Genomic DNA, 51648 nt, shown 5'->3' on the forward strand with positions numbered 1-51648 from the left:
GGCAGTCGCCGGTACGAACGGCCGGTTGTCTGCCTATGGATCTTTAGTTGGCGGGCTAGCCACTGTCGCGGAGCTTCCGCAGCCGGGTCTCGGCGCGCGCCTCGAGGCCGGCGTGCCCGGCCCGGCGGGCCGCCTCGCCGGCCTGTGTCAGCAGCGCCTCGGCGTCGGCGGTGGCGAGCCGGCGGGCCGCCTCGTCGCCGGCGCGCAGCCAACCCCGAGCCGCCCGGGACCAGTCGCCGACCGCGGCCGCGTGCGCCGCCATCGCCTCCGGACGGTGATCGAGCAGTTCAGCGGCGCGCAGGTGGTGCACGGCTCGCGCCGGCGCCGGAGTCGTCGCATACACGACCTCGCGCACCAGGTCATGCGCGAAGTCGTAGCCGCCGTCCGCCGCCGTGAGCAGTCCGGCCGACAGAGCGGCCTCGCAGTGCGTCGCGGTCTGCTGTAACGGCAGGTCGACCAGGCGGGCGAGGGTCGCCGGGTCGACGGTCATACCGAGCACTGAGGCAGCGCGCAGAACTCGTTCGGTGTCCGTGCCCAGCCGGCGCAGTCGGCCGAGCAGGGCCGCCTCCAGGGAGTCCGGCACTCCGGTGCCGCCCGCGGCGAGGTCGCGGAGCGTCTCCACGATGAACAGCGGGTGGCCCCCGGTGCGGTCCCGCACCTCACCGGCGAGGTCGGCCCACCCGGCCTCGGTCACCAGCCTGGTCACGGCGGCAGGTGGCAGCGGCCCGAGGTCCAGGCGGTTCGCCACGTCGGCGAGCGCCTCCAGGACCGCCGCGCCCTCCGTCGTGCGTACGGTCGCGACGACGAGCAGCCGGGTACCCGTACTGCGGGCGACCGCACGCAGTAGTTGAACGGTCGCGTCGCTGGCGTTGTGGAGGTCGTCGAGTACCAGCAGCACGGGTTGGTGCTCGGCCAGAGCGTGCAGGAAACCGGTGACCGCCTCCTGCGCCAGGTGTCGCCGTACCGTGCGGCTGGCCGGGGTGGTGAGGACCGGGCCGAGCACCGACCCCACGTGGGGCACGAGCGCGGCGAGCGCGGCCGCCCGCTGCCCGGCGAGCCGGCGCAGGACGTCGGGCGGTAGCTGCGCCGCGTGACGTTCGATCGCCTCCAGGACCGGCTGCAGCAACAGCGAGCGCTCCGCCTCCTGGCAGCGCGCCGACAGCACCGTGCCGCCGGTGTCATTGGCCAGGCGTACCGTCTCGGCCGCCACCCGCGTCTTGCCGATGCCGGCCTCGCCGGCGATCACCACGAGGGTCGGCCGGCCGCGGGTGGCCGCGCCCCACGCCGCGCCGAGCCGGAACACCTCGGACTCGCGGCCGACGAAAGGGACCGTCGTCGCGGTCGGCGGAGTGGTCACGCAGCCAGCCTAGGGGTGGCCCGGCGGGAGGGCTGCCGGACCGGACAGCCCGCAGCCCTCCCGTGGTGTCTTGTTTACGACGCGACTCGGTTATGGCTGGTGCGGGGTCGTCCAGGTCGGTGTGTCCGTCAGCGGCCAGCGGGGCCGCGTCGGGCTCTGCGTCCTGAGCTGCGCCTCGGTGGGCGGCTCGACGGCGGGACAGTGGGTGCCCCGGTTGGGCGTCGCGCCGGTGAGGAAGTAGGTGTCGACCGCTCCGGTGACGCAGCTGCTGCCCTTGAAGTAGGAGCCGTGCCCCCAACCGTCGTAGGTCAGTAGCGCCGCGCCCATCTGCCGGGACGCGTTGGTGGCCCACTGGTACGGCGTCGCCGGGTCGTACCGGCTGTTGAGCATCAGGATCGGCGGTGCGCTCGCTACCTCGAGCCGGTGTTGTGGGTTGCGTACGCGGGCCGGCCAGCCGAGGCAGGAGGTCGTCGCACCCCACCCCAGTGGCGAGAGCTTCATGTCCGGCGCGACGAGGGTGAGCGCCCGCCGGTAGGCCTCCAGCTCGACGAAGTCGTGTACCGGCAGGCGCCAGTCCTGGCAGAAGACCGCCGAGAACGGGTCCGGGACCGGTTCGCCGTGCCCGGCGCGGCGATCACCGATCCGGCTGCCGGCAGTCCGGCTGCCGGCCAACACCGCCGCGGCGCGCTGGTCGATCGCCGGGTTCGGCTGCCCGGTGCTCAGCTCCTTCAGGAAGTCGGCCAGGAACTGCCAGCTGGGGCCGTAGAACGAGCCGTTGGTGAAGCTCAACAGCTGGAACTGCTCGATCTTGATGTCGGAGCCGGGAAAGGTGAGTTCCCCGCGTCCGGCCCGCGCGTACAGGTCCCCAAAGACCTTGCGGACGTCCTGCCCGTGGAGCGCGCACGCCGCGGTACGCCCGCACCAGGTGATGAACTGGTCGAAGTTCTCCTGCGCGGCGGTCGCCTCGGTCTGCAGGAACTGCCAGGTGGTGCGCAGGCTGTGGTCCATATTGCTGTCGATGACCATGGTGCGGATCCGGCGCGGGAACAGTTCGGCGTACTGCTGGCCCATCAGCGTGCCGTACGAGACACCGTAATAGTTGAGCTTGTGCTCACCCAGCGCGGCGCGGATGGCGTCCATGTCCCGGGTGACGCTCGCGGTGTCGACGAAGTCGAACAGCGGCCCGGTGAGCTTGCGGCAACTGTCGCCGAGGGCCTTGTTGTGCGCCACGACCGCGTCGAACTCGGCCCGGTCGCGCGGCACCGGCGGCACCGACTCCACCTCGATGTCCAGGTCACACAGCACCGGGTGGCTGCCGCCCACGCCGCGCGGGTCGAAGCCAACCACGTCGAACCGGCGGTGCACCTCGGGGGAGAAGATCGGCCCGCCCTTGGCCCAGTCCACTCCGGAGCCGCCGGGGCCGCCCGGGTTGATGAGGATGGAACCGATCCGGGCCGCCGGGTCGGTGGCCTTCTGCCTGGCGAGCGCGATGTCGACGGTCTCGCCGTACGGCTTGGACCAGTCGATCGGAACAGTGACCGAGCCACAGTCGACCTCTGCCAGGTCCGGGCACGGTTTCCAGTCGACCGCCGGGACCTTCACGGTCGGGTCGTGCGGCGGTGCGGCGGATGCCGGAGCGGCCACCGCCGGCCCGAGCGCGACCGCCGCCGTCAACGCGCCGACGGCGGCGCGGATCCGGGTAGTTCGCTTCATGCCTGCCTCCCCGTTGCGGCCCCAGGATTTGAGGCCTGTCTATGGGGAGGCTGTCAGAAAGGCGGGCGGACGCGCAGCCCCGCAGGCAATCCGGGGACGGGGTGGCGGACCGGGGCGCACGACCGTTGGTCACGTGACCAGCGGTGATCGTGTCGGGGTGCCGGGGCGTGGAAGCGGTCGGATTGCCGTCGGCCATCGCCCGCTGCCGAATTGGGCAACCGGGTCAGGGTCGGCTGGTCCGGGTTGTACTGCCGGCTACTGCGGAGGCGGTGGTGACTGGCGACGGCGCCTGACCAGCAGGACGATGATCACGACGATCAGTACGACGGCCAGGCAGCAGCAGCCGAACAGGAGCCCGCCGCCGCCGCGCGGCCTGCGGGCCAGTTCGTTACCGACCAGGGCCACCGGCGGCCCGCTCTGCGCCCAGGCCGCCGCGGGAAGCAGCCACAGGGTCACGGTCGCGGCCATCACACTTGCGGACGCCGTCGCGGTGAACCACCGCCACCATCGCCTGACCGGTTCCATGTCAACATCCTTCCGCTGGCCCCGCCTGACCGTACGAGTACCTGGTTACCCGCTCGCCGCCCATCGCTAACGGCCGCCGCAAGACGGCTCACCGGGCCTGGGACAGCGAGACGGCGAAGAGCCCGTCCGGATCGGTCCACCAGTGGCGCAGCGTGAAGTTGGCCCCCTCCAGTTCGCGCTCCAGCCCCTCCCGGCGGAACTTCGCCGACACCTCCGTGCGTACCTGCTCTCCGGCTGCGAAGTCGACAACAAGATCCAGCTCGGGGATCGGTACGCGCATCGCGGTGCGGGCCGCGAGCCGCATCTCGATCCATTCGTTGGTCGGGTCCCACCTCGCCACGTGATCGAACGTATCGACGTCGAACGCGGCGCCCAGTTCCCGGTTGACCACGCGCAGCACGTTGCGGTTGAACTCGGCGGTCACCCCGGCCGCGTCGTCGTACGCGGGCAGCAGCACGCTCTCGTCCTTGACCAGGTCGGTCCCGAGCAACAGCCACTCGCCGGCATCAAGGGCGGCGCGCAGGGTGGTCAGGAACTCGTGGCGCTCCGCCGGCAGCAGATTGCCGATCGTACCGCCGAGGAAGGCGACGAGCCGGGTTCCGCCGCCGGGCAGGAGCCGCAGGTGCCGGGTGAAGTCGCCGACGATGCCGCGCACCGTCAGGCCCGGGTACTCGGCCGTCAGCGCGGCGACGGCCTCGCTCAGCGCCGCCGCGGACACGTCCAGCGGGATGAACGTTCCCAGCGCGCCGTCGGCGGAGAGCGCGTCCAGCAGCAGCCGGGTCTTCTCCGACGATCCGGAACCCAATTCGACCAGCGTCTTCGCCGCGGTGATCCGGGCGATCTCCGGCGCGCGGGCCTGTAAAACCGCCCGCTCGGCGCGGGTCGGGTAGTACTCCGGAAGCCGGGTTATCTCCTCGAACAGGGCGCTGCCGCGCGCGTCGTAGAACCACTTCGGTGGCAGCCACTTCGCCGTCGCGGTCAGGCCGGTGCGCACGTCGGCGCGCAGGGACCGCGCGAGGTCGGCGTCGTCGAGGTAAGTCTCCAGGTCCGGCACGTTCACGGGCTTCCCCATTCCGTGGTGTCAACATGTTCCGGGGTGGCGACGACGAGCCGCCCCTCGGGTACGGGCTCCCAGCCAGGGTCGTTGTCGAGCGGTTCCGAGCTCACCAGTACGTGGTCGGCGGCATCGCGGCCGGTGGTGCGACGGATGGACAGGGCATGGCCGGCGGTGGTGGCGACGATCTGCGAGCCGTCGGTGAGGAGCAGGTTCAGCCGGGAACCCGGTGCCGCCCGGGCGACCTCGGCGACCACGTGCGCGACGGCGGCGGCGGGTGCGGCGCCGGCACGCAGACTCGCGCGTACCAGCGCCCACAGCAGGGCGGCGTCGGTGGGCGCGTCGAGGGTGAGCAGATCGCGCGTTGGCAGCCGGTCGGCGAGCTTGGCGACCGAATCCGGCCACCCGGCGATGACGCCGTTGTGGCTGAACAGCCACGGGCCCTCGGCGAACGGGGCGATCGCCGTCTCGACCACGGGCATCCCGGTCGTCGCGTTGCGGACCGCCGCCAGGACGCCGCCGGACGTGATCCCGGCAGCGAGGGCGGGCAGGTTGCCGTCGGACCACATCGGACAGTTGCGCCGGTACCGCAGCGCGGCCGCCGCGCCGCTGGGATAGCCGCCGGGGTACCAGCCGAATCCGTATCCGTCGGCGTTGATCGTGCCGCCGCCGCGCATGTGCCGCGGTGCCCACGACTGGCGCAGCAGCGAGTGTGCCGGCTCGGTCAGCAGCCGGGCCAGCGGTACCGGCGGACCGAGGTAGGCCAGGTGACGACACATCAGACGGGTTCAGCATCCCTTGCACAGCGGAAGCCGCTGAAGATCTGCCGGCGGATCGGGAAGTCCCAGTTGCGGAACGTCCCCCGGCAGGCGGCCGCGTCGGTGCCGAACGAGCCGCCGCGCAGCACCTTGTACTTCGGACCGAAGAACACCTCCGAATACTCGCGGTACGGGAACGCCGCGAAGCCGGGGTAGCCGACGAAGTCCGAACTGGTCCACTCCCACACGTCGCCGATGAGCTGGTGTACGCCCAGCGGCGAGGCGCCGTCCGGGTACGCGCCGGCAGGAGCCGGGGCGAGGTGGCGCTGGCCGAGGTTCGCGCGGTGCGCACTCGGGGACTCGTCGCCCCACGGGTACCGGCGGGAACGTCCGGTCGCCGGGTCGAACCGGGCGGCCTTCTCCCACTCCGCCTCGGTCGGCAGCCGCTTGCCGGCCCACGCCGCGTACGCCTGCGCCTCGTAGCAGCAGACGTGCACGACCGGCTCGTCGGGGTTGACGGGTTCGGTTCGACCGAACCGGGTGTACGCCCACCCGTCACCGTCGCGCTGCCAGTGCATCGGCGCGGTCAGGTCGGCCTCCATCCGGTGCCGCCAGCCGTCCTCGCTCCACCACCGTGGTTGGCTGTAGCCGCCCTCGGCGATGAACCGGGCGTACTCGCGGTTGGTGACGCAGGCGGCGTCGATGAAGAACGCCGGTACGTCGACGACGTGTGCGGGGCGCTCGTTGTCGAGCGCCCAGGCCTCGGTGGAGGTTCCCATGGTGAACGGGCCGCCGGGGACCAGCACCTCGCCGGCGACGCGCGCTCCGGCCGGCGGCGGGGGCGGCGCGTTCAGGGCGGCGGGGCCGACCCGGAGTTGGTGGGTGGCGAGCATCGTCTCGTCGTGCTGCTGCTCGTGCTGGACGATCATGCCGAACGCGAAGCCGTCCGTGGTGAGCCGGCGACCCTCGAACGGCACGCCGCCGAGCAGGTCGAGGACCTTGTCGCGCACGGTTGCCACGTACCCGCGGGCCTCTGCCGGGCCGAGCAGCGGCAGTTGCGGGCGGTCGGCGCGGACGTGCTTGAACGCGTCGTACAGCTCGTCGATGTCGTGGCGTACCGGGTCGCGCCCGCCCACGTCGCGGACCAGCCACAGCTCTTCCTGGTTGCCGACGTGCGCCAGGTCCCACACGAGCGGCGACATCAGCGGCGAGTGCTGGCGGATCAGGTCGTCGTCGTCCACGGCGTCGGTCAGGAGCGCCGTCCGCGCCCTGGCGCGCTCCAGCTCGACCGCGACCCGTTCGCGCAGCTGTTCGGCCGTTTCGTCGATCATGCTCTCCGCCTCCCGGGCAAGCGTCGGTCGAGGATGTCCAGTACCGCGGCGCGGTCGGCCGCCGGCAGATCGGTACGGTCGAGCGCGCGTGAAGCCTCCTCGCACACCCGTGCCGCGGCCGTGGCGAGGGCGGGATCGGACAGCCCCAGCCGGGCCGCGTCCAGCCACCGGCCCTCGACCGGCTCACACGCCGCGCGCGCCGCGTCGAGCGCCCGGTCGTCGTCGAGCAGCGCCGACACGACCGCGACCGGCGCGAACCATTCGTCGGCGGGCTGGGTGTCGAGGAAGCGCAGCTCCAGGTACCCACGCGGGCGGATCGGCGGGAACAGCGTGCCGAGGTGGTAGTCGAGGTCCTCGGTGGTCGGCGGAGGCGTGAGCGCGCCGGCGATCCAGTCGGCGAAGGTGACCCCTGGCGGGGCGTCCCAGCGCGGGCCGGGCCGGCGTACGCAGAGCAGGGGAGCGGTCAGGGCGTACCGTGCCCAGGCCGTCGCTGGATCGACCGCGGGGTCCGTCGCCCGGCCGACCGGGCCGCTGCGCCGGTGGTCGATGCCGAGCCAGGCCCGCATCCGCGCGGATGCCCAGCCGCTGTCGCGGCCTGCGTGCCGGCGGGCGGTCGCGAACGTCGCGAGGAGGACCGGGCCGAGCGCGTGTACCGCGGCCCACCGCCGCACCAGGCGGTGGGGTTCGCCCGCGTCCACACAGACCTGCAGGCCGGCGGTGCTGCACATCATGGTGCGGCCGTGGTCGGAGTGCGAGTCGAACGCGCGCTGCATGGCCGCGTACCGGGGGGTGTCGAGCAGCCGGCGGGGGTGCCGGTGCGGATCGATGCCGGATTCACCGAGTCGCAGGCCGGCTGCGGCCAGGAGCTGGATCAGGTGGGTCCGGTCGCGGTCGACGGACTGGCGTAACGCGGTCAGCGAGGCGGCCGGGGCCGACGAGATCTCCACCTGGCCGCCCGGCTCGAGCGTCACGATGCCGCCGCCGGGAAGTGGCTGATGGGGGGCTTCGGGGGCCAGGGTGGGGGGAGCATGGGGGCCGAGGGTTCGGCGCAGCAGCGCCGGGTCGAGCGGATCTCCGGGGGCGTCCTCGTGGTGGACGGTCCACTCCAGCTCCGTGCCGACGAGTGCGGGTGGGCCGGTCTTGAAGCAGATCGAGGCGATGTACCCTTCGGCCTCGGTCACTTCGTGCAGGATCGTGGCCCCGGTGCCGCGTTGCCGCGGAACAGCGGCCAAAAGCTCCTCAGCCATAAGCTCCCCGAGTAACCGTGGATGGCTCTCTGTCGAACCTACCGAAGATTCGCCGGCGAGCACAGCGGATCTGATCGGGAACGTCAGGTTCACAGCGCACAACAGGACCCTTTCGATCTCCTCGGCAGGCCGGCATACCGCCGGTCCGCAGGGGTATGGCTCAGGCAGCCCGCGGACGAAGGCGAGGCAACCATGGTGGCGAAGTTGCTTGCGCGCTGGCTGGTCGTGATCGTCGTGATGCCGCTGATCGTGGCCGCCCTCCGGTGGTTGAGCCGGGCATTGGAGGAGCGTCGCGGGCCGACGACGACGAGCAGGCTGCTGCGGCAGGCGGCGGACGCTTTGCGGCCGCCGCGATCGGTGTCCACGGGGCGCGTTGGCGGGCGCCGGTGAGCGGGAACCTTCCCCGCATCCTCAAACACGCCATGACAGCTCGGTCATTTTTCTGGCCCCTGGCCGCCGCTCCAGCGACAATTGCCCCGTGATCAGGGGGACTCGGGGTGCGCTCGGCGCGCTGGCGGTACTGGCTGCGATCCTGCTCGGATCGGCCCCGGCCGGCGCCCACGCGCCGGGACCGCAGTTGCCGGACGCCTCGTACTACCGCACCGAGCTAGCCGGTGGTGTCACTCCGGCCATGGCGGGGGTGACGGCGCGCGTCGACCCGGGCGGGGAATGGGTTGAGCTGGCCAACTCCGGTCCTGCGACGGTCCTGGTGCTCGGCTACACCGGTGAGCCGTACCTGCGGCTCACCGCCACAGGCGCGGAGGAGAACCAGTTGTCGCAGACGACGTACCTCAACCGCGCCCTGTTCGCCGACAGTGTGCCTACGGCCGGTGCGGGCGGCAGCAGCGTGGCGCCGGCCTGGAAGCAGCTCGGCGGCACCGGCATCGCGCGCTGGCACGACCACCGCATTCACTGGATGGGCCGCGATCGGCCGCCCGCCGTCGCGGCGGACCCGACCCACCCGCACCTCGTCGGCGACTGGACGGTGCACGCGACCGCGGACGGTACACCGTTCGAGGTCCACGGGGTACTGCGGTGGCTGGGCAAGCCGGCCGACGCCGGGCGGGCGACACCGGCGCAGGCGTGGCTGCTGACGCTGCTCGCCGGAATGACCGTGGTAGTCGGCGTGCTGATCGTCGCCCTGATCCGGGCGCGCCGCCGTCCGCCGGCCGTCGGGGTAGCCGCGAACGGGGGATCCGTTACGGGGCCAGCACGGTCGCAGGCGTCCGCTGGGCCGGGATCATCGGGGTCGTAGCGTCGGTCGGGCCGGTGGGGACCGACAGCGTGACCGTCGTGCCGCAGCCCTCCGCTGTCTCGATCTCGACCTGCCCGCCGAGCGCGTGCACCACCGAGTGGACGATCGCCAGGCCGAGCCCGGTACCCGTGGCGGTGCGCCCGCGCGGGGCCCACGTGCCGACGGCCGCGGCCTCCTCGGCCGTCATGCCGGTGCCGCCGTCGGCCACCTGTACCTCCCAGCCGGACGCGTCACGCCGACCGACGATCTCGATGCGGTCACCGGGGCCGGTGAACTTGACGGAGTTCTCGATGAGGCAGTCCAGGGCCGCCTCCAGCCGTTCGGGGTTCACCATCCCGGTACCGATGTCGGAGCGCACGCTCCAGCGCCGGTCCGCGGTCGGCTCCCAGCGGTGGGCGATGCGCAGCAGCTCCTGGTCCAGGTCGGTCGAGCACAGCGGGTACGGCTCCTCCAGCTGCATGAGGGTGACCAGCCGCTGGGTGATGCGGGTGAGCTTGTCCAGCTCGTCCAGGACCACCTCGGTGTCTTCGAGGGTCGCCGCGTCGTCGTGGGTGGCGCGGACGAGCTCGGTGTACCCGCGCGCAACGGTGATCGGGGTACGCAGTTCGTGCGAGGCCAGCCGGACGAAGAGTTGCTGCACCTCCAGCCGTCGGTGCTCGGCCTCGGCCAGTCGCTTCACCTGGCCGACGGCGAGGTTGCGCCGGTTGACGTGCCAGACCATGACCCCGAACAGGCTCGCCATCAGGGGTACCTCGGCGGTCTCCTCCCAGCCGATGTAGCCCTGGGCTGCGTGGTGGCACAGGATGTACCCGGTGACCGCGGTGACCAGCACCAGCGCGGTGACCATGCCGGTGAGCCGCCAGCGGGTGAACCCGTAGACGAGCGCCAGGCCGATCCAGATGAAGTGGAAGGGGACGGTCTCCTGGCCGGGCAGCACGTACATCAGCGCCGACCAGAGCACGGCGGCGACGGCCCAGCCGCCGACGAGCAGGCGGTTAGTCGGTGGTGAAGCGGTAGCCCACATTGCGTACCGTCTCGATGCGATCAGACCGGTCCAGCTTCAGGCGTAACCGGCGGACGCAGACGTCCACGACGTTGCTGCCCGGGTCGAAGGTGAGCCCCCAGACGTCGGAGAGCAGTTCGGTGCGGCTGCACGCCTGCCCGGCGCGCCGCATCACGTGCTGGAGCAGCAGGAACTCCCGGTACGACAGCTCGACGTGGCTGCCGGCCACCTCGGCGCGGCGTAAGCGCAGGTCGAGAAGGACCGGGCCGGCGCGAAGCCACCGCGCGGCCGCGCCGGGCGCCGGTACGCGCAGCCGGGCCCGTACCCGCGCGAGCAGTTCGGCGACGGCGAACGGCTTGCCGAGGAAGTCGGACGCGCCCGCCTCCAGCACGGAGACCCGGGTGCCGATCTCGGGGACTGCCGAGAGCACGAGCACCCGCTGCTCGGGGCGTACCTCGACGAGCCGCTCCAGTACCTGGGTGCCGAGGATGTCGGGCAGCATCAGATCGAGGACGACCAGATCGAAGTCGCCCGCCAGGGCTTCGTTGAGCCCATCGTTACCGCGCGCGGCGCGTTCCACGCCGTGCCCGTCGTCCTGGAGCGCGCGGGACACAAGCCGCGCAATCCGATCGTCGTCCTCGATCACTAGAACCCGACTCACGCGTCAGCCTCTCCCGAGCGCTCCGGCTTCGCCGAACATGACAGGCATGGACGTCACCTCGTCGGCGCACCTATTGCATCCGGAATGTGGGATGACCGCCAGATCCGGGTGTGGGGCGGGTACGAGCTGGGTTTTATGTCGGAAACATCCAACGACATGGTTGAGTCCCGGGTCACCGGTCAGCTGACCCCGTCCGATCGATCGGATAGCTCCGGCCAGCCGACGGCCCGGCACTGTAACGCATGTGGCCGAGTCGATGGATGACATCGACCATGACAGTCACATGACAGCCCCGTCATAAAACTCAGCGAACTCCCAGGCAACCCCAAAGATCCGTGCTGATGCCAGTCCGTCCGGGCCGGCAGTCGGAGGACCCGAGGGGGTTACCGCATGTTGCGTCACCTCTCCCGGCGATGGTTGACCGTCGCGGCGACCGGCCTGTTAGGACTGGCCGGTTTCACCGTGGTGACTGCGCTTCCCGAGGTGGCCGTGGCGGCTACCACGCCCGGCAGCATCACGCTGCGGGTGGAGAGCGCCCGGACGGTCGGCCCGGCACCGGAAATTCAGAAGGGTGACAAGGTCGCCCATTACAAGTGGCTCATCACGTCCGACGACGTGGGCAACCCGCACGACGCGCTGGCGAACTGTCTGCCGCCCAGCTCCGGCGTCGCGGGCACCACCGCTGACTTCGCCGACAAGTGCCAGTGGCCGTCCGTGCGCGCCACTCCGGGGGCGGTGCCGATCGTCGCTCAGGGCGACGAGACCAAGCTCGACGAAGGCGTCCAGCTGAACGGTCTGGAGCCCGGCAAGTACCTCATCTCGGTGACCGCCGACGGGTACAAGATCGATGGCCAGCACTTCACCGTCGTGAGTGACCAGTCCAAGCGCGTCCGCGTCACCATGCAGCCGTACCCGCTGCCGCTGGGCACCGTCCGCCTGCAGGTGTTCAACGACACCAACCCGGTCGACGGCACGTACGAGGTCGACGCCGAGAAGGGCCTGCCGGGATTCACGGCGTACCTGGCGGACGTCTTCGGACAGGTCAGCGTCGACTACTACGGCAACCCGCTGTGCACCCAGTACGTGCACACGGCGCCGGACGCCACCCACCCGAGCGGCACGATCGTCTTCGAGGGCGGCAAGCCGAAGGTCGCCCCCGGCTCGGTGGGCAAGTGCGTCAGCGACGCCGAGGGCAGAATCGTCATCCCCAACCTCGGGCCCAACCGGTACGCGGCCCAGGTGGTGGCGCCCACCGGCCAGGTGTGGGCGCAGACCACCACGCTCGAGGGTAACTTCGACTGGGACGTCTGGGTGCAGGAGGGCGACACCGGCTTCGACACCGAGCAGACGATCGGTGGCGAGCCGGTGCCGTTCGTCCACTTCGGCTTCGTCGCGCCGAAGAACCTGACGGACACGACGAAGACCGGCGAGATCAGAGGCACCGCCGTCGTCGGTCGCCCGTACATCGGCGGCGAGGGCGGCGCGACCGTCCCCGAGACCGGTGTCGCCGGCGCGAAGATCTCCGGCCCGGTCTCCCGGCCGTGGGTGGCCCTGAGCGCCCTCGGCAACGGTGACCAGATGGTCTACATGGGCCGGGGCGGGACCGACGGCAAGTACGACATCAAGAACGTGCCCGACGGCGACTACCAGCTCACGCTGTGGGACCAGCCGCAGGAGCTGATCCTGGACTCGTTCAACGTGACCGTCCGAAACGGACAGCTGGTCGACGTCGGGACCCACATGCTCGTCGGGTGGTTCACCAACATCCATGGCACCGTGTTCATCGACTCGAACGGCAACGGCAAGCGCGATCCGGGCGAGTCCGGTGTGCCGCAGTTCCCGGTCACGGTCAAGGAGCGGGACAACTCGCTCATGGACCAGGCCACCAACTCGGTGACCACCGACAAGAACGGCTACTACGACATCCACCAGGTGTACCCGCTGAGCAAGTGGCTCGTGCTCGAGGCGTTCAACACCCGTTACCAGACCACGGGTATCACGTACCAGGCCGACAACGAGCCGACCCCGACGACCCTGAAGGGCGCGGCCGTCGACCTCAACTTCCTGCCGATCATCGGCCTGGGCGGCACGGTCGACTGGGGCGTCAAGCCCTACCGAGGTGACGAGAACGGCGGCATCGCCGGCACCATCACCTACGACACCACCCGCAACGAACTCGACGCGGCCAACGCGGCCACCGAGACGTACCAGCCGGGTGTCCCCGGAATCAAGGTGCATCTGTACGCGGTGCGCCGCGACGACAACGGCGACCCGATCCGGGACGCCAACGGTCTGGTCAAGGGGCCGGAGCTGGGCGACGCGTACACGTCCGAGACCTGGCAGGCCGGTCGCGGCTGCACGGCCCGGATGTGGAACGGCACCCCACTGACCGACCAGCAGGCGCTGTCGGACTTCGGCACGGCCGCCGACAAGATGTGCGTCGAGGCGCCGATGATGGGCGTGCAGTTCGCGCCCAGCGAGAACGATCCGACGAACTTCGGCCAGACCGTGAACGGCAACTACGCGTTCACCGACTCGAAGCGCAACCTGTACCCGCCGGGCGACCCGCAGAACCCGGGCGACCCGAACAAGCCCGCGGGCAATCACGACCTGGCGCTGTACGCACCGCTGCCGAACGGTCAGACGCAGAAGCTGGTGCCGGACGACTACATCGTCTCGGTCGAGATTCCCGACAACCCGGTCGGCGGCGGCAAGATGTACCAGGTCACCAGGGAAGAGGACGTCAACGTCTTCACCGGTGACGGCTACCTGCCGCAGGAGAACTTCCCGCCGTCGCCCGAACAGGCGGCCGACCAGCCGGGCCCTTACCCGGTCAAGGTTCCCGGCAGCAACCCGTCCGGCGGCACCGGCATCACCTCCGGATGCGCCGGCGCCGACCACCCGGTGCACGTGACCAACCCGGCGTTCCTCGCCGCCGGTGGCAGCCCGTACGAAGGGCAGAACAAGCCGCTGTGCGACGCCAAGCTGGTGACGGTCCGCGCCGGCCAGACGGTCGCGCCGAACTTCAACCTGTTCACCGAGGTCCCGCTGCCCACACACTTCTGGGGCCTGACCATCAACGACCTGGGCCTGTCGCACGACAAGAAGAGCGTGGAGTACGGCGAGGCCGAGGGCCTGCCGAACGTGCCGATGGGTATCTACGACTACCGGGGCCGGCTCGTCGACACCGTGGACACCGACTTCAACGGTTTCTACGAGGCGATCGAGCCATCGACCAGCACCTACAACTGCCCGGTGCCCGCGGGGCCGTGTCCGAACATGTACCGGTTCGTCGGTAACGACCCCGGCCAACCCGGGCATCTCAACAAGAGCTACAACCCGAGGTACCGCACCATCGCCACGAACTTCCAGGCGTGGCCGGGCCTGTTCACCGTGACCGACACGGCGCCGACCCAGGTGGCGATGTCGGCGCTGGCCCCGGGCAGTACCCAGATCGGCGCGGTGCAGTGCAACCCCGCCGGCAACATCCCGCAGCTGTTTTCGGTGTCCAAGCCGTACCTTCGGCCGACCGACGTCAACCGCCAGATCACCATCAAGGGCGACTCGTTCGGCACGCTGCGTGGCACGGTCAAGGTGGCCGGCCCGCAGGGCGACGTTCCCGCGCTCGTGACCAGCTGGACGAACCGGCAGATCCAGGTGATCCTCGGGGCCCCTTTGTCGCCCACCGCGGCGACGCTGTCCATCACCACGGCGGCCGGCAAGCAGACCATCAACGGCCTGTCGCTGCAGTTCCTCGGGATCGGCCAGGGCGCCGGCACGCCGGCCGACCCGAAGCTCATCCAGGTGAACGCGCCGGCGTCGGCGCTGTCGCCGAACGAGACGAACTACCCGACGGTGCAGTCGGCCCTCGAGGCCGCGGCGGCGGCAGGCGGTGGCACCAACACCGTGGTGGTGGCGGTCTGGCCGAACAAGCCGGGCACCGACAACCCCGTCGGCGCGTACTTCGAGAACGTGGTCGTCCACTCCTCGGTGCGCCTGCAGGGTGTCGGCCCCGGTGGCCAGTACCCGGGCGGCGCGTACGTGCCGGGCTCGGTCCTCGACGGCCGCGCGTTCGCCATCGACAACCCCAGTGGCACGGCGTGGGTGGCCCTGGTGGGCTCCCTGCAGTACGCCGGACCGACGGCGGTGCCGGACGGCGCGGTGGTCACCGTGCTGGCCAAGCAGGGACAGTTCAACGCCGGCAACGCACCGACGATCAACGGATTCAAGATCACCGGCGGCAACCAGTCGGACTTCCCGGCCAACATCAACGAGACCACGGGCGGCATCAAGACGCCGTACGGGGCCGCGGGCGCGGTCGTGACCCAGGGCGGTGGCGTCCACCTGCACGCCGCTGACAGCTACACCCAGATCACCGACAACGTCATCCAGGGCAACAGCGGCTCGTACGGCGGCGCCATCCGCGTCGGCACCCCGTACACCAACAGCCACAACGACAACGTGCGGATCTCCCGCAACCAGATCCGTGACAACGGCGGCACCAACCTGGCCGGCGGCATCGGGATCTTCACGGGTAGCGACAGCTACTCGATCGATCACAACTCCATCTGCGGCAACTTCTCGGCCGAGTACGGCGGCGGCATCTCGCAGTACGGACTGTCGCCGAACGGCCGGATCACCAACAACCGGGTGTACCTCAACCAGTCCTACGACGAGGCCGGCGGGATCATGATCGCCGGTGAGCTGCCGTCGGACCCGAACCAGCTCTCGGCGGGCTCCGGACCGGTGACCATCGACGCCAACTACGTCCAGGCGAATCTTTCCAACGACGACGGTGGCGGTATCCGGCTGCTGCAGGTAAACAACGCTCCGATCGCGATCACCAACAACGTCATCGCGGGCAACATCTCCACCCACGAGGGTGGGGGCCTGGCGCTCGACGACGCCACGGACGTGCGGATCGTCAACAACACGGTGATGGACAACATCACCACGGCGACCGCGGTCACGAGCACCGGCAAGCCGGCCCCGGCCGGCCTGTCCGTCGCCGAGAACAGCGTTCAGCTGCAGGTGACCCTGCCGCCGGATTCCCCGACGTTCAGCGACCCCACGCTGTTCAACAACATCTTCTGGAACAACCGGGCGGGTAGCTGGAACGGGCTGTACGTCAGCGGCATCGGCTCGACGGACGCGCCGGCCGGCGATCCCGTCAACTACTGGGACATGGGATCGGCCGACAACCCGGCCGACCAGCTCGCGCCGACCAACTCGGTGCTGCAGACCAGCACGGGCACCACCGGGGACTCGTCCAACAAGGTCGGCGTCGACCCGCAGGTGGTCAGGCAGTTCCTCACCAGCGTCACGATCCAGTCCTCCCGGACGTTCCCCTCGTTCCGACAGGCCGTGCTCGTGGTGCAGAACGTGTCAGGCACTGACATGGGCAACTACCACCTGCGGGGCACCAGTCCGGCGATCAACGCCGGCGCGGGATCGGTCACCGCCAACGAGGTGACCGTGAACGCTCCGGGTTGGGACATCGACGGCGACGGCCGTAGCTCCACCACCCCCGACATCGGGGCTGACGAGACGGCCGTGACTCCGCTAGCCCAGATAGCCGTAGCTCTGCTGGCCCGGATATTGGGGTTCACGACAAGTAGGTGACGCGCGTCGCGGGCGGCGGTGGCCTTCAGCATCGGTGCCGCCGCCCGCGACCCGCCGGCCGACCGTCCCGTACCCCTCGCTCTTCCCGCCGACGGCTCTCGCAGCAGCAGGCCTCGGCGACCGATACAAGGAGGACACCTTGTCCGACCGTGCAACCCCACGCGGTCTCAGCCGCCGGGCCATCCTGGCCGGCGTGGCCGGCGCCGCCGGCTGGGCGATACTGCCCGCCGGCAGTTCCGTCGGCGCATCCGCGCGGCCCCGAGGGCTGGCGGTGCCCGCCGAGGTACCGAACCCGTCCACCGAGATCCATCTCGCCGGCACCGACGGCTGGGTGTCGATGCCGGGCGACGCGCCGGCGATCCCGCCGTTCTGGCCCGACCCGCTCGCGCGGGAGAACTCCAACCTGTACGTCTTCGGGTTCCGCGACGTCACCGGGATGTCGCCGGACGAGGTCACCGCGCAGCGCGGGAAGGCGCAGATCTCGGCGCCGATGCTGAGCTTCGACCAGGAGACCGACGTCAAGATCACCCTGACCAACCTGGGCCTGTCGATGCGGCCCGACCTGACCGACGGGCACACCGTTCACTGGCACGGCTTCCAGAACGCGATCCCGCTGTTCGACGGCGTCCCGGAACTGTCCATCTCGGTGCCGATCGGCCGGGACTTCACGTACTTCTACCGCCCGCACGACCCGGGCACGTACATGTACCACTGCCACTTCGAGGACGTCGAGCACGTACAGATGGGCATGACGGGCATGCTGTTCGTGCGCCCGGTCCAGAACGACGGCACCCACGGCGTGCCGGCCGGCACGTACGCCTACAACTGTGGCGACGGCTCGACCCGGTACGACCGGGAGTTCGCGTTCATGATGACTGAGATCTGGGCCGAGTCGCACTACCGCGACGCGCACATCCAGGTCAACGACTGGACCGACTTCGAGCCCTCGTTCTTCGCGCTCAACGGTCGGGTGTACCCGGACACGGTCAAGCCCAACGCGCCCGACTTCGACCCGGTGAAGGCGGGAGCGGACGCGCGGTACGACCCGCGCCTGCAGTACCAGCCCATCTCGTCGCTGATCACCTGCAACAGCGGTGAGCGGGTGCTGCTCCGGCTGGCGAACCTGGGTTACCGCAACCACGCGGTGACCGTCGACGGGATCGATCTGACGGTCGTCGGCAAGGACGCCGGCCTGCTGCGCGGGCGCGACGGCACGCCCAACTACCAGGTCACGAACACCGTCGAGATCGGACCGGGGGAGAGCCGTGACGTCATCTTCGAAGCGCCGGCCGTCGACCGGCCGACCACCTTCCTGCTCTACGACCGCGACTACGTCTCGCTGACCAACAGCGGCGGCCGCGGCTACGGCGGGCAGATGACCGAGATCCGGGTGTACCCGACCGGGACGCTCGCCCCGCAGGCGGGTGCGAACACATGAGGAGACTGAACATGCCATCCCTCAACCGCGCCCTGCGGCGTGTGGCCCCGTTCGCGCTGGTCGCGGCGATCATCGGAGTGCTGGTCGTCCCGGGGCCGCAGAGTTCGGCGGCCGCGCCGACCGACGGACTGGAGTGCGAGACCTCGCCGAGCAACAGTTTCTCGCTCACCGCGAGCGGCGGCTATATCTCCACCCCGGACGGCAACTCCATTTACATGTGGAGCTACGGCGACACCGGCGGGTCCTTCCAGTTTCCCGGGCCGACGCTCTGCGTGGAGTCCGGCGCGAACGTGACGGTGGTGCTGCACAACGCGCTGTCCGAGCCGACCTCGATCATGTTCCCGGGACAGAACAAGGTCCTCGCGGGCGGCAAGCCCGCCCAGCCCGAGAACGACGCGAACGGCAACCTGTCGTCGCTGACGACGACGGCGGCGGCCAACAACGGCTCGGTGACCTACACGTTCGTCGCCGGCGCGCCCGGCACGTACCTGTACCAGTCCGGCACCGACGTGCAGAAGCAGCAGCAGATGGGCCTGTTCGGCGCCCTCGTCGTACGCACCAAGGGCCACCCCGACCAGGAGAACGGCCGGGCCGACTCGACGTTCGACCCGGCGCACGAGTACCTGTACATGCTCAGCGAGGTCGACCCCGACGCCCACCTCGCCGTGGAGCGTAAGCGTACGTACAACTGGAACAACTACACGCCGCGCTACTTCATGATCAATGGCCGGAGCATGCCGGACACCATCGCTCCCAACCACGCGGAGTGGCTGCCCAACCAGCCGTACGGCGCGCTGATCCACATCAGGCCGTACGACGAGCAGACCAACCCGAGGCCGGCGCTCATCCGGTACCTCAACGCCGGCACCACCAACTACCCGTTCCACCCGCACGGAAGCGACGAGCAGCTCATCGCGCGCGACGGGCACCCGGCGCAGGCACCGGACGGCAAGGACCTGTCGTACTCGAACTTCCTCATCGACCCGGCGCCCGGCCAGACCGTCGACACGCTGATGACCTGGAAGGACGCCGAGCACTGGAACTCCGCGACCAACCCGGTCCCGGTGCCGCTGCCGCAGTTGCAGGACCAGATCGTCGGCCCCGGTACCGAGACCTGGTTCAGCGAGAGCCCGTACCTGGGGGAGAGCGACGCGCAGCTGCCGCCCGGCGTGGTCCAGAACAACCAGTGCGGTGAGTACTACCACGTGGCGCACAGCCATGCACTGCAGCAGGCGACCAACTTCGGCGCGAGCTTCGGCGGAATGATGACGCTCATCCGCATCGATCCGCCCGCCGGCTGCCCAGGTCAATGACGCCGAAGGGACCCATGACGATGAATCTTCTTCCAGTTGCGCTGCGCGGTACGGCGTTCGCCGCCGTGACGACGCTGGCGTTCGCCGGGCCGGGTGCGGTCGCCTACGCGGCCGCGCCGGCAACGACTCCACGCCTTGCCACAGTGGAAGCACATGCCGCACCGCCAGCGGTGGCCTTCCACGCCGGGCGGCCGGTGGTGTTCCCCACGCCGCCGGCCGCCCGCCCGGCACTGCCCGCGCCGAAGCTGAGTGGAACGCTGCAGTCGAACGCCTGCGTGAACGCGGTGTGTGACCTGTGGGCCCGAGCGGGCACCACCACGGTCGCGAGCCGGGCGATCCCGATCTGGGGCTTCTCCAGCTCGGCGGATCCGACCGTCGCGGTGACGGCGCCCGGCCCGGTGCTCGTCGTCAACGAGGGCGACGACGTCACCATCAACGTCCACAACGAACTCGCCGGCCAGAACCTGTCGCTGGCGATCCCGTCGATGACCGGGCTCGTCCCGGACACCACGGGCGTCGCGACGGGCGCCGTGGCGACGTACACGTTCACGGCGGGCCGGCCCGGCACGTACCTGTACGAGGCCGGGCACACCCCGGACGGCGGCCGGCAGGCCGCGATGGGCCTCGTCGGCGCGCTGGTCGTGAAGGCCGCGGACTCGGGCGGCCGGCCGTCGGAGGACGGCACCGCCGGCACCGGCTACGACGACGAGGCGGTGATGGTGCTGACGGAGATCGACCCGGCCCTCAACACTCTCGCCGACCCGTTCACCTTCGACATGCGCAGCTATGCGCCGAAGTACCGGCTGATCAACGGCAAGGCGTTCCCGGAGACCGACCCGGTCGCCACCGACGTCAACCGGACGGTCCTGCTGCGCTACGTCAACGCCGGCCTGCTGGCCCACCCGATGACGACGCTCGGCCTCGACCAGTCGGTCATCGCGCAGGACACGCGGAACACCGCCGCCCCGGAGGGCGCGGTCACCCTGCCGCTCGCACCGGGCAAGACGGCCGACGCCCTGGTCACCATGCCCAAGGACCAGGACGGGCGCCGGTTCATGGTGTTCGAGCCCGGCGGCCAACTCAACAACAACGGCGACAAGGTGCCCGCGACGCCCGGCGGCAGCCCGCAGCAGGCGTTCGGCGGGATGATGACCTACCTGGACACCAACCCGATCGTGGAGAGCGGTGACCACGTCGGGCCGATCGCCACGAAGGTCGCCGCGTCGCCGAACCCGGCCTCGGCGCTGCAGGACATCACGGTGACCGCCACCTTCACCGACGATGCCAACGGCGGCTCCACCATCGACAAGGCCGAGGTCGTCATCGACGACCTGAGCGTCGCCCCGGGTGAGGGCATTCCGTTCGCCTTGCCGCCAGCCCCCGCGTCCGCCGTCTCCGACGTGCCGGCGACCATCGACAGCAAGAAGTACCTGCAGACGTTGACGCAGGGCCGGCACATGCTGTGGGTACGCGCCCACGACGTCGCCGGCAACTGGGGCGTGGTCAACTCGACGACCGTGAACCTCGCGGTCACCGGAGCGGCGACCACCGGCCTGGCCGTCACCCCGAACCCGACCTCGGGCCAGCGTGACCTGGCTGTGAGCGCCACCGGCGACGACAGCGCCGTCGGCGGCACGGTCACGGACGCCGAGTACTTCATCGACCGGGACCCCAACGCCCCGCCCACGAACGGCACCGGCACGAAGCTCACCCTCGCCCAGTCCGGCGCGAAGGTGACCGCCGAGACGGGGACGATTCCGGCGACCACCGTGGCCGCGCTCGCCGAGGGTAAGCACACGGTCTCGGTGCACACCCTGGACGCGCAGGGACTGTGGGGGCCGATGGCGGAGGTCGCCCTGGTGGTCGACCGTACCGGGCCGACCCTGACCAAGGGCGAGATCCTGCCCGACCTCGTCACCGGCAGTACGACCGGTTCGCCGTCCGACGCCGGTTACCTGCGGGTCAACGCGGACTTCACCGACCCGGTCACCCCGCCGAGCACCGGCGTCAACACCTCCGTCGCCGCGGTCGAGGGCTTCATCGACACGGCCGGAACCAACGGCACCGGGATCGCGTTCCAGTCCCTCGACGGCACGTTCAACGCGGCGACCGAGAGCACGTACGGGCTCATCCCGCTCACCCAGTTCACCCAGCTCGCCGACGGTCCGCACCAGATCCAGGTGCACGCACAGGACGCGGCCGGCAACTGGGGGCCGCTCGTGTCACTGCCGTTCACGCTGGACCGCAACGGACCGGTCGTGTCGGCGCTGTCCGGCATTCTCAACGCCACGGGCGGCGTGGACCTGACCGCAAACGCAACCGACGCGGTCAGCGCCGTCGCGGCGGCCGAGTGGTTCGAGAACGCGGACCCGGGTCTGGGCAAGGGCAAGCCGGTGACGGTGACCTCGACCGGCGCGACCACGGCCGGACTGTCGGCCACGATCACCGGCCTGGCCACCGGCGACCACACCATCGCGGTGCGGACCAGGGACGCCAACGGCAACTGGGGCAAGGCGGTGACCACCACCGTCACGGTCAACCAGGCGGCGCTGATCTTCGCCAACAACTTCAACGCCGGTGACGCCAACGCCTGGTCGCAGCGCACCGGCACGGTGCGGGTCGCCGCGTCGCCGGCGTTCAGCAACTCGCCGGCGCTCACCGTCACCGGACGCACCGCGGTGTACGTAACGGACACCCGCCCGACGGCGGAGACGAACCTGCACGCGCAGTTCGGGTTCGCCGCGGGCACGTACACCACCAAGGGCACGGTCGTGGACCTGTTCCAGGCGCGTACCTCGGCCGGCACGTCGGTGCTCACCGTCCAGTACCAGTCGACGGCCACCGACATCAGCCAGCTACGGGTCGGCGTCCAGACCAGCACCGGGTGGAAGTACTCGGCCTGGTCGACGATTCCGCGCACGGCCGTGACGGTCAGGGTCGACTGGACATCGGCCACCTCCGGCAAGGCCACGCTGAAGGTCGAGGGTGCCGTCGTCGGCACGGCCACCGGCAACACCTCGGCGTACAAGATCGAGACCGACGCGCTGGGTGTGGTCGCGGCCAACGGTTCCGGCGCGGTCGCCGGCGCCGCCGCGATCGACAACTTCACCTCCAACCGTTGATCCGTTCCACCTGACCGGCGTGGGGGCCGGCGATCCGGCCCCCACGCCGCCCGAAGAGGAGATCCGATGACCCTCGTGACCCACTGGTCCACGGTGATCCGGCGACAGGCTGGCCGGATCTTGATCGTGCTGCTCGCCCTCGGCTTCATCGCCGCGGTCGGGTGGCGCTTCGCGGGTAGCGCCGACGCCAAACCCAACTACGCCGTTCCGCAGGACGGCAGGCTGGAGAGCAAGCTCGGGGTGCGTATCACCCAGGCGGCTCTGGTCGGCGACGGCGGCCTCGTCGAGATCCGCTACACCGTCCTCGACAACCAGCGCGCGTCGGCGTTCCAGAACGACGTCAAGCACCCGCCGCTGCTCAAGAACGAGAAGAGCGGCAAGCAGGCCTGGCGGGCGGCGCTCATGAAGCAGGGCCACGAACTGCGGCCGGGCCAGACCTACTACATCCTGTACCTCAACAACCACAACGCGATCAAGCGCGGCGACAAGATCGAAATCTCGACCGGGTCGGGCAAGTTGGCCCACGTACCGGTGCGATGACCATGCGACGCTTCTTCTACGGCTGGTTGGCGGCCGTCACCGCCGGAGCGCTCCTGCCCCTGGCGATGACGCCCACCGCGGCCAGCGCGCACGCGTACCTGGCCCGCAGCACCCCCGGCGACGGGACGGTCCTCGACCGCGCCCCGCAGACGCTGACGCTCAGCTTCACCGAGAGGGTGGAACTCTCGGCGACCCACGTCGACATCGTTGACGGCGACGGGCGGCACTACACGCCGACCTCCGTCGCGCTGCGCCAGGAATCGACCGACGGCGCGGCCCTCGCAAGCGGTACCGAGGCGGCGGCGGACGTCGTCGTCGGCCTGCCGAAGCTGCCGGCCAACATGTACCACATCATGTGGAGCACGCTGTCCAGCGACGACCTGCACACCACCAGCGGCAACCTGGTCATCGGCGTCCAGCGGACAGTGCCGGCGGCAGCCCGGGCCGCCGGGCCCGGCGGCCCGGTGCCGCTGGAGACCGCACTGCGCGGACTCGGGCTGGTCGGCCTGTCGGTGCTCCTCGGTGGCGCGACCCTCGCGTTGCTGCTCGCCGCGCGGACGCCCGACCTGCGCCGGTGGCTGCTCGACGTCGCGGCGTCCGGCGGGGCGCTGGCTCTGGTCAGCACCCCGGTGCAACTGCTGTCCCAGGTGTACGCGGGGGCCGGCGGCGTTGGTCGGCTGCTTGCCCGCGAAGCGCTCAGCGGCCGGTGGCTCGCGCGCGAACTCGGTCTGCTCGCGTTGACCGTCGCCGTGCTGCGGGCCCGGACGACCCTCAGGTCGGCAACGGTGCCGAGGCCCGGTGTGCTCGTCCTCGGCTGCGCCGGGGCGCTCGCCGCGGCCGGTGGTACCGCGCTGCTCGGCCACCAGGCCGGCACCGCACTCCTCCTCGCGACGGTGGTGCACGTCCTCGCCGCGGGCGCGTGGGCCGGCAGTGTCGTCGCGGCGGCGCTCGCCCTCGTACCCGTCCTGAGGTCGGGACCTGAACGGGGCGCCCAGGTGGCGGCGCTGCTGCGCACGTTCGCGGCGATCGCCGTCGTCGCGGTCGTGTCCCTGACCATCAGTGGGCTGCTGCTGACCGGCGTCCAGGTCGCAACGCTCGACGCGCTGCTCACCACGCCGTACGGACTGGTGCTGATCGCCAAGATTGCCGCGATGGTGCTGGCCGGGCTGCTGGGCCTGCGGACGGCGCGCCGGTTGCGCGGCGGGCAGGGCGCGGTGCCGTTGCGTGGCCTGGTCACCGAGGCGACCGCGCTGGTCGTCGCCCTCGGGCTGGCGGGTGCGCTCGCGTCGGCCGGCCCGGCGCGGGGGCCGCGCTTCGAGGCGAGCGCCGGGGTGAAGATCACGCCGCAGGTCAGCGGCCAGGTAGCCGACCTGGTCGACACGGTCACCGTCCGGCCGAACCTTCCCGGACGCAATGTCGTCACCATCACCGTCGCCGACACCCGACGGCCGGCACTCGCCCCGATCGGCGGCGTCTCGGTGGTCCTGCGGTCACCGGACGGGGTGCAGACGGTGCGCCCGGTGACCCGGGCCGCGGACGGCTCGTGGATGCTGGCGACCGACGACATCCGGACGCCGGGCGCGTGGAAGATCTCCGTGACCGTCCTGCGCAACGGGCTCGCCCCGGTCACCGACGTGCACGACTGGGGCGTCGCGGGTGCGGGCACCGGACCGAACGCTCTTGTGTCGTCGGCGCCGCTGAAGCCGGCCGTGGCGGCGCTCGCGGCCGTGCTCGCGGTTGGGTCGCTGGCCGGCGCGGCGCTCTGGTACCGCCGTCGGATCAGGGCGCCGCGTGCCCGAGATCGCGTTTGCCCTCCGGTGACCGGGGCAGGATTCCCGGTTGAGCCGAAGGAGGCTGTGCGGACATGAGTGAAGAGAACAAGGCTGAACGCAAACACCTGTCACCCGTCCAGCAGCAGGTCTGCCGCGGCGAGAATCCGGCGGCGGCGCTGGACGACGAGACTCTGGACGAAGGGTACGAGGCGGCGGAGGCGCGGTACGGCGACGACCCCCGCGCGCAGGCGCCGCGCGACTCGGCGGGCCGGCCGTCGAGCGGTCCCCCCGATTGATCGAGCTTTCCCCGACCGCCCGCCGGAGCCGGTGCCGGGGCCATCGCTTTAACCCAACGTTGGCCTTGGCACAGGTACGCGCTATCACCCCGCGGGTGAGTCTCTAGCCCACAGCACAGAGACCTCACCTTCAGGGAGAGAACATGCGTACTCGACTCCGTCTCGCGGGCATCTCGGTAGCCATCGTCGTCGGCCTGGCCGTCGTCGGCGGGGTGGCGCTCGCCGCCGAAGACAACCCGTCCCGGGGCGGTACGCCGTCTCCGGCCGCCTCGACCGCGGACGACAAGGGTGGCCTGCGCGGCGGGAACGGCGCCGACGACCCGGCCGGCCATGACGTGAACGACGACAAGGGCGGCCGGCGGGCCGGCGGGTCGGACGATCCCGCCGGTCACGACGCGGGCGACGACAAGGGCGGCCAGCGTGCGGGCGACGACAAGGGCGGCCGGCGGGCCGGCGGGTCGGACGATCCCGCCGGTCACGACGCGGGCGACGACAAGGGCGGCCAGCGTGCGGGCGACGACAAGGGCGGCCAGCGCAGCGGTCGCTGATGGCTAGGGCGTACCGGGTGGCGGCGGACCGAACTCGACGGTGACGGTCGCGCCGCCACCCGGCGTCTGACCGAGGGCCAGCGAACCGCCGGACGCAGCTGCCACCCGGCGCACGATGTCCAGGCCGAGACCGGTCGAGCCGCTGCCGCTGTGCCCACGCTGCAGGGCCAGCGGACCCTGTAGGCCCGGCCCGTTGTCGGCGACGACGAGCTCGGCCCCGCCGTGCTGTCCCGGCGCGAGGTAGATCCACATCCCGCAGCCTTCGGGCGTGTGCGCGAAGACGTTGCCCAGCAGCGCGTCCAGGCAGGCCGCGAGGTCGTCCGCGCCAGCCCGTACCGGCAGGGGGTCCGGGGGAAGGTCAATCTCGACCGGCCGCTGCTCGTCGGCGGCCAGGGCCGACCAGAACGCCACCCGCTCGGCGACCACCTCCCGGGCCGAGCAGGTGGCCACGATGTCGTGGCGGACCGGCCGGCGGGCCGTCCGGATGATCGCGTCGACCGTACGCTGGACGGCGTCGAGATCGGCGGTGATGCGCTCGCGGTCGTCCGGGTCGCGCAGCGACTCCGCGTCGATCCGGAGCGCGGTCAGCGGAGTGCGCAGCCGGTGGGACAGGTCGACGACGTTCTCGCGCTCTCTCGCCAGCAGCTCGTCGATCCGCCCGGCAAGAAGGTTGAGCCCGGCGCTGACCTGGTGTACCTCGGGCGGACCACTGAGTTCGGCGCGGGCGGCGAGGTCGCCCTGTGCGATGCGGTGGGAGACCTCGGCGACCGCGGTCAACGGCCGGGTGAGGTTGCGGGCCAGTTGGTGCGCGACCGCGACGCTGACGATCAGCAGGCCTAGCCCCAGCACACAGAGGACGAGCCAGGCGCGCCCGACGCCGCGCTGTAGTTCGGCGTCGGAGACGAAGGTACGGATCACCGCCGTGCCGTCGCTGAGCCCGGAGACGGCCACCAGGACCTCGCGGCCACCGGTGGCCTCCGCAGTGAGGCTGCGCCCGGTCGAGGCGAGCGTCACCGCGTCCGAGCGCGGCGCGGCGGCTCCGATTACGGTGCCGTCGGGCAGGAACACCGTCAGCCGGTGCGGGTTGGCGGCGTTGGTACGGGTGACGGCGAGTTCGAGGGTCCTGCTGTCAACCGTGGACACCAGGGGGGCGAGCGCCTGGAGTTCGACGATGGCGCTACTGACGGCGCGGTCGGCGGCGGTCGAGCGGACCAGCAGGGCGAGCGGCACCAGGAAGGCGACCAGCACCAGCGAGGTCGTCGCCGCGACCAGCAGGATGATGCGCGTCCTCATGCCGGCGGTACCGTCAGTTTGACCCCGACGCCGCGGAGGGTGTGCAGGTAGCGCGGCTGGGTGGCGGTCTCGCCGAGCTTGCGGCGCAGCCACGACAGGTGCACGTCGACGGTCTTGTCGGCGCCGCCGAACGGCAGGTGCCATACCTCCGCCAGCAGTTCGCGCTTGGTGACCACCGTGCCCGGCCGCGCGGCGAGGTAGCCGAGCAGGTCGAACTCGCGCGGGGTCAGCTCCAGCGGGACACCGGCGAGGGACGCCTCCCGGGCCGCCGGGTCCACCCGCAGGTCGCCCACGACCAACGTGGCGGGCGGGTCGCCTCCCTCGGGGCCGGAGCGCCGCAGGACGGCCCGGATCCGTGCGTCGAGTTGAGCCGGTCCGAACGGCTTGACCAGGTAGTCGTCGGCGCCACGGTTCAGGATGTCGACCATGCCGCCTTCGTCGTCGCGCGCGGTGGCGACGATGACCGGCACCTTGCTCACCGACCGCAGCATCCGCAGCGCCTCCCGACCGTCCACGTCGGGCAGGCCGAGGTCGAGAACCACGAGGTCAACCGGGGCGTTAAGGACGTGCTGCAACCCTGCCATCGCTGTCGGCGCGCTGGACACGACATGGCCGAGATCCGTGAGCGCGCGGATCAACGCGCGCCGGATCTCGGCATCATCTTCGACCAGGAGTAACTGGGCCACGCGATCACGGTACGGTTCTTCCGGGGTGTCACGGATCGGCGGACGGCTTTTTGTAAGTGTCTTAACCTCTCGTTATCGATGGCTCGTCCATGGTGGTGCGGTGAGTGGACTCTTTCGGCGCGTGATCGCCAGCGCGCTTGCCTGGATCGTGGGGGCGTTGGCCGCCGTGGGGGTCGGCGTGCTCGCGTTGTCGCTGATCGGTGACGGGCTCACCTCCCGTACGGTGCAGCCGTTGACCCCCGAGGTCGTCGCCCGCGAGGCGGCCTCCGCCCAGCGGTCGCCCGCGGCGGCCTCGGCCATGCCCGAATCGGGCCCGGCCACCGCGCCGGAGTCCGCACCGGCGACGACACCGCCGGCCGTGAAGGCAGTCGCCCCGGTCGGCACCGAGAAGCTGGTCTCGTCGCCCGGCGGCTCCGCCGTCGCACGATGCGCGGGCGGGCAGGTCTACCTCGTCTCGTGGAGTCCGGCCCAAGGGTTCCGCGTCGACCATGTGGCGCGCGGACCGGGATCCCAGGCCAGCGTCAAGTTCGAGTCCGACGACGACGTGAAGGTGTTTCTGACGGTCCGGTGCGTGGGTGGCGAGCCGCAGACGGACATCAGCCAGCGGAGCGACGACCGGGGCGGCAAGGGATGAGCCGCGCGGACTCGAACTGGGCCCGCGCGGCCGCGGTCAGCTGGTCTCGCCGTGTACGCCCGCGTGGGCGGCGGGGATGGTGCCCAGGCGGCCCTTCTGGTAGTCCTCGAAGGCCTGGACCAGCTCGGCCTTGGTGTTCATGACGAACGGGCCGTACATGACGACCGGCTCGCGGATCGGCAGGCCGCCCAGGAACAGCACATCCAGGGCGGGGCTGCGGCTGTCCTGGCTCGCGCCGGCGGCCACGGTCACCGTGTCGCCGTCGCCGAAGACGGCGAGCTGGCCGGCCTCGATGGGGCGCCCTTTCGCGCCGACCGTGCCGCGCCCACCGAGCACGTACGCGAGGGCGTTGAAGTCGGTGCGCCAGGGCAGGGTCACCGAGGCGCCCGCGTTCACGGTCGCGTGCACCAGCGTGATCGGGGTGTGCGTGGAGCCGGGGCCGGCGTGCCCGGCGACCTCGCCGGCGATGACCCGCAGCAGCGCGCCGCCGTCCGCCGATGAGAGCAGCGCGACGCTGGAGGCACGGATGTCCTGGTAGCGCGGGGGCGCGAACTTGAGCGCCTTCGGCAGGTTGACCCACAGCTGGAAGCCGTGGAACAGGCCGCCGCTCATCACCAGGTGCTCGGGCGGCGTCTCGATGTGGAGCAGGCCGCTGCCCGCTGTCATCCACTGCGTGTCCCCGTTGGTGATCAGGCCACCGCCACCGTTCGAGTCCTGGTGGGCCATCTCGCCGTCGATCATGTACGTGACGGTCTCGAATCCCCGGTGGGGGTGCCACGGGGTCCCCTTCGGCTCTCCGGGCTGATATTCAACCTCGCCCATCTGGTCCATGTGGATGAAGGGGTCGAGCGCTCGGAGGTCGACCCCGGCGAACGCGCGCCGCACCGGGAAGCCCTCACCTTCGAAGCCGCGCGGTGCGGTGGTCACGGAGACGACGGGGCGTGGGCGCGCCGTGGCCGGGTCGGCCGCCGGCACGCGGGGCAGTACCAGGATGTCTTCGACGGTGACGGCAGGCATGGGAGCCCTCCTGACGGTTGACGGCACCGGTCGTCCCGGCTGCCGGGCCCCACTATACTTGCTTAAGCAACATTCCGCAAAGCAACAAATGTGGTCCTGGTCCGGCCGCGCGATCGAGCGCCGTGGGTTGCCGGCGTACGCGGTGCGAGGTGGACTGGAGCACGTGGGCGAGATCCGGATCGGCACCGCGTCGTGGACCGACAAGACGCTGCTGGCCTCGGGGTGGTACCCGAGCACGGCGAACACCGCCGAGAAGCGGCTGGCGCACTACGCGCGCCAGTTTCCGATCGTGGAGGTGGACGCCACGTACTATGCGCCGCCGGCCGAGCAGACCGCCCGGCTGTGGGCGCAGCGCACGCCGGCGGAGTTCACCTTCAACGTCAAGGCGTTCAGCCTGCTGACCGGCCACCCGTCCAAGCCGACCGCGCTGCCGGTGGACCTGCGTCCGGAGACCGAGAAGAAGAACATCTACCCGAAAGACCTGGCACCTCAGGTGTACGAGGACCTGTGGAGCCGCTTCCTGTCGGCGCTTGACCCGCTCGCCGACGCGGGCAAGCTCGGCGTCATCCTGTTTCAGTTCCCGCCGTGGTTCACCATCAGCAGGTCCAACAAGCAGTACATCCTCGAGGTGGCCGAGCGCTGCAAGCCGATGCGGGTGGCGGTGGAGTTCCGGCACGCCTCGTGGTTCGCCGGCGACAACGCCGCGGAGACACTCGGTTTCCTGCGCGAGCACGACCTGCCGTTCGTCGCCGTCGACATGCCGCAGGGGTACCGGTCGTCGGTGCCTCCGGTGCTGGCGGCGACCTCCGACCTCGCCGTCGTGCGCTTCCACGGCCACAGCGACGGGTGGGAAAGCCACGACATCCAGGAGAAGTTCGGGTACTTCTACTCCGACGCCGAACTGGGCGACTGGGCGCCCCGCCTGCGCAGCCTGGCGGCCGCGGTCGACCAGACGCACGTGCTGTTCAACAACTGTGCCGGTGCCAACGCCCAACTCAACGCCGCCGAGATGGCGCGATTGCTGGGAGCCGGCAGGGGCGAGGTGGCCGCGGTCGGCGGTGCCGAATGACGAGAGGGGTGGACCGGTCCGCCGGCCCACCCCTCTCGGTGCGACGTCAGTCTTCGACGTGCCCGGCGGTCACCGCGGCGTACGCGTCGACGATGCCGTGCCCGTAGAAGCCGTTGAACTCCTCGTCACCGGAGCAGTACGCGTCGAACTCGGTCGAGCGCCCCTCCGGCAGGTAGCTGCGCAGTCGCGGCTCCGGGCAGGCGCGCTCGGCCGCCGTGTTGATGAGGACGGACTCCACCGCGGACGGCGACATCGTGATGGTCCTGCCATCCCGGGACGGCTTGCCGAACCTGCTCACGATGAGCGCCGCCACGCCGGCGGCGTGCGGTGAGGCCATTGACGTGCCCTGCAGGTAGCTGTAGTACCCGCACCGCCCGTTCTTGGTGCACTCCTTGAACACGCTCCCGGCGGCGGCCGGCACGACGTTGCCATCCGCGTCGACGCTGCCCTCCTCCTGCAGCACCTTCTTCGGGTACGTGGAGAGGATCATGTTGCCGTCGGTGCGGAACGTGGCGGTGCCGACGCCGTCGCGGAACCAGCCGCCCGGTGCCGACACCGAGATCTGCTCGGTGCCGTAGTTGGAGTAGTCGGCCTTGGTGCCCGACGGTCCGAGCGCGGACACCCCGATCACGTACGGCCCCTCGACGGGCAGGTCGAGGCAGCTGCCGTTGTCGATCGGACGGGAGTACTCCGCGCCCTGCGGGTAGTCCGGGCTGCTGGTGTCGGTACGCGGGCTGCCGAGGTCCTCGTGGTTGTTGCCCAGGGCCCCGACCAGGGTGACGCCGCGGTTGTGGGCGTAGGTCAGCGCCCGGGTCATCGCCCTGATGATGGTGCGCTGCTCGGCCTGCGCGCCGGGGGAGTCCGCCGGGTTGGCGGTGCAGTTGTACAGCCACGGGTCGACGTAGAACGACATGTTGACCACGTCGATCCCGGCGTCACCGGCGTAGGTCAGGGCGTTGACCACCGGCTCCAGGAAGAAGTAACCGGAGTCCTGGCCGCCCTTGAGCTCCACCAGGGAGACGTTCGGCGCGACGCCGGAGAGACCGAAGCCGTTGGCGGCGGCGCCGACGGTCCCGGCGACGTGCGTGCCGTGCCCGCCGTCGTCGGTGCCCACCGGGTCCAGGCACTTCTCGACCTCGCACGGGCCGTCCACCTCGGGGATGTCCTTGGCGAAGTTCCGGGAGAGCTTCCAGTTGAAGTTGTCGGCGATGTCGGGGTTGCTGGCGTCCACCCCGGTGTCCAGGATGCCGACCGTGACCCGCTTGTCGCCAGCGGTCACCTTGCGGGCCTGGTCGGACTTGACCATCCGCAGCCCCCACAGCTTGTCGTCGAGGGGGTCCATGCCGGAGGTCCGAGCCTGCGTGGCGGCCGTGGAGGCCGCGCCGGCGCCGCGCCCCTCCTTCTCCGCGTCCGGCGTCCGCGTCTTCGGCTTCTGCGCCGGCGCCTGGCCGATCGAGGTGACGTGCGCGGCGCCGAACAGCTTCGACGACGAGGACACGCGATCGACGAAGCCGCTGTCCGGGCCGACGGCGCGGAACATGCCCACGGCGTCGTTGCGCTCCACGACCCGACCGCCGGCCTGCTCGATGGCCGCAATCGCGTCAGCGGCGCTCACGTTGTCTGCGGCGAGCACCGTGTACTCGGTTGCCCCGCCGTTCTGGGCCGCGGCGGGGGAGGCGCCGGCGCCGACGCCGACGGCGGCCGCGACGAGCGTCGCGGCGGCTAATGCGCGGTTGACGCGTTGACGTGTTCGCACCTGTTACTCCATCTCACTCGGGGGTTCCGATATGACATCGAACTTCGCCCAAGCGCGCCAGATGTAAGAGGCGAGGGCAGCCCTCGCTGTCACCCTTTCGAGTGCCGGGCAGCGGGCGGCGGCGGAGGTCGCGCGCAGTAGGGGATCGCTATGGAGGTTTGAGGCCGTCGGTTCGGCGGAAGTTGCGACCCGTGAACAGGAATCAGCTGCGGGCCGTCCTCCATGGAGCTCGCTTGGGCCTGCCGTACCTCACCGGCCGGGCCTACAACGAGGCGCGGGACGCGGTCGAGAACCTGTTCGCCGTGCTAGAACGGCGCGCGCCGCAGATCCGCGACGCCGCCGCGAACTACGTCTCGCTCATGGAGCTGCGCAGCGAGGTGCGCGTGGCGATGGAGAGCCGCGGCATGGGCGCGCCGATCCCGGTACGGGCGGTGCTCGCGGAACGGGCGGTCATCTCCGCCTTCCGCGCCGTGGCCCGGGACAGCTGGGACGACGCCGCCGAGTCGGAGAACTGCCTGCGCCGGCTCGCGCCGGACCTCATGTTCGACCTCAGCATCGACATCGGACAGCCGGCGCCGGTGAGCTTCACCGGCCGGTGGCTGCTCGAACCGCGCCCGGCGGCCGCCCGGCGGGAGGGGCAGCCCGACTCGTACTGCGGTGTGGCGCAGACCCGTGGCGGGCGGATCATCGTCTACCTCGCCGACCTCGACAGCCGGCTGCCGGGGCGGCTCGACGAGTACGACGACCTGGCGGCCGCGGCGAGGGCGCTACCAGCGCACCTCACCAGGCAGCTCACCGCCTCCGTGGTGTGCGAGTTCAATCGGCAGATGTGGCTTCGTCAGCACGGTGAACGCCGGGAGCTGATGCGGCAGGAGCGGATCCGCATCAGCCGGGAACGGCCGGAGCGTGACCACGCCCTGAGCGGGCCGGCCTAGCGACGGTTGGACCGGCGGCGGTTGGCGCGCTGCCGCCCGGGTAACCCGGCGGCATGCGCATCGTGATCGTCGGAGCCAGCGGCAATGCGGGAACGGCGCTGCTGCGCCGACTGCGCCACGAGTCGGATCTCGACCTCGTCGGCGTGGTGCGGCGCCCGCCGCCGCCCGACGCCGGGCCGCCGTACGACATCGTGGAGTGGCGAACTCAGGACATCGGCGCCCCGGACGCGCCCGTACGGCTGCGTGAGATCTTCGCCGGCGCGGCGGCCGTGGTGCACCTGGCCTGGCAGATCCAGCCGAGCCACGACGAGGCGGTGCTGCACCGCACGAACGTCGACGGCAGCCGCGCCGTCATCGAGGCCGTGACCGGCGCCGGGGTTCCGGCACTGGTGTACGCGTCGTCGGTGGGCGCCTACGCCCCTGGTCCCAAGGACCGCTTCGTCGACGAGACCTGGCCGACGACCGGCGTGCGCGAGTCCTCGTACAGCCGGCATAAGGCCGCGGTGGAGCGGCTGCTCGACCGGGCCGAGGCCGACCACCCCGCGCTGCGCGTCGTGCGCTTACGGCCCGGCCTGAACTTCCAGCGCGACGCCGGCACCGAGATCAGCCGGTACTTCCTCGGCCCGCTGGCGCCGGTCGGGCTGCTGCGCTTCGGCCGGATTCCGCTGGTACCGCGCAACGACCGGCTGCGGCTGCAGGCCGTGCACACCGACGACGTCGCGGACGCGTACGCCCGGGCGGTGTTCGGTGACGCGCGGGGCGCCTTCAACATCGCCGCCGACCCCGTCCTCACGCCGGAGCTGGTCGCATCGCGCTTCCACGGCCGTACCGTCCCGGTACCCGCGGCGGTGCTGCGGGTCGGTGCCGACCTGACCTGGCGGGCCCGCCTGCAGCCGGTCGACCGGGGCTGGGTGGAGCTGGCGCTCAAGGCGCCGCTGATGTCGTACGAGCACGCCCTCCGGGAGCTCGGCTGGCGACCGTCGGTGGATGCGGTGAGCGCCCTGCGCGAGCTCTTCGGCGGGATGGCGGCACGGGCCCGTACCGACAGCCCGCCGCTGTCGGCCGCCGGCTCGATGCCCGGCCGGATCGGCGGGCTGGTCCGGGGGCGCCTCCCCGGCCAGGGCAACCCGTACTGACGCCGTCAGCGCGCGCGGGCGAACTGGTCCTGCTGGGACTCCACCGTAAACTGCAGCTGCCCGTCCTTGGCGTCGACCCGTACGTGTTGGCCCGGGTTCAGCCGCCCGTCGAGCAGCATCTCCGACAGCTTGTTGTCGACCTCGCGCTGGATCACGCGCCGCAGCGGACGCGCGCCGAACTGCGGCTCGTACCCGTGCTCGGCCAGCCACTCGAGGGCCTGCGGGGTGACGTCGACGGTGATGCCCTGGGCGTGCAGCCGTCGTCTGGTGTGCTCGAGCAGCAGGTCGGCGATCTGGCGGACCTGCTCGAACTCCAGCCGCCGGAACACGACGATCTCGTCGATGCGGTTGACGAACTCCGGGCGCATGTGTTCGGTGAGGATCCGCATGAGGCGGTCGCGCAGCGGCGCCTGCTCGTCGCCGGCCTGCGTGAAGCCGAGCGTGCCGCGCTGCGCGGTGATGAGGTCCGAGCCGAGGTTGCTGGTCATGATGATGATGGTGTTCTTGAAGCTGACCACGCGACCTTGGGCGTCGGTGAGCCGGCCGTCGTCGAGGATCTGCAGCAGGATGTTGTAGACGTCCGGGTGCGCCTTCTCGATCTCGTCGAGCAGCAGCACCGAGTACGGGCGGCGGCGCACCGTCTCGGTGAGCTGACCGGCCTGCTCGTACCCGACGTAGCCCGGCGGGGCGCCGACGAGCCGACTGACCGTGTGCCGCTCCTGATACTCGCTCATGTCCAGGCGGATCATCCGCTCCTCGGAGCCGAACAGCGCCTCGGCCAGCGCGCGGGCGAGTTCGGTCTTGCCGACGCCGGTCGGGCCAAGGAACAGGAAGCTGCCGATGGGCCGGTTCGGGTCGCCTAGGCCGGCGCGGGCCCGGCGCACCGCCTCGGCGACGACGCGTACCGCCTCGTCCTGGCCCACGATCCGGCGGTGCAGCCGCTGTTCCAGCTCCATCAGCCGCTGCCGCTCCTCTTCGGTCAGCTGCTGGGCGGGGATGCCGGTAGCGCGGGAGACGACTTCGGCGATGTCCTCCGGTGTGACGTCCGGGACGGCGCCGCCACGGCCCTCCGGCGCCTGCGTCTCCTGGTCGATGCCCTGGCGCAGCTGGTTCATCTCGTCGCGCAGGGCGCTCGCGCGCTCGTACTGCTCGTCGGCGACGGCCTGGTCCTTGTCCCGGGTGAGCTGCTCCAGGCGCAGCTCCGCCTCCCGCACGTCCATGGTCGGCACGTGCGCCCGCAGCTGGACCCGGGCCCCGGCCTGGTCGATGAGGTCGATCGCCTTGTCCGGCAGGAACCGGTCGGCGATGTAGCGGTCGGACAGCTCGGCGGCCGCTACGAGGGCCTCGTCGGTGTACCGGACGCCGTGGTGGGCCTCGTACCGGTCCCGCAGCCCGCGCAGGATCTCGATCGTGTCGTCGACGGTGGGTTCGGGTACGAGGATCGGCTGGAAGCGCCGCTCCAGGGCGGCGTCCTTCTCGATGTGCCGGCGGTACTCGTCGATCGTCGTCGCGCCGATGACGTGCAGCTCGCCTCGGGCGAGTGGCGGCTTGAGGATGTTGGACGCGTCGGTCGACCCTTCGCCGCCGCCCGCGCCGACGACCGTGTGGACCTCGTCGATGAAGACGATCAGCTCGCCGGAGTGCTCGCGGATCTCGCCGATGACGTTCTTCAGGCGCTCCTCGAAGTCACCGCGGTAGCGGGTGCCGGCCACCAGGCTGGTCAGGTCGAGCTGGATCAGCCGCTTGCCGGTCAGGGTCCGGGGCACGTCGCCGTCGACGATGCGCTGCGCGAGCCCTTCGACCACCGCGGTCTTGCCGACCCCGGCCTCGCCGATGAGTACGGGATTGTTCTTGGTCCGCCGGGCGAGGATCTCGATCATCTGCTCGAGCTCCTGATCGCGGCCCACGACCGGGTCGATCTTCTCCTCCCGCGCGAGCGCGGTGAGGTCGCGACCGTACCGGTCGAGCGTCGGGGTGGCGTGGTTGGCCGGCTGCGCCGCCGGGGCGGCGGCCCGTTCGTTCGCCGCTCGTTGCAGCGACTCCGGGTTCACGTGCCGCTCGTTGAGCATGCGGCCGCCCTCGGACTCCGGGTTGAGCGACAGCGCCAGCAGGATGTGCGCCGGGCCGAGGTAGGACGCGCCGAGGGCGCGCGCGATCTGGTGCGCCTGCAGCAGCGCGCGCTTGGCCGCGGGGGTCAGCGCGGGTACGACGTTGCGCGGCGAATCCCGGCGGCCCCGCCGCTCGATGTCCTGGGCGATCTCGTCGGGGTCAGCCCCGGCCCGGGATATCAACTGGCGTAGCGGCTCGCGGTGGGTCGCCGCCCACAGCAGATGCTCGGTGTCGAGGTCAGAGCTGCCCAGGTCGGCGGCCTTCGCCGCGGCGGTCGCGAGAAGCTCCCGCGCCTCCTGGCTCATCATCCGGGTGATGTCCACCCGCTGCATGGGCTGTTGACCCCCCTGCCCGGCGCTGCCGAGGAAGCGTGCGAGGAAGTCGTCGAACTGGCCCGACCCGACGTCGCCGGAGCCCCACATTCCGCCGGTCACGATCTTCCTCCCCGATAGGGGGTTTCGTTGCGTGTTCAGTCGGTCGGTATCGGCGTCGGCATCGGCGCCGGTGCCCACCCTCGAGCTGATATTCGGCTGGCCGGTCCGGCCACCGCCCGCCGCACCGGGGTGGGGACGACGAACACGGCGGTTCCGTATGCGCAGATCTCGGTCCACATGGCACTGATGTCACGGTGGTCGAAGCGCATGCACACGACCGCGTTCGCTCCCCGTACGAACGCCCGCTGGCTCATCTGGGCGATCGCGTCATCGCGCCACCTGCCCAGGGCGGTGCCCATCCGCGGGTTCGAGCCGCCGGACAGCAGCTTGACGCCTTCGTTGTAGACGTTGCGGGAGCGGGCGGTGATGCCGTGTACCTCGCCCAGGACGTCGCGAATCTCGTACCCGGGCACCCACTCCGTGGTCACAACCATCATGTGAAGGCCATCCTGCGTGCGGTGACGTGGACGTCGAACGTGGCGGCCGTGGACGCCTTTCGGCCCCATCCGGCTCACTCCACCGGTTGGGGTTACTTCCCGGTGGGGCGGTGGTCAAACCCCACCGGGCGGCTCAGGCGGGGACCGTCGCGGCCTGGTCCACGGCGACCAGCAACTCCGGCAGCGAGTAGCCGCCCTCGTGGCGCAGGCCGTTGATGAAGAACGTCGGGGTGCCGTTCACGCCGCTGCGCGCGCCGCTGACGAAGTCGCGCCGGATGCGGTCCAGGTACACGTGGGCGTTGACCTCCTGGACCACCTCGTCGACGGGCAGGCCGACCTCCTCCACCCCGGCCGCGAGGTGGACCGGGTCGAACTCGTCCTGGTGTTCGAACAGCCAGTCGTGCATCTGCCAGAAGCGCTGGCGCGCGCCGGCCGCCTCCGCGGTCTCGGCGGCCACCTCGGCGAACGGGTGGACGTTGGTCAACGGGAAGTGGCGGTACACGAATCGGACCACGTTCGGCCGCTGCCGTAGCAGTTCCTGAGTTACCGGGTGCGCCATGCCACAGTACGGGCACTGGTAGTCGCCGTACTCGACGAGCGTGACCGGTGCCGTCGCCGGGCCCCGGATGTGGTCGTCGTCGGTGACCGGCGCTGCGAGCCGGCCGGTCGTGACGCGGAATGGGGTCGTCATTCAGACCACCGCCTGCCGTTCATGAGTGAGGGCTTCGAGCGCGTGCAGGATGCCGTCAGCGCCCGGGTTGGTGTGGGGGGGATAGATGTGGCTCCAGGCCACGTAGCCGTCCCGGTCCAGGACGAACAGCGCGCGCTCGGCGACGCCGTCGGGCAGCCGGTAGGAGTGGTACCTGCGGGCGACCTCGCCCTTGGGTTCGAAGTCGGACAGGAGCGGGAAGCTGATGCCCCGGTCTTCGGCGAACGCCCGGTGGCACCACACCCCGTCGACCGAGATGCCGAGTACGGTCGCGCCGTAGCGGGTGAACTCCGGCATCACCGCCTGGTACAGCGCCATCTGGTCGCTGCAGACCGGGCTCCAGTCCGCGGGGTAGAACGCAAGGACGACCGGCGCGCCGTGAAACTGCGCGAGGGTGATGTGCCGGTCGGGACCCGACGGGAGGGAGAAGTCGGGAGCGCGCTGACCCCGCAGGGCACCCGCCAGGCTCGTCATGGGGCGATCGTCGAAGCGGGCGGGGTGAGTCGCCGTCACCTGCGCCGGATGGTTCGCCCGCGCGGGGATGAGGCTCAGACGCCAGCGGGTGCCATCCGGCCCCGCGGCCCGGCCAGCCTCCGGTGCACGCGCCACGACTCAAGCAGCATGACCACACCGGCCGCGATGGCGTACACGCCGATCACCAGCGCGAGCGCGACGGCGCCGGCCGCGGGCCGCATGAGCACCAGCACGCCGGCGATCATCGTCAGGACGCCGAACAGCAGCGGAAGCCACTGGCCGGGCAGGCGGGTCGCGGCCCAGATCTCCATCGCGCCGGTGACGACCGCCCACGCGCCGAACAGCACGACCAGCGCGAGCGCGGTGATACCCGGCCAGACGAGCGCGACCAGACCGGCGAGGATGCTCAGCACTCCGGCGATCACCAGCGCGGTGCGGCGGGCGGCATCGCGCGGGCGGCGGAACGCCGTCACCATCGTGAGCACCCCGTTGACGAGCGCGTACGCGCCGAACAGGATCGCCAGCGCGACCAGCGTGACCCCCGGCAGCAGCACGGCCAGGATCCCGAACAGGAACGCAGCCGCGCCCCGCAGGGCCAGCAACCACACGTGCCTTCTGTCCATGGCTCCACCTTTCGAGGCCTCGGGAGACTCAGACGCCCGCCTTCACCTCGGCTTCGGCGGGCTGCTTCCAGCTGACGGTGAGGTCGCCGGTCCCAGGGTCAAGTTCGACGACGATCGTGCTACCGGCGCGGACCTCGCCCTTGAGCAGCGCCCGCCCGATCCGCGTCTCCAGTTCGCGCTGTAGGAACCGGCGCAGCGGCCGGGCGCCGAAGACCGGGTCGAAGCCGGTGGCCGCGATGTGCCGACGTGCCGGCTCGGTGACCTCCAGCCGCAGGCCCCGGCCGGCCAGGCGCTTGCGCAGGTCGCCGAGCATCAGGTCCACGATCCGTTCGATCTCGGGCAGGCTCAGCGGTTTGAACAGCACGGTCTCGTCGAGGCGGTTGAGGAACTCGGGCCGGAAGAACCGCCGCAGTTCGATCATCACGGCCTCGCGCGCCTGGTCGGTGATGTGGCCGTCCGCGATGACACCCTCCAGCAGGAACTGCGACCCGAGGTTGCTGGTCATGATGATGACCGTGTTGCGGAAGTCGACCGTGCGGCCCTGGGCGTCGGTGAGCCGCCCGTCGTCGAGCACCTGCAGCAGGATGTTGAAGACGTCCGAGTGGGCCTTCTCGACCTCGTCGAGCAGGAGGACCGAGTACGGCTTGCGCCGCACCGCCTCGGTGAGCTGGCCGCCCTCCTCGAACCCGACGTACCCCGGCGGCGCGCCGACCAGGCGGCTGACCGTGTGGCGCTCCTGGTACTCGCTCATGTCGATGCGGATCATGTTCTCCTCGGAGTCGAACAGCGCCTCCGCGAGCGCGCGGGCCAGTTCGGTCTTGCCGACGCCGGTGGGGCCGAGGAACAGGAACGACCCGATCGGCCGGCGCGGGTCCTTGATGCCGGAGCGGGCGCGGATGATCGCGTCGGCGACCGCCTGGACCGCCTCTTCCTGGCCGATCACCCGCTGGTGCAGGACCTCGTCGAGGTGCAGCAGCTTCTCGCGTTCGCTCTCGGTCAGCCGGCTGACCGGGATTCGGGTCCAGCGCGAGACGATTTCGGCGATCTCCTCCTCGGTGACCACCTCGACCAGCAGGCGATGCCCGCCCTGCTTGGACTCCAGCCGCTCCTCCTCGGCGTGGAGCTTCCGTTCCAGCTCCGGGAGCCGGCCGTGGCGCAGTTCCGCAGCCCGGTTGAGGTCGTAGGTGCGCTCAGCCGCCTCGGCTTCCCGGCGTACCCGCTCGAGCTCCTCGCGCAGCGCCTGGATCTTGTGGATGGCGTTGCGCTCGGCCTCCCACTGCGCGCGCATGGCGTCCGCCTCGGCGCGCAGGTCGGCCAGTTCCTTGCGGATCTGGTCCAGCCGCGCCCTGCTGCCCGGGTCCTCCTCTTTGGACAGCGCCGCCTCCTCGATCTCCAGCCGCCGTACCCGCCGGGTGATCTCGTCGAGCTCCGCCGGCTGGGAGTCGATCTCTGTACGCAGCTTGGCGCACGCCTCGTCGACGAGGTCGATGGCCTTGTCCGGCAGGAAGCGGTCGGTGATGTAGCGGTGCGACAGCGTGGCGGCCGCGACGAGCGCGGCGTCCTGGATCCGCACGCCGTGGTACACCTCGAAGCGTTCGCGCAGGCCGCGCAGGATGGAGATGGTGTCCTCCACGGTCGGCTCGTCGACCATGATCGGCTGCATGCGCCGTTCGAACGCGGGGTCCTTCTCTACGTGCTTGCGGTACTCGTCGAGCGTGGTCGCGCCGATCATGTGCAGTTCGCCGCGGGCGAGGGGCGGCTTGAGCATGTTGCCGGCGTCCATCGCGCCCTCGGCCCCGCCGCCGGCCCCGATGATCGTGTGCATCTCGTCGACGAACAGCAGTACCCGCCCCTGCGACGCGATGACCTCACTGATCACCGCCTTGAGCCGCTCCTCGAACTCGCCGCGGTACTTGGCTCCGGCCACCAGCGCGCCCATGTCCAGCGCGAATACGATCTTGTCACGCAGGCCCTCGGGTACGTCGTTGTTGACGATCCGCTGGGCCAGCCCCTCCACGATCGCGGTCTTGCCGACGCCGGGGTCGCCGATCAGGACCGGGTTGTTCTTGGTCTTGCGGGACAGGATCTGGATGACCCGTCGGATCTCGGCGTCCCGGCCGATCACCGGGTCCATGGCGCCGGCCCGGGCGTCCGCGACGAGATCGCGGCCGTACTTGTCGAGCGCCTCGTACGTCACCTCGGGCATCGCGGAGGTGACCCGCTGGTGCCCCCGCACACTGGTCAGCTCGGACAGGAACCGCTCCCTGGTCATGCCGTGGGCATGCAGGATCCGGCCCGCGGCGGAGGCGGAGCCCTCGTCGAGCAGGGCGAGCAGGAGATGCTCCACCGAGACGTACTCGTCCTTGAGCCGGTTCGCCTCCCGCTCGGCCGCGTCCAGCAGGCGGGCCAGCCGCTGGGTGATGAACACCTGCCCGGGGCTGGCGCCCGGTCCGGTCACCTTCGGCCGGCGACCCAGCTCCCGCTCCAGATCGGCGCGGAGCTGTTCGACGTCGATCCCGGTCGCGGACAGCAGCCGCGGGATGAGCCCCTCGGGCTGGTCGACCAGTGCGAGCAGCAGGTGCTCCCCGTCGACCTCGGTGTGTCCGAAGCGCAGCGCCTTGGTCTGCGCGTCGTGCAGCGCCTCCTGGGATTTCTGCGTCAGCTTGTTCATGTCCATGAGGGGTACCTCCGGGAGGGGCGGTGGCCCGACCGCAGCGCCGCCTCCAGCTCGTCGATGTGAGCGAGCAGGTCGAGTACCACGCCGAGCGCGGCGTAGTTGAGTCCCAGGCCGTCATGCAATCGGCGCGCCCGGGCGAGGGTGGAGAGCTGGGTGGGGGAGAACCAGAACTGCCCCGCGTCGTCCACGTACGGGTCCAGCAGACCCAGGTTCACCAGGCGGCGCAGCAGTTCTGGATGGATGTCGGCGTCGGCGGCGAAGGCGTCCAGCGACAGCCGGGCCGGTCTCCTCGACCGGACCATGGTGTACACCATCAGGTCCCCTCTCGCGGGTTGAAGGTCGACGTCCGCGCCAACTGCTCGAAGAGGTCGCGCTCCGCCGGGGACAGGCTCGTGGGCACCATGATCCGTACCTCGGCGTAGAAGTCGCCTGGCTGTCCGCGCGGATTGGGCAGTCCGCGGCCGCGCAGCCGAAGCCGCCGTCCACAGGAGCTACCGGCCGGCACGTTGAGCTGTACGGTGCCGCCGGGCGTCTGGACCGGCACCTTGGCGCCGAGCGCGGCCTCCCAGGGGGCGACCGGGAGCGTGGAGACGATGTCACGACCGTCGACCCGGTACCGCGGGTGCGGCGCGATGCGGATGTTCAGGTACAGGTCGCCGGGCGGGCCGCCGTCCGTGCCCGGGCTGCCCTGCCCGGCCAGCCGGATGCGCTGCCCGTCGGTCACCCCGGCCGGGATGTTCACGTCGAGCGTGCGCTGGTCGCCTTCCGGGGTCTGCAGGGTGACGCGGTGGTGGCCGCCGTGGTAGGCCTCCTCCACGGTGAGCGGAAACTCGACCTCGCTGTCCGCGCCGGGCACCGGCCCGCGGCCGAACCCGCCGCGGGCGTACCCGCGCCCGCCGCCGAATCCGCCGCCGAACCCGGCGCCGCGACCGCCCCGGCCCCCGAAGAAGCTGCCGAACAGGTCCTCGAAGTCGAACCCGCCGCCCTCGGTGAAGTCCTCGACCCGCACCCCGCCGCCCCACGGTCCGCCGGCACCGGCCCCGGCCCGCTGCCGGAAGCCGGCGCCCGCGGTCTCGAAGTCCTCCGGTACCTGCCGCCACTGGTGGCCGAACTGGTCGTACCGCTTGCGCTTGCTCGGGTCGGACAGGACGTCGTACGCCTCGGTGATCTCCTTGAACCGTTCCTCGGCACCGGGATTCTTGTTCACATCCGGGTGGTTACGGCGGGCAAGCTGGCGGTACGCCCGCTGGATGTCGGACTGGCTGGCGTCGCGAGGGACGCCGAGTATCTCGTAGTAGTCCCGCTCGTCCCTCGCCATCTCACTCCTGCTTTCCGGCCACCGCCACCACTGCGGGACGTAGCAGCACGTCGAGCGCCGCGTACCCGGGCCGGATCACTTCGACGACGGTCCCCGGCACCGCGTCGCGGGCGTCCACGACCCGGACCGCCTCGTGCCGGCTCGGGTCGAACGGGACCCCCACCTCGTCGAGTCGGTTGAAGCCGAGCCGGCGCAGCACGTCCACGGCCTGCTGGCGGATCGCTTCCACGCCCTGCGCGATGGCCTGTGGATCGGCCGCGGCGTGCCCCAACGCGAGTTCGAGGTTGTCGAGCACGGGCAGCCACTCGGCAGCCACCCGGGCCCGCTCCGCCCGCCAGTCGTCGGCGCGCTGGCGCTCGTACCGCTTCCGGGCGTTGTCGATCTCGGCCTCGGCCCGCTGCCAGCGGTCGCGCATCTGGGCGATGGCCTGTTCGGCGGTCGTCGTCTCGTCAGTAGGGGTCATCCTTCCGGGTCGCTGCCCCTCCTGGGCCCGTTCTGCGGCGGCCGGCGTGCCGGCCGCCTGTCCTGTCTCGGTGCCCGGAGCGGTCTCCTCGAGGGGGCGTTCGGCCGTGGTCGTGGCCGTCTGCTCCAGCCGCCCGGTCGGCCGATCCTGTCGCTGCTGTGTCGCTGGGTTCGGCTGTGACTCACTCATGATCCACCCGTTGTGAACTCGGCGTCGATGACCTCGTCGCCACCACCGGCCCGGGCGCCCGCCCGGGCGCCGGCCTCGGCACCGGGGCCGCCCGGCCCACCGGCGCCCGGCCCACCGGCGCCCGGCCCACCGGCGCCCGGACCGCCCGGCCCGGCCCCGGCGCCCGGACCGCCCGGCCCGGCCCCGGCGCCCGCGGGGGCGCCGGCCGCCGCCACGGCGGAACTCAGCGACTGGTAGATCTGCTGCAGGTCGGAGGTCAGCTGGCGCAGCCGGTCGAGCGGCGCATTCTCCTTGACCGCCTGGCGGGCCTCGTCGATGAGCATCCGCGCGCGGGCCGCCTCGTGCTCCGGCGCCCGGTCGCCGGCGTCGCGCAGTACGCGTTCCACCTGGTAGGCGGCGCTGTCGAGTTCGTTGCGGGCGTCGATCTGCTCGCGTGCGCGCGCGTCCTCGGCCCGGTTCTGCTCGGCCTCGGAGACCATCCGCTGCACCTCGGCCTCGGGCAGGGTGCCGCTCTCGGTGATCGTGATGTTCTGTTCGGCGCCGGTGTCCCGGTCGCGGGCGTGCACGTTGAGGATGCCGTTCGCGTCGACGTCGAACGTCACCTCGATCTGCGGTCCGCCGCGCGGCGCCGGCCGGATGTTCTCCAGTCGCATCCGGCCCAGGACCCGGTTGTCGGCGGCCCGTTCCCGCTCGCCCTGCAGCACGACGACATCGACGGCCGGCTGGTTGTCCTCGGCGGTGGAGAACGTCTCCGCCCGACGGGTGGGGATCGTGGTGTTGCGCTCGATGAGCCGGGTCATCAGCCCACCCAGGGTCTCCAGGCCCAGCGACAGCGGCGTCACGTCGAGCAGTACGACGTCCTTGATGTCGCCCTTGAGCACGGCGGCCTGGATCGCCGCGCCGATCGCCACCACCTCGTCGGGGTTGACCGACATGTTCGGCTCTTTGCCGCGGGTGAGCCGCTTGACCAGGGCCTGCACCGCGGGCATCCGGGTGGTGCCGCCCACCAGGATGACCTCGTCGATGTCGTCGGCGGTGACCCGGGCGTCCTGCATCGCCTGCTGCACCGGCCCGTGGGTGCGCTCCACCAGGTCTCTGGTGAGCTCTTCGAACTGGGCCCGGGTGATGGTCATCGTCAGATGCTTGGGGCCGGTCGCGTCCGCGGTGATGAACGGCAGGTTGACCTGCGTCTGGGTCACCGAGGAGAGCTCGACCTTCGCCCGCTCCGCGGCCTCGAGCAGTCGCTGCAGGGCCTGCGGGTCCTGGCGCAGGTCGATTCCGGTGTCCCGCTTGAACTGGTCGGCGATGAAGTCGACCAGCCGGCGGTCGAAGTCGTCGCCGCCGAGGTGGCTGTCGCCGGCGGTGGCCCGTACCTCGATCACGCCGTCGCCGACGTCGAGGATGCTCACGTCGAAGGTGCCGCCACCGAAGTCGTACACCAGGACCGTCTCGTGCTCACGCTTGTCGAGCCCGTACGCGAGGGCGGCCGAGGTCGGCTCGTTGATGATCCGCAGGACGTTGAGCCCAGCGATGCGCCCGGCGTCCTTGGTGGCCTGGCGCTGCGCGTCGTTGAAGTACGCGGGCACAGTGATCACCGCTTCGGTGACCCGCTCGCCGAGCTGCTTGCCGGCGTCGTCGGCCAGCTTGCGCAGGATCGCGGCGGAGACCTCCTCCGGGGAGATCAGCTTGCCGTGCACCCTGAATCGCACCGCGCCGTCCGGCCCCGGTACGACGTCGAAGGACACGGTCTTCGCCTCTTCGCTGACCTCCTCGTACTTGCGGCCGATGAACCGCTTCGCCGAGTAGATCGTGCCCTTGGGGTTCAGCACTGCCTGGCGCCTGGCCATCTGTCCCACGAGGCGTTCACCGGTCTCGGTGAACGCCACCACTGACGGCGTCACCCGGCTTCCCTCGGCGTTCGGGATCACCTGGGGTTGGCCGTCGATGTAAGCGGCGATGACGGAGTTGGTCGTACCGAGGTCTATGCCAACGGCTGCCATGAGTCTCTTACTTCCTTTCAAGAGCCCGTCCGCAGCCGGCTTCCGGCCGCGGACGGGATGAGCAGGGCGGCGCGTCGGCGGAGAAGTGCATCGAGGTCCGCCCCGGTCTAGCGCTACCTCGGCGATGTGCCAGGTCCGCCTCCCGGCGAGACGCGGGTCTGGCGCTGGCCCGTGGCTCCGGGAGGGCTGCCGGGAGGTGGTGCCGCGGCGCTGCTGACGCCCCCGGTGGTGGCTTCCGCGGTGCCGCCCGCGACGGGAGGGGTCCGGCCCGCGGCTGTACCGTCGCCTCCGCCGGCCTCGGCGCCGCCACCCTTGACCTCGATGCGCTTGGCCTGGGGCTGCGCCTTGCCCGCGCGTACGGTCAGCACGCCGTACTCCAGCGTGGCGTCGATCTGGTCGGCGTTGACGTCGCCCGGCAGGATCACGTCGTACTCGAACTCGCCGGTGCGGCGGTTCTGGCGCCTCATCGTGCCGGTGCGCTCGCGCTCCCCGTACCGGCCGGTGATCCGCAGTTCGTTGCTGTCCCGCAGTTCGATGTTGACGTCTTCCGGCCGTACCCCCGGGAGGTCCATCTCCAGGATGTACGAGTCATTGGTCTCCTCGATGTCCACCGGCGGCACCCATACGGGAGCGACAGTGGGCGCCAGCGAGGCCGCGAGGAAGGGGTCGGCGAAGAAGCTCGCGAGGAGATCGCCCATCCGATCCTGGAGGTCGGCCAGCGGGTCACCGCCGCGACGCCCCCCTCGTTGCTCCGTGAGCTGGCGGCCGCGGCGTGGGGCGAGAGAAGTCATAATCCAGTACTTCCTTTCGTGGGCCGCGATTTCGGATAGCTGCACGACTGACTGGCTTTGCACACTCACCCGCCGGCTCGGCCGCGTCCGGCCGGCCGGCACAGGTGACTCGCGCTCCGCAAGCCCCCACATCAAGACCATGTTTCGAGCGGCGCGGGTGAGCATGCCTCATCCCACCCGGACGAATCCGCACGATCCAGTCGCGTCGGCGGGGCAACGATCTGGGCGTCAGCAGGTTTACGCGGCCCGGTCGCGGCTATCGAGGCGACGTGTCCGCCGGGGGATCAGGATGCGCGGTGATCGGGTGAAGGTCTGCGCGAGTGATCGGGTTTACGCGCCGGTGTTGGAAGATCCGAGCGGCGCGTCGGTAGGAGTGCCGTTGTTGACGTCGAAGCTGACCGTCCCGGTGCTCCCGAACGGTCTCGTGACCCGCCCCCGGCTGGTCGAGATGCTGGACGCGGGGATCCGCGGCCCGCTCACCGTGCTGTCCGCACCGGCGGGGTGGGGCAAGACGGCGTTGCTGAACGCCTGGGTACGGGCCGGCGGCCCGGTGCAGCCGGTCACCTGGCTGACCGTGGAGGCCGACGACGCGGGTGACCGGTTCTGGGCGTACCTGCACTCCGCGCTGAACACGTCGGGGGCGACCAAGGGCGCCGACCACCAGAGCGTGCCCGCGCCGGGGATCGTCGCGCGCGACGTCTACCTCGCCCGGCTCGCGAACGCGCTGGCCGGTCTACCGGCGCCGACCGTCGTCGTGTTGGATGACTTCCACCAGGTACCCGACCCCGGTGTTCCGGAAGGGTTGGAGTTCCTGTTGCGGCACACCGCCGGGCGGCTGCGCCTCGTCATCGCGACCCGGATGGATCCGGCGCTGCCACTGCACCGATGGCGCCTGTCCGGCGAGCTCACCGAGGTGCAGGCCCGGGACCTGGCGTTCACCGTGGAAGAGACGGCCGAACTGCTCGCCCGGCACGGTGTCGAACTGCCGGACGGCCACCTCGCGGCCCTGCGCGCGCACACCGAAGGGTGGCCGGCCGGCCTGCGCCTCGCTGCCCTCGCCATGCGTGAGCACCCGGACCCGCCGCGCTTCGTCGACCAGTTCTCCGGCGTCCAGCCGGGCATCGCCGAGTACCTCACCGGGGAGGTGCTCGCCGACCTGTCCGCGGAGATCCGGTACGCCCTCCTGTGCACGTCCGTCCTCGAGCGGGTCTGCGGTGGGCTGATGGACGCGCTCACCGGACGCTCCGACGGCGCTCGCATCCTGGCCGAACTCGAGCGCCGCAACGCCTTCACCGTCCCCATACCGGGTCAGTACCCGTGGTACCGCTACCACCGGCTGTTCGCCGAACTGCTGCGCGCCGAGCTGTCGCGGGAGCTGCCGGAGAAGGTGCCGCACCTGCACCGGGCCGCGGCCGCCTGGTACGCCGGCCACGGCCTCCCGGCCGACGCGCTGCGCCACGCTCTCGCCGCGGGCGACTGGCGCTACGCCACCGCGCTGCTGGTCGATCACTGGCCGGAGCTCGTGCTGTGCAAGGGCAACGGAGCGCTGCGGACGCTGGTGCCGCCACCGCCGCCGGACGCCGCCGCTCGGACCGATCCGGAGCTGGCGCTCGCGTACGCGGCGGATCGGCTGGACCTGGGCGATCTCGGCGCGGCCGACGCGTACCTGCGGCTCGCCGACGACCAGCGACCCCGGCTGGCCGCCGCCCGTCGGGAACGGTTCACGCTCATGGCCGCCGCGTTCCAGTTGGCAAGGGCTCAGCTCGCCGGGGACAACGGGAAGGTGTTGTCGTACGCCGCGCGACTGATCGCGCTGGCGCCGGTGGCGGATCCGGCCGCGGTGGAGGAGACCGGCGAGGACGCGAGCCTGTGGGCGATCGCGTACGCGGCCCGCGGCGCGGCTCACCTCAACGACGGTCGACTGGCGGCGGCCGCGGACGCGCTCGGCGCCGGACTCGCCGCGGCGGAACTCGCCGGGCTGCCCTGCGCGCAGTTGCTGTGCGCCGGCCGGCTCGCCCTCCTACGGGCCCTGCGCGGCGAGTTGCGCCGCGCCGAGGAGTCTGCGCGCGCGGCGCTGGCGCTGCCGCCGTGCGCCGGTCGCTGCCGGCTGACCGGCAGCGCCTACGCGTACCTGGCGCTCGCGCTCGTGCGCTACGAGTGGGACCGGCTCGACGACGCCGAGCGGTACCTGGAGCTGGCGGCGGGCACCGGTGACCAGGCCGGGGAGCCGATCCTCACGGCCGGGATCGCCGCCATCCGCGCGGGGGTGCTGCGGGCACGGGGCGAGTTGGCGGCCGGGTACACCGTCCTCGTGGCGGCCAGGCGCGACCTGGGCGCGAAGCTGACCGGCTATCTGGGCGACTGGCTCACCGCAGCAGAAGCCGACCTGCGCACCTGCTACGGGGACATCGAGACGGCACGGGAGCTGCTGATTCCGCTGTTGGAGGAGAGCCGGCCGGCCGCGCCCGCTGTCGCGGTGGCCCTGGCACGGGCGTACCTGCGCGACGACGATCCCGGTGCTGCGGCCCGGGCGCTACCGGTCTGGGCGGAGGACCAGGACGGAACACCCCTGCCGCTCCGGCTGGAGGCGGGCCTGCTGGCGGCGGTGACCTCCCGGCTGGCCGGCGAGACCCACCGCGCATCGGCCCTGCTGGAGCGGGTGCTCCAGCTCGCCGAGCCCGAGGGGTTCCGGCGCTTGTTCACCCACGGTGAGCCGCAGCTGCGCGCTCTGCTGGTCGACCAGCTCGACGCGGGTACCGCGTACTGGTCGATGGTCAGCGAGGCGCTCAAGGCGTCGGCCGCCGAGCCGCCCCGCGACGACCTTCCGCCGGTGGATCTCGTCGAGCCGCTCAGCGACCGTGAGTTGACGGTGCTGCGGTACCTGCAGGGCGCGCTGTCCAACCTCGAGATCGCCTCGGACCTGTCGCTGTCGGTCAACACGGTGAAGACCCACGTCCGCAGCATCTACCGCAAGCTGCACGCCGCGCACCGGCGGGAGGCCGTGCTCAAGGCCCGGCAGCTGCGCCTGCTGTGAGGCTGGTTCCCACAGTCTGATGTGGAGTGGGCCGGGTGCCCGGGACGAAGGTCACTTCGTTACGTTCGTCCGGTAGTCGGCCGGCCGCGTCGGTTCGGACGTTCCGACGTTGTACAAAAGTACATGTAGCCGTAGTGGGGAGTAGTCGATGGCGCTGGTCCTGGTGGCCGATGACAACGAGCGAATTCGCGAGGTCATCACCCGCGTCCTCCAGCGCGCCGGGCACACCGTCGTCGTCGAGTCGGACGGCGAGGCGGCCTGGGGGAGCGTTCGGGAACACCGGCCGGACCTCGTTCTCATCGACGGCGTCATGCCGGGCACGAGCGGCTTCGACGTGTGCAAGCGCATCCATGGCGATCCGGCGACCGCCCACCTCCCGGTGATCGTGGTCAGCGGATGGCTGCCCACCGGCTCCGAGGCTTCCTGCGCGACCGCGACGCTGGCCAAGCCGTTCATGCCCAACGAACTGATGGAGACGGTGGAGCAGGTGCTCAACGCGCCGCTCCGCTCGGGTGACCGGACCTAGCCGCGCACGAACGCGGCGGCGGCAGCCGCGCCGACCTGATTGATGGCGCTGGTCCCGGTGTCGTCGGGGAACTGGCCGGGGAAGACGACGTAGGTCACGCCCCCGCTCACTCCGCCGTGGCCGGGGTCGGGGTTGATGCCCAGGGCCACGGCGGTGGCGTACGACGCCTCCCCGATGGCCGTTTCGGGGCCCACGTCGGCGAATATCCCGTACACGACCTTGCCGTCGTAGACGATCGCGCCGACGTTGCCGGGCGCGATGCCGGCGCTGCGATAGTCGAATCGCGAACTCGGCAGCGGAATCACGAAGTACCGCGCCTCGTCCGCGGTGAGGTACCGGCCGTCGGCGCCCCGATACAGCGTCAGCGCCTGGTACGCGGGGTCCGTCCCGGCGTTGCAGCGGGGGGTGGCGACGCCGTCGCAGTCGATGCTCATACCCGCGTGCCAGAAGTACGCCGGGCCCGATCGGCACACGGGCACGCGGGCGGTGGGATTGTCGTGCGTCGTGTATCTGCCGGTGGAGACGGCATCGCACGGCTGCGTCCGGGCGAGCAGTTGGTCGGCGGTGGCCCAGGCCAGGGTGACCGGCTCCAGTGCCACGAAGGACGACGACGCGATGATGAGCGCGATGAACGTCAGGTGAAGTATGCGCAAGGCGAGTTCCTCCAGACGCGACAGTGCCCTGGGGCGCCAGCTACCCGTCCAAACCGGTTTATGCGTGGTCGCACCTGAATGTCTGAACCGGTAGCCGCTCTGTCGCAGCTGGACGGTGACGAGAATCGCACTCCGAGTGCGACCGTTTGGTCGTGACCGAAAGGGCCGACCGGACAGAATCGGTCCTGTCGTCAGCGATCAATAGGAGAACGAGTGACACGGCGCGGTTGGGTCCTGTTCGCGGCGATGTGTCTGATCTGGGGCCTGCCGTACCTGCTCATCAAGGTCGCGATTGAGACGTTCACCCCCGCCTCGCTCGTGTTCGTGCGCACCACGATCGGCGCGGCCCTGCTGCTCCCGCTGGCCGCGATGCGCGGACAGCTCCGTCCGCTTTTGCCGCGGTGGAAGCCGCTCCTGGCGTACACGTTCGTAGAGCTCGCCGTGCCGTGGACCATGCTGACCCTGGCCGAGCAGCGACTCAGCAGTTCGCTGGCCGGCCTGCTCGTCGCCGCCGTTCCGCTGGTCGGCGCGCTCATCGCCCGGATGATGGGCGGCCACGAGCCGCTCGGCGCCCGTCGACTCATCGGGCTCCTCGTCGGACTGGCCGGGGTCGGCGCGCTCGTCGGGACCGACTTCGGCGGCGGCAACGCGATCGCGTTCGTTCAGATCGGGCTCGTGGTCATCGGGTACGCGCTGGGCCCGTTCATCCTCGCCCGCCGCTTCTCCGACCTGCCGGGGCTCGGGGTGGTCGCGGCGTCGTTCGCGATCGCGGCCGTCGGGTTCGCCCCCGTCGGGATCGCGCAGTTGCCGACCCGGTGGCCGTCGCCGGACGTCACCGTGGCGGTTCTCCTGCTCGCCCTGGTGTGCACCGTGGCGGCGTTCCTGATCTTCTTCGCCCTGGTGAACGAGATCGGCCCGGTCCGGACCGGCGTCATCACCTACGTCAATCCGGCCGTCGCCGTGGCGCTGGGCGTCACGTTGCTCGGCGAGCCGTTCACGGTCGGCATCGCGGCCGGCTTCGCGCTGACCCTGGTCGGGTGCGTACTGGCGACCAGCCGGTCGCGGGCCGAGCGGGACGCCCGATCGGACGCGTCCGCGGACGAGCCGACACCGGCCGTCGTAGCGGAGCC

42 protein-coding genes are annotated in these 51648 nt (G+C 71.1%); 16 read left to right on the top strand and 26 right to left on the bottom strand.

Annotated features, from left to right (window positions below):
• Positions 1-55: 55 nt before the first annotated feature.
• From HC028_RS24670 to HC028_RS24705, 8 genes are all read right to left on the bottom strand, one after another.
• Positions 56-1357: an ATP-binding protein gene (locus HC028_RS24670; RefSeq protein ID WP_168079810.1), complete on the bottom strand. Its 1302-nt coding sequence runs from the start codon at positions 1355-1357 to the stop codon at positions 56-58.
• Between the two features lie 90 nt (positions 1358-1447).
• A complete protein-coding gene (locus HC028_RS24675; protein WP_168079811.1) occupies positions 1448-3070 on the bottom strand; it encodes an alpha/beta hydrolase in 1623 nt (540 codons plus the stop codon).
• A 255-nt stretch (positions 3071-3325) separates the two neighbouring features.
• Positions 3326-3595 carry a hypothetical protein gene (locus tag HC028_RS24680; RefSeq protein ID WP_168079812.1) on the bottom strand — a complete coding sequence of 90 codons (270 nt, stop codon included), beginning with the start codon at positions 3593-3595 and terminating at the stop codon, positions 3326-3328.
• 88 nt (positions 3596-3683) lie between these two features.
• The gene (gene egtD, locus HC028_RS24685) at positions 3684-4655 is read right to left on the bottom strand and encodes an L-histidine N(alpha)-methyltransferase (RefSeq protein ID WP_168079813.1); all 972 of its coding nucleotides are present in this window, start codon (positions 4653-4655) and stop codon (positions 3684-3686) included.
• Positions 4652-5428 (bottom strand): ergothioneine biosynthesis protein EgtC, encoded by a 777-nt coding sequence (egtC, locus tag HC028_RS24690; RefSeq protein WP_168079814.1) that lies wholly within the window; start codon positions 5426-5428, stop codon positions 4652-4654. The genes egtD and egtC overlap by 4 nt, the downstream gene beginning before the upstream one ends.
• Positions 5428-6738 carry an ergothioneine biosynthesis protein EgtB gene (gene egtB, locus HC028_RS24695; protein WP_168079815.1) on the bottom strand — a complete coding sequence of 437 codons (1311 nt, stop codon included), beginning with the start codon at positions 6736-6738 and terminating at the stop codon, positions 5428-5430. The genes egtC and egtB overlap by 1 nt, the downstream gene beginning before the upstream one ends.
• Positions 6735-7985, bottom strand: a complete 1251-nt coding sequence (gene egtA, locus HC028_RS24700) for an ergothioneine biosynthesis glutamate--cysteine ligase EgtA (protein ID WP_168079816.1) — start codon at positions 7983-7985, stop codon at positions 6735-6737. The genes egtB and egtA overlap by 4 nt, the downstream gene beginning before the upstream one ends.
• 89 nt (positions 7986-8074) lie before the next feature.
• Positions 8075-8350 (bottom strand): hypothetical protein, encoded by a 276-nt coding sequence (locus HC028_RS24705; RefSeq protein WP_168079817.1) that lies wholly within the window; start codon positions 8348-8350, stop codon positions 8075-8077.
• A gap of 113 nt (positions 8351-8463) precedes the next feature.
• On the opposite strand from HC028_RS24705, the gene HC028_RS24710 reads away from it, so the two are divergent.
• Positions 8464-9240, top strand: a complete 777-nt coding sequence (locus HC028_RS24710; RefSeq protein ID WP_168079818.1) for a hypothetical protein — start codon at positions 8464-8466, stop codon at positions 9238-9240.
• Here HC028_RS24710 and HC028_RS24715 read toward each other — a convergent pair.
• A complete protein-coding gene (locus HC028_RS24715) occupies positions 9185-10264 on the bottom strand; it encodes a sensor histidine kinase (protein WP_168079819.1) in 1080 nt (359 codons plus the stop codon). The genes HC028_RS24710 and HC028_RS24715 overlap by 56 nt on opposite strands.
• A complete protein-coding gene (locus tag HC028_RS28615) occupies positions 10236-10904 on the bottom strand; it encodes a response regulator transcription factor (protein WP_168079820.1) in 669 nt (222 codons plus the stop codon). The genes HC028_RS24715 and HC028_RS28615 overlap by 29 nt, the downstream gene beginning before the upstream one ends.
• A gap of 390 nt (positions 10905-11294) precedes the next feature.
• On the opposite strand from HC028_RS28615, the gene HC028_RS24725 reads away from it, so the two are divergent.
• The 8 genes from HC028_RS24725 (at position 11295) to HC028_RS24760 (ending at position 25555) form a co-directional block, all read left to right on the top strand.
• Positions 11295-16526 (top strand): SdrD B-like domain-containing protein, encoded by a 5232-nt coding sequence (locus HC028_RS24725; protein WP_168079821.1) that lies wholly within the window; start codon positions 11295-11297, stop codon positions 16524-16526.
• Positions 16527-16665: 139 nt separating this feature from the next.
• Positions 16666-17964 (top strand): multicopper oxidase domain-containing protein, encoded by a 1299-nt coding sequence (locus HC028_RS24730; RefSeq protein ID WP_203981522.1) that lies wholly within the window; start codon positions 16666-16668, stop codon positions 17962-17964.
• Positions 17965-17975: 11 nt separating this feature from the next.
• Entirely contained in the window at positions 17976-19277 is a 1302-nt protein-coding gene (locus HC028_RS24735; RefSeq protein WP_168079822.1) for a multicopper oxidase domain-containing protein, read from the top strand.
• Between the two features lie 20 nt (positions 19278-19297).
• Complete coding sequence (locus HC028_RS24740; protein ID WP_168079823.1) at positions 19298-22399, top strand: multicopper oxidase domain-containing protein; 3102 nt, start codon at positions 19298-19300, stop codon at positions 22397-22399.
• A 66-nt stretch (positions 22400-22465) separates the two neighbouring features.
• Positions 22466-22939 carry a hypothetical protein gene (locus tag HC028_RS24745; protein ID WP_168079824.1) on the top strand — a complete coding sequence of 158 codons (474 nt, stop codon included), beginning with the start codon at positions 22466-22468 and terminating at the stop codon, positions 22937-22939.
• The gene (locus tag HC028_RS24750) at positions 22936-24807 is read left to right on the top strand and encodes a copper resistance CopC/CopD family protein (RefSeq protein WP_168079825.1); all 1872 of its coding nucleotides are present in this window, start codon (positions 22936-22938) and stop codon (positions 24805-24807) included. The genes HC028_RS24745 and HC028_RS24750 overlap by 4 nt, the downstream gene beginning before the upstream one ends.
• Positions 24804-25007, top strand: coding sequence for a hypothetical protein (locus HC028_RS24755; RefSeq protein WP_168079809.1), 204 nt, complete (start codon positions 24804-24806; stop codon positions 25005-25007). Before HC028_RS24750 ends, HC028_RS24755 begins: the two co-directional genes overlap by 4 nt.
• Positions 25008-25150: 143 nt before the next feature.
• Entirely contained in the window at positions 25151-25555 is a 405-nt protein-coding gene (locus tag HC028_RS24760) for a hypothetical protein (protein WP_168079826.1), read from the top strand.
• 3 nt (positions 25556-25558) lie between these two features.
• Here the strand turns inward: HC028_RS24760 and HC028_RS24765 are convergent, their stop codons facing one another.
• On the bottom strand, positions 25559-26848 hold the full coding sequence (locus HC028_RS24765; RefSeq protein ID WP_168079827.1) for a sensor histidine kinase: 1290 nt from the start codon (positions 26846-26848) through the stop codon (positions 25559-25561).
• Positions 26845-27534: a response regulator transcription factor gene (locus HC028_RS24770; protein ID WP_168079828.1), complete on the bottom strand. Its 690-nt coding sequence runs from the start codon at positions 27532-27534 to the stop codon at positions 26845-26847. The genes HC028_RS24765 and HC028_RS24770 overlap by 4 nt, the downstream gene beginning before the upstream one ends.
• Before the next feature lie 100 nt (positions 27535-27634).
• Between HC028_RS24770 and HC028_RS24775 the strand changes: the two genes are divergently transcribed.
• Positions 27635-28168: a superantigen-like protein SSL4 gene (locus HC028_RS24775; RefSeq protein WP_168079829.1), complete on the top strand. Its 534-nt coding sequence runs from the start codon at positions 27635-27637 to the stop codon at positions 28166-28168.
• 36 nt (positions 28169-28204) lie between these two features.
• Here HC028_RS24775 and HC028_RS24780 read toward each other — a convergent pair whose 3' ends face one another.
• Positions 28205-29185 (bottom strand): pirin family protein, encoded by a 981-nt coding sequence (locus tag HC028_RS24780; RefSeq protein WP_168079830.1) that lies wholly within the window; start codon positions 29183-29185, stop codon positions 28205-28207.
• A 163-nt stretch (positions 29186-29348) separates the two neighbouring features.
• Between HC028_RS24780 and HC028_RS24785 the strand changes: the two genes are divergently transcribed.
• Positions 29349-30254: a DUF72 domain-containing protein gene (locus tag HC028_RS24785; protein ID WP_168079831.1), complete on the top strand. Its 906-nt coding sequence runs from the start codon at positions 29349-29351 to the stop codon at positions 30252-30254.
• A gap of 46 nt (positions 30255-30300) precedes the next feature.
• On the opposite strand, the gene HC028_RS24790 is transcribed toward HC028_RS24785, so the two are convergent.
• Positions 30301-32010, bottom strand: a complete 1710-nt coding sequence (locus tag HC028_RS24790; protein ID WP_168079832.1) for a S8 family serine peptidase — start codon at positions 32008-32010, stop codon at positions 30301-30303.
• Positions 32011-32243: 233 nt separating this feature from the next.
• On the opposite strand from HC028_RS24790, the gene HC028_RS24795 reads away from it, so the two are divergent.
• Positions 32244-32945, top strand: coding sequence for a hypothetical protein (locus tag HC028_RS24795; protein WP_168079833.1), 702 nt, complete (start codon positions 32244-32246; stop codon positions 32943-32945).
• A gap of 53 nt (positions 32946-32998) precedes the next feature.
• Positions 32999-34081, top strand: coding sequence for an NAD-dependent epimerase/dehydratase family protein (locus HC028_RS24800; protein ID WP_168079834.1), 1083 nt, complete (start codon positions 32999-33001; stop codon positions 34079-34081).
• A 5-nt stretch (positions 34082-34086) separates the two neighbouring features.
• On the opposite strand, the gene HC028_RS24805 is transcribed toward HC028_RS24800, so the two are convergent.
• The 11 genes from HC028_RS24805 to HC028_RS24855 form a co-directional block, all read right to left on the bottom strand.
• Positions 34087-36612: an ATP-dependent Clp protease ATP-binding subunit gene (locus tag HC028_RS24805; RefSeq protein ID WP_168079849.1), complete on the bottom strand. Its 2526-nt coding sequence runs from the start codon at positions 36610-36612 to the stop codon at positions 34087-34089.
• A 47-nt stretch (positions 36613-36659) separates the two neighbouring features.
• Positions 36660-37061 carry a YbjQ family protein gene (locus HC028_RS24810; RefSeq protein WP_168079835.1) on the bottom strand — a complete coding sequence of 134 codons (402 nt, stop codon included), beginning with the start codon at positions 37059-37061 and terminating at the stop codon, positions 36660-36662.
• 133 nt (positions 37062-37194) lie between these two features.
• Positions 37195-37752, bottom strand: coding sequence for a DsbA family protein (locus HC028_RS24815; RefSeq protein WP_168079836.1), 558 nt, complete (start codon positions 37750-37752; stop codon positions 37195-37197).
• Positions 37753-38244, bottom strand: coding sequence for a redoxin domain-containing protein (locus HC028_RS24820; protein ID WP_168079837.1), 492 nt, complete (start codon positions 38242-38244; stop codon positions 37753-37755).
• Positions 38245-38318: 74 nt separating this feature from the next.
• Positions 38319-38867, bottom strand: coding sequence for an HdeD family acid-resistance protein (locus HC028_RS24825; RefSeq protein WP_168079838.1), 549 nt, complete (start codon positions 38865-38867; stop codon positions 38319-38321).
• A 28-nt stretch (positions 38868-38895) separates the two neighbouring features.
• Positions 38896-41544: an ATP-dependent chaperone ClpB gene (gene clpB / locus HC028_RS24830; protein WP_168079839.1), complete on the bottom strand. Its 2649-nt coding sequence runs from the start codon at positions 41542-41544 to the stop codon at positions 38896-38898.
• Positions 41535-41858 carry a chaperone modulator CbpM gene (locus HC028_RS24835; RefSeq protein WP_168079840.1) on the bottom strand — a complete coding sequence of 108 codons (324 nt, stop codon included), beginning with the start codon at positions 41856-41858 and terminating at the stop codon, positions 41535-41537. The genes clpB and HC028_RS24835 overlap by 10 nt, the downstream gene beginning before the upstream one ends.
• Complete coding sequence (locus HC028_RS24840) at positions 41858-42862, bottom strand: DnaJ C-terminal domain-containing protein (protein ID WP_168079841.1); 1005 nt, start codon at positions 42860-42862, stop codon at positions 41858-41860. The genes HC028_RS24835 and HC028_RS24840 overlap by 1 nt, the downstream gene beginning before the upstream one ends.
• Before the next feature lies 1 nt (position 42863).
• Positions 42864-43514, bottom strand: a complete 651-nt coding sequence (locus HC028_RS24845) for a nucleotide exchange factor GrpE (protein ID WP_168079842.1) — start codon at positions 43512-43514, stop codon at positions 42864-42866.
• Positions 43511-45514, bottom strand: a complete 2004-nt coding sequence (gene dnaK / locus HC028_RS24850; RefSeq protein WP_168079843.1) for a molecular chaperone DnaK — start codon at positions 45512-45514, stop codon at positions 43511-43513. Before dnaK ends, HC028_RS24845 begins: the two co-directional genes overlap by 4 nt.
• Before the next feature lie 113 nt (positions 45515-45627).
• Positions 45628-46305, bottom strand: a complete 678-nt coding sequence (locus tag HC028_RS24855) for an Hsp20/alpha crystallin family protein (protein WP_168079844.1) — start codon at positions 46303-46305, stop codon at positions 45628-45630.
• Between the two features lie 373 nt (positions 46306-46678).
• Between HC028_RS24855 and HC028_RS24860 the strand changes: the two genes are divergently transcribed.
• Both HC028_RS24860 and HC028_RS24865 read left to right on the top strand, forming a co-directional pair.
• The gene (locus tag HC028_RS24860; protein ID WP_239075669.1) at positions 46679-49339 is read left to right on the top strand and encodes a winged helix-turn-helix domain-containing protein; all 2661 of its coding nucleotides are present in this window, start codon (positions 46679-46681) and stop codon (positions 49337-49339) included.
• 148 nt (positions 49340-49487) lie between these two features.
• Entirely contained in the window at positions 49488-49865 is a 378-nt protein-coding gene (locus HC028_RS24865; RefSeq protein ID WP_168079846.1) for a response regulator, read from the top strand.
• Here HC028_RS24865 and HC028_RS24870 read toward each other — a convergent pair.
• Positions 49862-50518, bottom strand: a complete 657-nt coding sequence (locus HC028_RS24870) for a glycoside hydrolase family 75 protein (protein ID WP_168079847.1) — start codon at positions 50516-50518, stop codon at positions 49862-49864. The genes HC028_RS24865 and HC028_RS24870 overlap by 4 nt on opposite strands.
• Before the next feature lie 213 nt (positions 50519-50731).
• On the opposite strand from HC028_RS24870, the gene HC028_RS24875 reads away from it, so the two are divergent.
• Positions 50732-51648: DMT family transporter (locus HC028_RS24875; protein ID WP_203981520.1), on the top strand; the 917-nt coding region annotated here is incomplete at its 3' end.

This window comes from Planosporangium flavigriseum (assembly GCF_011947225.1).
GTDB classification, from domain to species: Bacteria; Actinomycetota; Actinomycetes; order Mycobacteriales; family Micromonosporaceae; genus Planosporangium; species Planosporangium flavigriseum.

Excerpts from the sequence above, each read along its gene's own strand:
- HC028_RS24675 (WP_168079811.1), bottom strand. The coding sequence starts at position 3,070 with ATGAAGCGAACTACCCGGATCCGCGCCGCCGTCGGCGCGTTGACGGCG.
- HC028_RS24680 (WP_168079812.1), bottom strand. The coding sequence starts at position 3,595 with ATGGAACCGGTCAGGCGATGGTGGCGGTGGTTCACCGCGACGGCGTCC.
- egtC (WP_168079814.1), bottom strand. The coding sequence starts at position 5,428 with ATGTGTCGTCACCTGGCCTACCTCGGTCCGCCGGTACCGCTGGCCCGG.
- egtB (WP_168079815.1), bottom strand. The coding sequence starts at position 6,738 with ATGATCGACGAAACGGCCGAACAGCTGCGCGAACGGGTCGCGGTCGAG.
- egtA (WP_168079816.1), bottom strand. The coding sequence starts at position 7,985 with ATGGCTGAGGAGCTTTTGGCCGCTGTTCCGCGGCAACGCGGCACCGGG.
- HC028_RS24715 (WP_168079819.1), bottom strand. The coding sequence starts at position 10,264 with ATGTGGGCTACCGCTTCACCACCGACTAACCGCCTGCTCGTCGGCGGC.
- HC028_RS24725 (WP_168079821.1), top strand. The coding sequence starts at position 11,295 with ATGTTGCGTCACCTCTCCCGGCGATGGTTGACCGTCGCGGCGACCGGC.
- HC028_RS24735 (WP_168079822.1), top strand. The coding sequence starts at position 17,976 with ATGCCATCCCTCAACCGCGCCCTGCGGCGTGTGGCCCCGTTCGCGCTG.
- HC028_RS24740 (WP_168079823.1), top strand. The coding sequence starts at position 19,298 with ATGAATCTTCTTCCAGTTGCGCTGCGCGGTACGGCGTTCGCCGCCGTG.
- HC028_RS24745 (WP_168079824.1), top strand. The coding sequence starts at position 22,466 with ATGACCCTCGTGACCCACTGGTCCACGGTGATCCGGCGACAGGCTGGC.
- HC028_RS24750 (WP_168079825.1), top strand. The coding sequence starts at position 22,936 with ATGACCATGCGACGCTTCTTCTACGGCTGGTTGGCGGCCGTCACCGCC.
- HC028_RS24755 (WP_168079809.1), top strand. The coding sequence starts at position 24,804 with ATGAGTGAAGAGAACAAGGCTGAACGCAAACACCTGTCACCCGTCCAG.
- HC028_RS24760 (WP_168079826.1), top strand. The coding sequence starts at position 25,151 with ATGCGTACTCGACTCCGTCTCGCGGGCATCTCGGTAGCCATCGTCGTC.
- HC028_RS24765 (WP_168079827.1), bottom strand. The coding sequence starts at position 26,848 with ATGAGGACGCGCATCATCCTGCTGGTCGCGGCGACGACCTCGCTGGTG.
- HC028_RS24780 (WP_168079830.1), bottom strand. The coding sequence starts at position 29,185 with ATGCCTGCCGTCACCGTCGAAGACATCCTGGTACTGCCCCGCGTGCCG.
- HC028_RS24800 (WP_168079834.1), top strand. The coding sequence starts at position 32,999 with ATGCGCATCGTGATCGTCGGAGCCAGCGGCAATGCGGGAACGGCGCTG.
- HC028_RS24805 (WP_168079849.1), bottom strand. The coding sequence starts at position 36,612 with ATGTGGGGCTCCGGCGACGTCGGGTCGGGCCAGTTCGACGACTTCCTC.
- HC028_RS24810 (WP_168079835.1), bottom strand. The coding sequence starts at position 37,061 with ATGATGGTTGTGACCACGGAGTGGGTGCCCGGGTACGAGATTCGCGAC.
- HC028_RS24815 (WP_168079836.1), bottom strand. The coding sequence starts at position 37,752 with ATGACGACCCCATTCCGCGTCACGACCGGCCGGCTCGCAGCGCCGGTC.
- HC028_RS24820 (WP_168079837.1), bottom strand. The coding sequence starts at position 38,244 with ATGACGAGCCTGGCGGGTGCCCTGCGGGGTCAGCGCGCTCCCGACTTC.
- HC028_RS24825 (WP_168079838.1), bottom strand. The coding sequence starts at position 38,867 with ATGGACAGAAGGCACGTGTGGTTGCTGGCCCTGCGGGGCGCGGCTGCG.
- clpB (WP_168079839.1), bottom strand. The coding sequence starts at position 41,544 with ATGGACATGAACAAGCTGACGCAGAAATCCCAGGAGGCGCTGCACGAC.
- HC028_RS24835 (WP_168079840.1), bottom strand. The coding sequence starts at position 41,858 with ATGGTGTACACCATGGTCCGGTCGAGGAGACCGGCCCGGCTGTCGCTG.
- HC028_RS24840 (WP_168079841.1), bottom strand. The coding sequence starts at position 42,862 with ATGGCGAGGGACGAGCGGGACTACTACGAGATACTCGGCGTCCCTCGC.
- HC028_RS24845 (WP_168079842.1), bottom strand. The coding sequence starts at position 43,514 with ATGAGTGAGTCACAGCCGAACCCAGCGACACAGCAGCGACAGGATCGG.
- dnaK (WP_168079843.1), bottom strand. The coding sequence starts at position 45,514 with ATGGCAGCCGTTGGCATAGACCTCGGTACGACCAACTCCGTCATCGCC.
- HC028_RS24855 (WP_168079844.1), bottom strand. The coding sequence starts at position 46,305 with ATGACTTCTCTCGCCCCACGCCGCGGCCGCCAGCTCACGGAGCAACGA.
- HC028_RS24865 (WP_168079846.1), top strand. The coding sequence starts at position 49,488 with ATGGCGCTGGTCCTGGTGGCCGATGACAACGAGCGAATTCGCGAGGTC.